The sequence below is a fragment of the Nocardia sp. NPDC051990 genome (assembly GCF_040680755.1).
Taxonomy (GTDB): domain Bacteria; phylum Actinomycetota; class Actinomycetes; order Mycobacteriales; family Mycobacteriaceae; genus Nocardia.
On sequence record NZ_JBFAXH010000032.1, the window covers coordinates 1 to 44,052 of the forward strand.

Consider the following 44,052-nt stretch of genomic DNA (forward strand, 5'->3'; position numbering starts at 1 on the left):
GTGGGCACTGCTGCGCGACAACCGGCCCTTCGACACCAAGCCCCCGAGCGTCACCGGAGCCCCGGTCGCAGCTTGACATCGTCATTGAGATTCCTCCTCCTTCGGACGCCGGTCAGGGCTGTCCGGCAGCGGCGAGTTCGGTCAGGACGACTTCGATGAGGTTTTGTGCCAGCACCACCTTGTATGCGTTGTCCCGCAACGGTCGCGCAGCGCTGAGTTCCGTCGCCGCGGCAGACCGAAATCGCTCCGGGGTGGCGATGGCGCCACGCAGCAGGTCCTCCGCGACGCCCGCTCGCCAGGGACGAGCCGCAACCCCGCCGAGCGCGATCCGCACGTCGTGGATCTGTCCGGCGCGCATGTCCAGAGCTGCCGCGACGGACACGCTGGCGAACGCGTACGAGGCGCGTTCGCGGACCTTTCGATAACTCGAGCGCAGCGACGTCGCCACCGAGGGAAGTGCGATGCCGGTGATCAACGCGTGTTCGGGCAGCGCGGTCTCTTCGTGTGGGGTGACCCCGACCGGACGGTAGAGGTGTGTGAGCGGCAAATACCCAGAGCCGTCGAGGGTTTCGTACCGCACCTCGGCGTCGAAGGCGGCGAGCGCGACGGCCATGTCGGAAGGGTGGGTCGCCACGCAACTCTCGGACCAGTCCAAGATGGCGTGGTTGTGGTGTGCACCGGCGAGCGCCGGACAACCGCTGCCCGGCGCTCGTTTGTTGCATGGCTCGGTCGGGTCGGCGAAGTACGCGCACCGCGTGCGCTGCAACAAGTTTCCGCCGGCGGTCGCCATATTGCGCAACTGGCCCGATGCGCCCGCGAGGATCGCTTGGGACAGTGCGGGATAGCGACGCCGCACGTTCGGATGTGCGGCGATGTCGCTATTGGTGGTCGTCGCCCCGAGCAGAAGTGCGCCGTGCTCGGTCTCGGAGATCCCGGCGAGGGGCAGGAACCGGATGTCGACCAGTCGCGATGGGGATTCGACGCCGTTCTTCATGAGGTCCACGAGGTTGGTTCCACCGCCGAGAAAGCGAACGTCGTCGCCTTGGGCGGTCAGCTGCAAAGCCTCGGATACCTGGGTGGCGCGATGGTACGCGAATTCTTTCACTGCGGCACCGCATTCCGGGCTGAGGTCTGCAAGACAGCTCGCACGATCGCTGGATAAGCCCCGCAGCGACAGAGGTTTCCGCTCATTCGTTCGCGCACTTCGTCGGCATCCAGGTCCGGTATGGGGAGGTCCGGGGAGATGTTGGCGGTCACGGCGCTGGGCCATCCCCGGGCATGTTCGGACAAGACCGCGACGGCCGAGCAGATCTGCCCCGAGGTACAGAAACCGCACTGATAGCTATCGAGGCGAACGAACGCGCTTTGGATCGGGGCCAGCATGTCTCCGTCGGCGAGACCCTCGATGGTCGTAACATCCGCGCCTTCGGCCGCCACTGCCAACGTCAGACACGACACGACTCGGCGGCGGTCCAACAGCACCGTGCACGCGCCGCACTGGCCGTGGTCGCAACCCTTCTTCGGGCCGGTGAGTCCGAGGTCTCCGCGCACGGCGTCGAGCAGCGTCCGACGGTTGTCCACCTCCAGCGCTTGGATCTTTCCGTTGACGCAAAGCGTTATCTCGCTTCGTATTTCGTCGTTCATATGCACACCCCGATTTCGCGCTCGATGGACGAAGACGCCCGGTCCAATCCATGTAACCATCGGCACGATCGGAAGTGCTCACACAAAAGCCGCGCGGATTTGCACGATCCTGCCGAGCTCATTGACATCCCGAAACGGCCAGGGATGTTTGACGGACACGATTGGCGGTGCGCAGCAAGGAACGGTGTCTGAAAATGGGTCGATACGGTCTGCCGGACTCTGCGAGGAGTGACCGGAATGCCAAGCAACGACGTGCTGTGGCGAGCGCCGAAGGCGATCGGGTCACGACTGTCGAGCTCTTCTTCGACCTTGCCTACGTCTTCGGATTCACGCAGGTCAGCCGACTGATGGCAGACGAGCACTCGCCGATCGCCATAGTCCAGGGTCTCGCGATCCTAGCCCTGCTGTGGTGGTCGTGGACGGCCTACAGTTGGCTGTCGAACCAAGCCCACGCCGACGAGGGCGTCGTACGGTCGGCGATGTTCGTGGGAATGACGGCCGTGTTCGTCGTCGCGCTCGTCATCCCCGAGGCCTATCACGACCGATCCGGCGGATTGTCAGGTCCGCTGGTGTTCGTGGCCGCCTACCTGGTAGCCAGGTTCACCCACCTGGCTGTTTATGTGATGGCGTCCGTCGGCGATACGGCTGCTCGGCGTGAAGGCCGTAAGGACTGCGGCGTCGGCATCGACAATGGCCGATGCACTTGTGAAGACCCTGCTGGAGGAGTCCGACCCCACCCGGATCATTCGGATAGGGACGGCCACGGTCTACCTTGATCGGCTGGCGGACTCCCGAGAACCATCGTGGCGCATGGTCTTTCAGGGGCGGCGCGGCGGGCCGCCACGCCGGCACATCGGTGCCTTGATGCACCTGTGCCTTGACGACTATCTGACCGGGCGGTGGGATGAGGCCGAGTACCTCGCCCGCGAGGGGCAAACGGTGTGTGACAGCGCCGGGTTCCCGTTCTTCGCCTGGTATTTCCGGTACAACCGAGCATTGATCGCCGCAGGCCGCGGCCGTTTCGCCGAGGCGAACAGTCTCGCCGATGAGATCACGCACTGGGCGCTGCCACGTGGGGTGTCGGCAGCTGCCTTGTTCGCCCGGCAACCGTGGGCCCTGGCTGCACAGGGGCAGGGCGACTTCGAGGCGGCGTTCCACCATGCGGCCGCGATGAGCCCACCCGGCACCCTGGCCTCGCACGCCCCGCACTGTACGTGGGCCATGTTCGATCTCGTCGAAGCCGCCATGCGTACCGGTCGTGTCCCTGAAGCTCGAGCGCACGTCGAGGCGATGCGTGCCGCCGACGTGGCCGCCCTCTCACCCCGCATGGCGCTGATCCTCGCCGGAGCCGAAGCACTCGTCAGCGACGAGGACGAGGTTTCGGCCCGCGTGGAGGCAATGCTGGCCGACCCGGAAACCCAGCGGTGGCAGTTCGAGTCTTCCCGGGTCAGGCTCACCTACGGCGAAAAACTGCGCCGGACGGCACCGCCTGTGAGAGCCCGCCCATATCTGATCGCGGCACGTGACGGTTTCGCGGCCATGAACGCCGAGCCCTGGGTTGAACGCGCCCGCAATGAGTTACGGGCGACCGGCTATCGCCAGAGAGATCTGCCCACGACATCGGGGCCCGAGGCATTGACCGCCCAGGAAGCGCAGATCGCGCGCCTGGCGGCGCGTGGGCTGACCAACAAGCAAATCGGTGAGCGCCTGTACCTGTCGCACCGCACCGTCGGCGCGCACCTGTACAGGACCTTCCCGAAGCTGGGAGTGACCTCGCGTGCGGGGCTCACCGCTGCGCTGACGCGACTCCCTGACCCCGGCGAAAGGCCGGCCGATGACGGTCATTCACGCTAGGTCATCGGCCGGTGATCGTGATTCGGAGCGGAGTCGAATGACAGATGTACTCCGAACTGGCAACGCGGACAGTTGATCTCACATCGACCACCGCATTTTTGGGAGTATCCCGATGACCACCGCTTACCGACCCGGCTTCCTGCGCGAATTCCTGCGCGCACCGCTCACCGTTGCCGCGATCGCGCCCAGCAGCGCATCGCTGGCGGCGGCCGTCACCTCACCCATCCCGATGGAGGGTTCGCCGACGGTCCTGGAACTCGGACCCGGCACTGGTTCCTTCACTGTCGCGATCCAGCGTCGTCTCGCAGGCCGCGGCCACCATCTCGCCATCGAGATCAACGAACGATTCGCCGATGCCTTGGCCACGGAATTCCCGCAGGTCACCGTTGCCACCGGTGACGCACGCGAACTCAAGGCGATCATGCGCGCGAACGGGCGACACGAAGCCGACGTAATCATCAGTGGTCTGCCGTGGGCCGCGTTCACACCCGACCGGCAGGACAGCCTGCTCGACGCTGTCGTGGACGGCCTCACCACGAGCGGGGTGTTCACCACCTTCGCCTACACCTCCACGCAGTGGACCCCGCCCGCCCGGCGGCTACGGCAAAGTCTCAGCGACCGCTTCGAAGAGGTCTTACCCTGCCGCACCGTGTGGGCGAACCTGCCTCCCGCGTTCATCTACTTCTGCCGTCGACCGCGCAGTCACCGGCCTGCCCGAAGGGAGCCCGTCACAGCTATCCCAACGCCGGGATTCGACGATCACTACGCCGCTGGAGTATTCCGACGATTCAGAACGGCGTCACGGCTGGGGGCGGTGCCGAACATGCGGCGGTATTCGCGGCTGAATTGCGAGGGGCTGTCGTAGCCGACCCGATGCGCGACCGTGGTGATGTCGTGGGCTTGCGTAGTGAGAAGGAGTCGGGCCTGTTGGAGCCGGATCTGCTTCTGGAACTGGATGGGGCTCTGCGCGGTGACGACCTGAAAGTTCCGGTAGAACGCCGAGGGGCTCAAACCGGACATTCGAGCCAGGTCCGCGACGCGAAAGGGCTCGTCATAGTGGTCGCGGATCCAGCGCACGGCCCGGCCCATATGGTGCAGGCCGCTCTCGGCCATGCCGAGTTGCCGCACGGCGGCCCCCTGCTCGCTGGTGATCAGCCGCCAAAGAATCTCACGTTGGATCAGTGGCGCGAGCGCCACACGATCGCCTGGGTGGTCCAACAGCCGGATCAGGCGTATCGCCGCGTCGAGAAGTTCGGCGGTCAGATCGCCGACCGCAATGGCGGGCACCGGCCCTTGGCGTGGGCGCGGCAAGTCGCCGGGACCAACGTCCAAGAGCAACTCGGCGATCGCTGAGGGTTCCAGAGCCAGCGCGAATCCCAGCGCCGGGTTATCCGGCTGGGCGTTGACGAAATGGCCGGTCACCGGCAAATCGACCGAGGCGACGAGGAATTCGCCCGGCCGGTACTCGTGCACGTGATCACCCACCGCGAGGCGTTTGACTCCCTGCGCCAGAACCGCCAGAACCGTGCCTGACATTTCAATGGTCGGCGGTCCCGACCGCTCCACTTTCGCGATGTACAAGCCTTGGATCGCAGTCGTCTCTCCTGGCCGCGCATGTCTGGCCAACAGCACTCGCAGTTCGTCGAAATCCATGGTCCGAGTGCATCACACTAATCAGCCGATAGTCCTCATTGTTGGAGTATCGGGCAAGTCTTCGAGAGCTTCTTTCTACTATCCATGCACTTCAGGATGGTGAAATTGAGCTATTGGAAAATCCGATCGAATACACACACCGATTCGATCAGGAGAATCACACCCCGTCGAAGGAGAACCGTCATGACTGTCGGCTACGGATTCAATGCCATCTTGACCGCCAATCCCGGCATGGCCGACCAACTGGTCGAACTGCTGCTGACCGGACTGGACGAAGGTAACCCCGGCTCGAGCGAATACTGCCTTGTCTATCTCGTCTGCCGGTCGGCGTCCGATCCGGACGTCGTTCACGTCACCGAGGGGTGGACCAGCGAAGAGGACCACCACCGGATCTTCGCCGGCGAGGCCGCCCAGGCGATCGTGGCCAAGGTTCAAGGTTTCGTCGCCACCGAAGGCCCCTACACCGACTATGTCCCGGTCGGCGGCAAGGCCGAATTCTGACCCGCCCCAACGCTTCTCAACATAAGGAATACTGATGTCGCCGCTCGCCCGTCCTGCCTTCGACCCCGAACTCGGCATGCTCCTCACCGACATGCCGCTCATCCCGCAGATCACCTCGGAGATCCTGACTCAACTGCGGCAAATACCTTCCACGCCGCTGGAGGCCATGCTGGCAGGTCGCAAAGTCGACAGGCGTGAACTCACGATCCCCGCCGCAGACGGCGCGGACATCCCGATGACGGTCCTGATTCCCTCTGATTCAGCTACCGCGGCTCCTTGCGTGTACTGGATGCACGGCGGCGGCATGATCATGGGCGACCGATTCTCGCAGCTGGACATTCCACTGGAATGGCTCGACGCTCTCGGTGCCGTCGTGGTCACTGTCGACTACCGCCTCGCCCCCGAGCACGGCGGCATCACCCCCGTGCAGGACTGCTACCAAGGCCTGCGATGGATCGTCGAGCACGCTGAGGAACTCGGCGTCGATCCCGACCGCATCATCGTCGCGGGCACCAGCGCCGGTGGCGGCCTCGCGGCCGGCGTGACCCTCATGGCCCGCGACCTCGGCGGCCCAGCGATCAGTGCCCAGATCCTGAGCTGCCCGATGCTCGATCACCGCAACGCCACCACCTCCAGCCGCCAGTACTCGGGCGGACCCGCCGTCTGGACCGGTGAGACCAACGCGTTCGCCTGGAACGCCGTCCTGGCCGACCTTCACGACGGCCGGATCCCCGCCTACATCTCACCCAGCCTCGCCGAGGATCTGTCCGGCCTCCCACCCACCTACATCGACGCCGGCTCCGCGGAGGTCTTCCGCGACGAGGACGTCGACTACGCCACCCGCATCTGGGCAGCCGGAGGCCAAGCCGAACTTCACGTCTGGGCAGGCGGATTCCACGGTTTCGATTCGCTCTTCCCGCGCGCGAACCTCTCCGCCGCTGCACGCCGAATGCGGACAGAGTGGCTCACCCGCACCCTCCCGCCCGCCGGACGCGAGAACACTTCCGATCCCCGATCTGACAGTGTGGACGCACCGTGGATAGAAGGCCTCGATCCAGGCCGCGTGATCTGAAAACCCCAGTCCAGTAGAGTGTTTCATCCTACGAACAGCCGTTCTGGGCCGCATTTGACGCAACCCGGTCGTGGTGGAGACTGCTAGCTAGCTGTTGATCACCAGCAGTGTTCGCTGATAGAAGCCGTGGGCGTAGTGGTCGTGTCCTCCTCTCGACACCGTAGAACCTCGATCCCTTTGCACTGCAAAGGGATCGAGGTTCTTCTTTTCAGCAGTCTCCCTTGGCGGAAAGCCTGGGACCTCGCCTTCGCTGGCGTCGGAACGGCGTGTCGGGGTGGTCGGGTCCGGGGTGCGATCATCGAATACCCCTCGGGGCGGGTCCGACCTTCCCGCCCCCTAGCGCCGGGCTCGAACGCGCGATCACCTGGCTGGCGCGCCGCACCGACGGTGACGTGGATGGTGTCCTGATCGCGGCCGAGGGCACCGGTTCCTACCGGGCAATCCTGGCCGATCGTCTCGAACGGATCGGCTACCGGGTCGTCGAGGCGCCGACACCATCGTCGAAGCGGTTGCGCGACAAGGGAAAAACCGATGCGCTCGACGCGTTGACCGCAGCCCGCTCGACGTTGATCACGCAGCTGGGCAAGCTCCGTGATCGCCGCCGCGGCCAGGTCCGGGCCGCGCTCAACGTGCTCAGCGTGGGCGTGAGCAGATGAGCACCGACCGGACCCGCTGCGTCAACTCGCTCACCGCGTTGGTGCGCGCGCATGCTCTGGGTATCGACGCGCGCCACCCGCTCACCGCGGCGCAGATCGCGACCATCGCCAGCTGGCGCAGCCGCAACGAACCACTCGGAATCGCCACTGCGAGAACCGAAGCGATCCGACAGGCCCGCCGCATCGGTGACCTCGACCATCAGCTCAAAGACAATCGTCAACGGCTCGATGCGCTCGTCGGCGAGCACGCACCGGAACTACTCACGCTGCCCGGTGTCGGCGCGGTCGTCGCCGCGGTCATCTTGACGGTCTGGTCGCACCACGGCCGGATCAAGACCGAGGCGCACTGGCCAAAATCGCTGGAACATGCCCGATCCCAGCATCATCGGGCAACACGGTGCGTCACCGGCTCGGTCGTGGCGGCGACCGCCGCCTCAACCGGGCGATCCACACCATCGTGATGACCAGGATGCGCGCAGACGACCCACCCGCGCCGACACCCGGCGACGGCACGCCGAAGGACGCACGACCCGCGAGACCAGACGGTGTCTCCAGCGCTATGTCGCTCGACAGATTTTCCGCACCCTGCACGAACCCGCTCACACCACTTGACAAACATAGAAGCCTCCCGGGTTTGATGCCCATCTTCTTGACAATCCCAAACCGGCGGATCAGCCGTCTTGGACGGGCGTTGACCTCGTCGTAGTAGGGGTTCAGGGTGAACGTCGCGTGACAGGGTCGTGTGGCCGGCCAAGCGGAGCCGTAACGGAAGAAAAGCTGTTCGGTGCGGCGAGATGTGAAGTGGCCCTAAATGGTTTGCGCCGGATCTTGCGCGCGGGGATGCTCGGCCGAACAGTCATAGAGAGGAAAAGCGAAATGGCCGCATCCAGCAAGCGGGCTGAGTCCGAGCCGGAGGTCCGCACGACGGCCGGTGTGCTGCGCGGTGGCCGGGAGGCGGGGTTGGCGGTCTTCCGCGGCATCCCGTTCGCAGAGCCGCCGGTCGGCGACCTGCGTTTCGCCGCGCCGCGGCCGGTGCGCGGCTGGGATGGGGTGCGACCCGCCGTCGCCTACGGCCCGCCGCCTCCGCAGTCCGCCGTGCTCGCGGTGTCTCAGGACACCGCCGGAGGCGACTGGCTGACGGTCAATGTCTGGACGCCAGAACCGGATCCGGCCTCCGAGCTCCCGGTGATGGTGTGGTTTCCCGGCGGTGGTTATGCCATGGGCAACGCCGGCCTGCCGGAATACGACGCCGGGCACTTGGCCGCGATCGGAACCGTGGTCGTGACCCTCAACTACCGTCTCGGCATCGAGGGGTTCGCCCAGATCGAGGGCGCCCCGGCCAACCGTGGACTGCTCGACCAGGTCGCGGCCCTGGAGTGGGTGCGGGACAACATCCGGGTGTTCGGCGGCGACCCTGACCGGGTGACTGTCTTCGGGCAGTCGGCGGGTGCCGGATCGGTCGCCGCGCTGCTCGCGATGCCGCGCGCCGCCGGGCTCCTGCGCCGGGCGATCGCACAGAGTGTGCCGGGGACGTTCTTCTCTCCTGAGCTGGCCGCCGACCTTACCGCGGCCTTCGCCGCCGAGCTCGGGGTGGCGCCCACGGTGTCCGGGCTGTCCGCGGTGGCCCCGGACCTACTACCCGCCGCTGGCGACGCGGTCTTCGCCAAGATGGACCAGTGGCGGGAGCGCTGGGGGCAGATCACCCACCGGCCGATTCCGTATGCGCCGGTTGTCGACGGTGACGTGCTGCCCACGACCCCCTGGCGGGCGCTGGCCGATGGCGCCGCCCGGGACGTCGAGCTTCTCGTCGGGCACACGCGGGACGAGCACCGGTTGTTCAGCCTGATCGACGGTGTGCTCGGCCAGGTCACGCGGGAGCAGACCGAGACCGCGCTGCACGTTCTCGCCGCCGGGCCGGACGGTGCGCGCCGGTATCGGGAGGCGTTCCCGGCCGCTGTCGATGAGGAGCTGTACGAGCTGGTCAACGCCGACTGGTTGTTCCGCATGCCGAGCGTGCGGCTCGCCGACGCGCAGATCGCCGGTGGCGGCCGGGCCCACCTCTACGAGCTGACCTGGACTGCCCCGGGCATGGGCGGCGCTCTCGGCGCCTGCCACGGGCTGGACGTGCCGCTCGTCTTCGGCAACCTGGGCAGTGGGCAGACCGCCATGCTGATCGGCGACCCGCCCCCGCCGGAGGCGGCGGAGCTGTCGGCGCGAATCCGCGGGTCGTGGACGTCATTCGCCGCGCATGGCGACCCGGGCTGGCCCGCGTACGACGCCGATCACCGCCTTGCCCAGATCTTCGACACGGCGTCGACGGTTGCCGCCTACCCGGAGGAGGCCTCGCGGCTGCTGTGGCAAGATTTCACCTTCCCGGCGCTGCCGCTGCTCGCGCGGTGAAAGTAGTCGCACTCGGCCAAGATCGACGTTGGAGTGAAGGTCGCGGCTCCCGCCAGATTGGCTGCTCGAGCTCTGATGGTCGGTCCTGGGCGCTGATGTCGTGTGCACCTCGAGTGCTATCAATTCGCCCGGCAGGCACGTGGAGGGCTCGGCTCCTGGGTGCCTCGATGTGGGTAGCGCCACTCGGAGCCTGGCGGAATCGGAATCTGCCATGCTGCCGTTTACACCACGGGCATCGATCTGCCAGAAGTGTGAGTGCCAGGCCATGGTGCGGCCTCGTTTTTCGGCGTTAACGCCCATCAGGCCACAGGCCCTGGATGCGGACACGTAAGCGCACGAAACGCATCGTGACGCAGCTGTTTTCGGCCGGTAGCCTCGCGCGCGTGTCGATGCACGAGATCGGGGATCTGGTCGAATGGTCGGTGCGGGTGCTGCATACGCGGTATCCGGTACAGGATGGGTACGACTATTCATTGAGGAGAGGTTTCGGCAGTTTCAGAATGCACGGTAATGGCGCCGCATATCGGGTGCACCGAAACTCGGCTGTGCGCTTTCGGATGCCGGGGATTACCACACCCACCGGCCCATCCGGAGAATTCGATACAAACCAGAATGCAAACCGTGGGGTTTCCGTGGGGCTGGGCCAAACAAACAGGTCAGGCCCGGTTAAAAACCGGTCTGAACTGTTGTTTTTGTGGACCTTGTGGGACCTTACTACAACACGAACATGCAGGTAGAAGCGCTGGAGCAGTTGCTGGCGGCGCTGCCCGACCCCGACGGACCAGCCCCCCTGCACCGACCAAGCGGCCTAGTCCAGCCCGGCCCCACCAACTCCAACGACGCCTCACCACCAACCAGAGCGCCGAGATCACTGCCGCATACGATGCCGGAGCCTCCGCCAAACAGCTCGCCCCGTCCACTCGTAGACCGCACCGTTCAGCGTCAAACTCAGCTGAAGATTGTTCGGCACTTTCGACATCCCAAGACGATCATGCCGCGTAGACCAGATACGTGAGCCTGGACCAGATCGCTCGAGTCAGGACAGCACACCTCGAATTGCTTCTTCGGCGACCGATATTCGGCTACGAGCGGATTTCGGCGGACAGCGCTCGCAGGGCACACACGAAGATCGGGACGCAAACTCCGCACGGATCGACGGATCCGGCGGGGCTGCTTGGTCAGGTGTTCGCGCAATGCGGGCTTGTGGGCCTAACGCTTCACAACGCGAACACCCTGATCGCGATCGGGCCACAGATCCACAGATCCGAGTTCGAGCATGTCGTCGTGTAGGCGGACCGCGCGGTGACTCTCGACGCGCAGCGGCCGCACCGCGTCGGGGGCGGTGGGCAGTTCACCGATCCGCGGGTGATGTGCGAGACTCACTGGGCCGCAACAGGTATCGGTTAGAACGCGAGGAGTCAGGTGTCTTTCGAGTAGTGGAGCACACGTTGGGAATCGGTACCGCTGTCCGAGGCAGTAGAGCGCTACGACATAAGTAAAGCCGCCGACAACCGCGCGGAGGACCTGGAAGAACTCTTCGGGGAGGAGCCGGAATGCTTCTTCGTTCACCAGGGTGACCTGACCGTCGACGGGGCGTTGTCGATAGGAAACAATCCCGGTCTGGCGGAGGACACCGTTTACGTCATCGATGGCGACCTGACGGTCAACGGGCCGATGCGCTTCTTGAACGGAGATGTCTACACGCCGCTTTATGTCACCGGCTCGGTCACCGTGCAGCACCTGATGTGCCTCCTGGACAGCAATCTCTTCATCGGCGGCTCGCTCACTGTCGGGGGTCTGCTGATGACGGAACTCTCCGATATGGGAATGCTCGTCGTACACGGTGCCGCTTCAGCGAGCGCGTGGTTCGAAACATGGGACAAGGGCGAGGTCATCTTCGTCGATGATCTGCAGGCCCGTCGGCTGCGGGTGTCCGAGGGTGACTACTTCGAACACTCCGACGCGGATGACGCGGCCGACATCCTGTTGCCCGAGTTCCTGGACGGCGACCTCGAAGACGCCGCGGAAAAGCTCTGGGCCGCCGTAGTTGAAGGACGTCCGCTGCTGCGCCCTTGATTCATCCTGGTTCGATAGGCAGCCGCGGGAAGAGAACCTCATCGAGCTCGCTGCCGACGACACCATCCCACAGCCTGAGATCAGTGCACCCGACCGACGCCACCCCGACGCGGGTCGGCGAGTAGATCTTCCGGAAACGAACAACGCCGCCACTTCACTAGAAGGTAGCGGCGTCAGTGTCCTACTCCACGATTTCGAATCACCGTGTTCTGGTAAGACATCCAAGGTGGAGCTAAGGGGATCTTCCTTTGTGTCCCAACGCTTCCGGTCGAGCACGTTGCGTTGCAGCAGCGCGAACCACGACTCCATGGCCGAGTTGTCCGCGCATGCGGCCACCCGACCCATAGAGCCCTGCAATTGGTTGCGAGACAATAAGGTTACGAACTTTCTGGAACGGCCGGATGACTGTGGGGTGGACGCCTTGCCGAGCCCCGGGCCGGACCGGGCACCGTACTCATCGATGCGAATGCGGCGCGGTGGTGTACACACCTGACCGTGATGTCGAATGCACTTGTGCGAGAGGAACTGTGCAGTGGATGCCGCTACCGAAAAGCTGATCACCGTGGTCGTCGACGCGATTCCGCCCCGTGCTGATCTCACCGCGGACGAAGTGCATCGCATCGTGTGTGCCGAGGTTATCCAGCCGCCATCGCGAGAGCAGGTCGAGCAGGTGCTCGAGGTGCTGCAAACTCTTGGACTTCGGTACATGCCAGGGGATGTCGGCTGGGCCGTGGTCCTGCGGCTGCGCGATCTGGAATACCTGGCCGATCCCGCGCGGGCCAGTCACCCACCGCTGCCCGAGGACAACGGACCTCGATAGATAGCCGCATGAAGGGGCAGCGGCAAGATGCGTTCGGAGGTCAGAATGCCGTGGCTGGGTTCGAATCGGCGCTGGATGAGCGTGAGGGTTGCGGCTGTGATGCGACCGACCGCCGCGTTACCCCGATCTGCCGCAGCTGGCACATACCTGTCACCGGTTGGGAGGCTGTCATTTGCCATCGTTGCGCCACGACGTTGCCAGTTGTGGGACGACCGACAGCAGGTGATCTGCTGGGAGAACATGTTCCAGATCCGCTATGCGGACCGATCATGTCGATGGCGGCCGAACGTCTGGAAATGCCCGGCAAGTGCGGAAGTTCGTTTATGACTCGGTGCATGCTCCCCCGGCACGTGCAGACCGCTTCCGCTGTATTGGACGCTTATGACACAGTTCTCACCGTGCCGTTGAATGGTCTGCCGGACTGGTTGCCGGCCTGGTGTGTGGACCGGTTGGGGGACGAGCCGGTCGGTGTGCTGTTCGAGTTGCGGCGGATGTCGGCGGTGTTCGGGCTGCGGCTGGCCGGTGGGTGCGATGTCGTGGTGAAAGCGCGGGAGGATGGCGGCCGCGTCGCGTCGTGTGTCACCGCGCAGGCCCGGTTGGCGGAGCGGGGGGCGTGCGCCCGACCGCTCACACCTGCGGTCGGCGTTGGTGCTCTGGCCATACAGGGCATTCTGCTGATCGTTCATGATGGTGCTCATGACCGGAGAATCTCTGCGAGTGGACCTCACCCAGCTGCGCAGGTCGTTCGATGTGCTGCTGAGCCACGTGAGGGCTGCGGTGGCGGGCGATACCGTTGCCTTGGACAAGGACTACTTCTGGTCTATCCCATCGGACGAGCTGTACGACCCTTTCAATGCTCCGGCCGACCTGACGATCGGTTCGCTGGCCGATTCCTGGCAGCACCTGAGCGATCTGCTCGCCGATCCCGATCGCGCTGTGGGATATCACCTGGTGTGGCTCGCCGATGTATTGCGGGCCATCGGCCATGACATCTGAAGGGCGTTCGGTGGACGTCGGCAGCCAACGTCCTCAATTGCCGCTGGGCGCGCGGTTGGTGAAGGTCCGCTTCTGCCGAGTTCAGTGCGTTCGTTGGGTGTTCGCCAGGAGGGTCTGGTCGATGAGACCTACGCCGGCGCAGCAGCTCGCCAAGTGGCGTTGTGGAGCCTCGGCGGGAACGTCCGCTAGCCGCTAGCCGCTAGCCGCTAGCCGCTAGCCGCATGCCGCGCTGTCCGGAACGGCCGCCGAGAGTTTCACCCCGAGTTTCGTATGACTCTTCAACGCGCCCAGCAATTTCCAATGGAACCGCGGTCTGCAATCGCGCGTTCTGCCGGGAGACATCTTCTTGATTATCATGCCGTCATGTTGTTGTCATCGAGCGTCTGGACGCGCGTTTTCTCCGGGCTCGGCGCCTGTGTCGCTGCTGTTCTGGTGTTGCTCTACGCGTTCTTATTGCTGCTCGAAGGTATGCCTGACGAGGAGGTCTCGCCAGGCATTCACGCCCTACTCGTCACCAAGCTGATTGTTGCGGGTATGGCGGGTGTGGCGTTGATCGCTGGTGCTGCGAGTAAGTGGAGGTGGGTGATCCTTGGTGGTTGCTCGTTGTTCTTCGCCGATTTCGCACTCTGGCTCGTTTGGTACTCAGGGGTTTTCAGACTTGCGACTTACGAGCATCCCGAGCCTGGCCCGGTCCCGCAACCACCGTTGTTTTGGTTGGTGCTGGTAACCGTCTGGGGCGTGTTTCCCGGTCTGCTCGCAGTGCTCGCGTGTCGACGGCCACCCGAACGTGCGCTCGATCGTCCACAACTTCCGCCGACCGGACCCGCGAGCGTCTAACGCTGGTGATCTACGGGGCCGTCTTAGATGGCGACAGCGAATGCGTCATAAGCGGTGAGGGCGCAATGTTCGAGTGGAGCGATCACTCCTACCGTGATCTGCTCGCGCGACACGCAGAACACTGCCGACGACGCAATATCCGACATAGTCCGGACAACCTGTAATGCCGCTTGGCGCGCGGTCGCCGAACGTCCGCTTCTGCCGAGTTCCGAATAGTTGGCTCAGTCCCGCACTATTCACCGCCGTACGGCGTTAGAAGGCCAATATCAGCGCAGTAATGCGAGATCAGGCCGGATGATCTCGCCGCGATGTCTTGTGCCGGCCTTCGACGTCGGCGCTACCGATCATCTCGACACGGTGGTTGTGGGACGCGGATCAGCAGTGTTCGTATTGACGTACGTAGGGCTGCGACTCCGGTAAGACGTTGTGCCCGGGTGTCTGGCAGCCGCCGACCACGACCTCGAAAAAGGGGCGGCCGTAGGAGTAGCCGCCGGGGCCGTTGGGTGTGTGGATCGTGTAGTCGACCGCCGCGCCGGAGCCTGCCAGGTAGGGAAGATGCAGATCGGCGAGTTGTGTGGTCTGCGCGGCGCTGAATTCCGTACCTACGGGAGGGAATACGGTGACGCCCAGTGTGAGGCCTTCAAAAGGCGGGTCGTAGACCGACACCCGAGCGAAGAACGGGATGGGTTGATCGGTCAGGAACCACTGCCACAGGTCGAGTTCGTCATTGGACGGGAAGCGAGGGGTGGGCTCTTGGTGGGGGGTGACGCGATCATGGGGCCACGGATACGACCCGGGGAACCGTGCCGAGTGATTGGTGAACCCACGCTCCCGCTCATGAACGGTGGATACGATCCACTGGTTGGATGCCAGTTCGGGGAAATCCCGGATGATTCGGCGCATCGCCGCGGTGGCGCGGTGAGGTTCGCTCTCGGAGCCTGCCCGGATGTCGATGGTGTTGGTTATGCGGTTCGCGTCGCCGCCGCTCGAGTCCCAGTGCACTTCGGTACCGGCGGCCCATAGTCGCGCCCAGTTGTTTGCGGCGTTCGCTTCCGTGCTCACGTCACGGCCGAAAAGCCAGTACGCGTAATAGGAGTCCGCCATCCGGTCGATGGTGACCGCTGTCGGGTCGCCTTGGAAACGCCGCGGAAGCGGTTGAGCGCCCATGGCACTCACCACAGACGCGGCCTCGGCCGGTGTGGCGTCGTCGCGGAGCCGCACGTCGAGTATGGCGTTGAAGTTTCTGTTGCCCTTGTAGCGCTCGAACCGGTGTGACGCTTCGGTCACCCCCGGAAGGGCCCGGATGGCAGTCTCGATCTTGCGTGACCAGCTGTCATGCTCGGCCTGGTCGCGTCCATGTCCGAAATAGCCGCATCCGGTCAGCAGAACAGCCGCCATCAGCAACCCGAGGGTGGGCACGGTAGAGCGCATAGCGTTGATCTTGCCAGCAATTGGCGTCACGGCGCTGCCGCCGACGCGCCCCCAGTTCTGTGGCCGGATTGCGAGAGTTTCGACGCAGCTGGGGAATTGCGGTGGCGTAACGGGCGGGGGGTGAGCGACGGAATGGACGGCCCGACCCGACGATCGCCACGCCTCGCCGCCCTCCCGCCCCAGCTATCTGCAGACTGCCATCGCTCGGTCCAATTTCCTTGGGGAGATACTGATTTGAGTGTTCATCCGCCTCTTCGCAGCCGCACTAGGGTTCCTCGTCTTCGCGGGAACGGCTTGGACCTTCCTCCGCGCATCGGGTTCCCTCGTCGATGAGTTCGTCCTGGTGCTGGGTGTCCCGGCTGGTATCTGGCTGTTGGTGCGCTCCGTCGATCAGAAGAAATGATCAAGGCCGACCTGCAGGCGCAGGTCACGGCGTCATCAGATGTCACGAGTTTTGAGACCCTACAGATTTGTAGGTTCTCAAAACTCGTGGCGGAATCTCAGAATGTTTGGCGGTGACGTGGCGGATCCGCCACGGTTCTGAGATTCCGCACGCTTCGCTGGGGCAGATTGGCATGCTCAGCCGGTGCGGTGATCGCAGCAACCCTCCGCCGACTGCCCTAGCCGTTCGTCGGCATTCCTTCTGACGATCGGCTCGAAGCGTGGCGGTCCAACTACCCTGTAATGGCCGATTGCAGGGTGACTGGAGCAGGTCAGGGTGCTCAGCTCGTGAGGCGATCCACCCATGCGTCCTGGCAATCGGCTAACGGTCCGCTGAGCGGCAACGGCTCGAAACCGACGGCCCGTTCACATCTGGGACAAGGCACTTGATTCACGTTGGTTCTGTGACGACGCGGTGATGTTCATACCAAATTCCAGGGACAGTCGATCCGTCCGGCAACCGCTGCGGTCGCCGGTCCTTTTCTGTTGCGCCGATCTTGTCGCAGATGCGCTGCACCGCGAGATTCGACTCGTTCGTGCCGATCTCTACGCTGGTGTATCCGGTGTCGTGGATCGCGTCGACGAGGGCGGCCACCGCTTCGCTCGCATAACCGGCTCGCCGGTGACTGGGGCCAATCCACCAACCGATGGCCGCGAACGACGTCTGGTCGTCGCTGGGGTGCACAGTCGCGCCACCGATCACGGTTGTGTCTGATCGCGACTCGATCACCAGAAGCCCGGGAGTCGGGTGGCCGCGCCCGACCGCCTTGATCAGTGCCCGGCCATTTCGTTCTGTCCAACCGTTGCTGGCGAGCATCGCATCGTCGATCGTGGCCTCGAGCGGGACCGCGTCCTTCTGCGCCGGTCGGCGCAGGGTGAGCCGCGAGGTTTCGATGTCCCGCAGCACGTCATAGCGTGCACTGCTCTCCTTGCTGGCGAGTTCGCTGACGCGCCACACCCAAAGCCAAACCGCGACGAGTACGGTGGCCACCACGAGCAGCAGCCAGACACCAACGATGAGTTCGGTTGCGGCAGAGGGAAATCCGGCCGTAGCCGCGACGCCGATGACTGCTGCGGGAAACCCGAGGAGTGCGATCCATCCCGCCAGCCCAAGGGTGGAACGCCGGGGCCAGTGCTGAAATGACGCTTTGGCAGCAGCGATTCGCCAGGTGGGGAACATACGCGAACAGTATTCGATTCCGTCGTATTCGTCGCGGATCCGTCGCGCGGTGCCTGAGGTGCCCGGGCGGCACCCTCGCCTTTCGTGATCGTTCTCGACGGGGCGATGATCGCTACGATCACGCTCGATCGGCGCGACACAGAGCGTCCGTGTCACGTCCGTCCGGATGCCGGGGATGCCGAGCTCGGCTACATGATCCTGCTGTAGATGCTCAAAACGCCGTGCCGGAATCTCAGAACGTTTGACGGTGACGTGGCGGATCCGCCACCGTTCTGAGATTCCACACTCGAGACCGGATTTCACCATGGCCATCAATAAGATCCAGTTCGACAGACAAGTCCAGTTCCCCCACCCCCGCCACTGGCTCCTCGCCGGCATCCTCCCGATCATGCGACGTGGTCCGAACACCGGAGTGCCGTCTGGCGCGAACCTGCTCGGGTTGCTCAATCACGATGTTTCGTCGAACCTTCGATGTTCCTTGGGGACTACGTCACCGACTGGAAGGCCGCCTTCCGGGTCGCACCAGCCGACACCGTGGCCGACGTCACCGCCCCGCTACGGCGAGGCGGTAGCAGCCGAACACAGTTCTCGACGGGGGTACACCGACTTCGGTGCGCCGCTCCCCTGGCTACAGTCGACCAGGCCCGATTCCAGCGGCCGCTGAGCACTTAACCTCACGATCGAGAAGACGGGCCGACATCCTCCGCGAACTCATCGACGCCGCAACTGGCACTGACGCCAGATATCCACGGGCACAAGATCGCCGCCCGAGTGGACCAGCCCATCCTCGCGTGCTCCCCTTCGGACGGGCGTCATCAGCGGTAGGCGACACCGTCAGGGACCCTCAGTGAAGTGCACGCAGTTGCCGGCAGGGTCGCGTAGGGCAAATTCTCGTCCCCATGGTTCGTCGGAAATCTCGGTCATGGCCGGACCGGAGGTGTCGGAATAATTGGTGGAGACCAGCTGCGACCACTCGGGTGTCTCCTGCCACTGTGCCACGAACCGGAGCAGCAGATCCTCCCTCCCCGAGTCGGCGACGAGCTGGACGCCGACCGGCAACACATCAACCCGGCTTCGCGGTTCTGGGTTTCAGTGCTTCCGCTGCACGAAACCGGGATCGATCAGGGATCCATGTACCTGCTGATTGTGACTGTGGCACAACTGATGTAACGCGAAGGAGGTCTGCATCGCGTTCCAGCGGCCCTGGTTGTCCTGCGCCGCGTTCACCGCCTCCTTGGCAAGCTTCAACGCGAACAGCGGCTTCTGGACGATCCGGAGGGCCAGGCCGAGGGTGAACGATGCGAGCTCGCCGGCCGCCACGACATGATTCACCATTCCGAGGCGGTGGGCATCAGCGGCGGAGACATAGTCTGCGGTGAACAGCATCTCCTTGGCCTTCCGGACACCGAGCTCGAAGGGATGGTTGAACCACTCCGCTCCGCTGACCCCCATCGTCACAGTGTTGTCGAGAAATTGTGCGTCCTCGGAGGCCACGATCAGGTCGCACGGCCATACGAGCATCAGCCCACCGGCAATGACCTTGCCCTGAACCTGAGCGATCGTGGGTTTGGGGAGGTTCCGCCAGCGTTCGCTGAGCCCGAGATACATCTCCTTCTCGACCGCCATGCGTGCCTCGGCACCGGCGCAGCCGAAACCACACCAGGTACCGACGACATCGGACTGCAGGTCGGTGAGCTTCTCCGTGTCACGAAGGTCGTGGCCGGAGGAGAAGTGCGGCCCGGTGGCCGCCAGGATCACCGCGCTGATGCCGTCGTCCTGCGCCGCTCGGTCCAACGCAGCATTCAGCTCGTAGAGCAGACGGAAGCTCTGCGCGTTTCGCGCATCCGGACGGTTCAGCACGATCCGCACGACCTTGTCGGCAGGGTGCTCGACCACGATGGTTTCGAAGTCTGCTGATCGCATCTCAACATTATTGCACAAAGCTGTGCAGAAAGTTGATAGCCTGAGCGCTCCAGTGGCACTAGACAGACTTCTAGCCTTTATCTATTAGGTCTGCGCGTTTGATATATAGCTGTACGAAGTGTTGACAACGGCTAGTCGGTCGATGACAGTTGTCCTTAGCTTGACGTCCATGTGGGGCGGGCCGCAGCGTAGGAAGTGGTGATGGGTATGCCGGAGGTGACAGACGTGCTGAGCACCGAGTCGGCACGAATGTTGAGTGAGTTCATGGCTCTCGACATGGCGGAGCAGGTTGCGGCATGGCGGTCACTGCTGCCGCCGCCCTTCGCCGAGTTGGATGGTGAGTACGAGGTCCAGCGTGGGTACATCGCCGACCCCGTGGCGCGCGCTTTCGCCGAGGAGCATCTGTTCAACGAGAACGGCCCGACCGGGTGCTGGCTCGGCAAGTGCTACCAACCGTTGGGGCAGGCGACCGGCGAGGGATACAACAAGTCCCGGATCGCTGACGGGCGCATCGTGCGCAGAGGCCGATTCGGTACCCATCTGGGCCGGTCGTTTGTCGACGGCCGACCATCGTTGATGATGACCTACTCCTCCTTCCGCACCGGTACCCAAGGTGCTACCGATCTGGTGGACGAGATGCGGAAGCTGACCGACGGGGTGTACGTGGGCATCGGCACGCAGCGAATCAGCCTGGTGCAGGCGCGGATGGTGCGAGAACAGGCCAGCACCCGGCCCGGCCCCCGCACGATCTTGGACGAGATGTGGGAGGACGGCCAGCTTCCCCAGGACCAACCGTGCTGCCAGAACGAGCGCACGGTCGCCACCGGTGTCTTCGTTCTTGCCGGCCCGGTCGAGAAGGCCGTCGGCCCGGACGACCCGGCGGCCGAGGCTTTCACCGCATGAAGGGGCCGCTGCCGACTCGGATCGAGGACCGGCTCGCTATCCAGGAACAGCTCTACCGGTACGCCTACGCATTCGATGACGGCGATATCGAGGGATTCCTGGACGTATTCACCCCTGACGCCGTCTGGGAGGCATATCTGATCGGCCGCGACGAGCCGCTCAGTCGCCTGCAGAGTCCCGACGAGTTCCGGGCATTCGTGAAGAAGCTGGGCGTGCCGATGGCCGGGACGGTCCTGCACCACACGTCCAGTCTTCTGTTCGTCGAGCTGGACGAGGACAGCGCGGTCACACGCTCGATGGTGGTCGCCAGCCATCAGAAGCCGAGCGGCCCGGTGATCGGCACGCACGGCACCTATTACGACCGCTGGCGAAAAACCCCCGACGGCTGGCGGATCGAACACCGCCGCTACACCGCGGCCGGATACGAGTCCGCGGACCGAGACTGAACGCTGGCGCCCGCGATGGTGTGTCGGGGCGCAGGTCGTCTGAACGGAAGGAAAGAAATGGGGAAAGTAGACGGCAAGGTGGCAGTGATCACCGGCGCCGGATCGGGGATCGGCGCGGCGACGGCAACGTTGCTGGCCGCCGAAGGGGCAGCGGTGTGCTGCGCCGACATCAACGAGGAGAACGCGGCACGGACCGCGGCAGCGATCAAGGCGTCGGGCGGCAGTGCGATCTCGATGCGTGTCGATATCGCCGATCCGGAAGCCAATACCCAGATGGCCGAGGCAGCGACCACTACCTTCGGGGCGCTCGATATCGCGCATCTGAATGCGGGAACGGGCAACGGTGCCAACATCCTCGAGATGACGGTCGAGGGTTGGGATCGCACGATGGCAGTGAATCTCCGGGGCACCATGCTCGGGATCCAGGCCTGTGCCCGCAAGATGCTCGAGTCCGGCGGATCCATCGTGCTCACATCGTCGACTGCCGGGCTGGTCGGCGTTCGTGACGTCAGTGACTACTCCACCTCCAAACACGGGGTCATCGGCCTCGGAAAGACAGCTGCGCTCGATCTGGCCTCGCATAACATCCGGGTCAATGTGGTCTGCCCAGGAATTACCGACACCCCGATCTTCGGCCCGATCCATCAGACCGAACAGCTACAGAAGCTCGGGCGGGCGACGGTGCCGCTGGGCCGACCCGGAACCGCGGAGGAGATCGCGCGCCTGGTGCTGTTCCTCGCCAGCGATGACTCCTCCTTCGCGACCGGCGCAGTGTTCACCGCCGACGGCGGCTCCACCGCGGGCGGTGCGGCTACCAGACTCTTCCGGGCCATGGACGAGTCGAGGTAATCATGCGCGATGAGCCGTCGGCCGAGGCCGGGGTGTTACACGGAACCTCGTTCGTGCCGGCGGCCGAACTCGAGCAGCGCGCCGCCCGCGCCGCCAGCGGTTTGGCGCAGGCCGGAATCGCTGCCGGCGAGACCATCGCAATCCTGATGCGAAATGATCAGCCATTCTTCGAAGCGAGTTTTGCCGCGGCGCAATTAGGCGCGGCTCCGGTACCTATCAACTGGCACGGGACCCAGAAGAGGTCGACTGCGTTCTCGCCAACTGCCGGGCGAAGGTGCTCGTGGCCTATGCCGACCTGATCGCACCACTGCGGCCAGTGCTCTCGAACAGGCTGCGAGTCTTCGGGGTCGAGACACCGACCGAAGTTGCGTCCGCATACAAAATCGATCAGGTTGCGTGCCGGGGGGACGAGTTGTTCGTCCCGGATCGAATTGGTCCGCGCGGCCGATCGAGGGCAACTCCTCTAGGCCCGACGCGACCCCGAATTCCGTTGAGACGACGCGGCCGAGGGTATTCCCGCGTTCGCCGAACAAACAGCTTTTTCTGGGCTCGTGATCGGATGGGCGGGTTCCTCAGTGAGCTGCTGCCGATCGCGAGCGCGTCGAACAGTGTGTGCCGGATACCGCGCGGGGTCGGGCGGGCCCGGAACTGCACCCGGCATACCGAGTCCGGTGCGAGTTGGCCGATCTGCGCCGCTGACATCGAAATGGGAATCAGCCACTGACATTCTGGTGGGACTCACAGCGGGCGAAGATCGATCGGCCGAGCCATCCAGCGTTCGGGTGAGCAGGCAGCCGCGGAGTCGGAACCGACGAGCACGGTTATATTGACGGGGTGGTGGGTGAACCTACAGAAGCCGTGACACGGGGACGTTCGCCCGATCGTGTCGATCAGATCGTCGCGGCTGCGCTCGGTCTGTTCAGCCAGCACGGCTACCACGCCGTCAGTATGAACGACATCGGTCGAGCTGTCGGGCTCGACCGATCATCGCTGTACTTCCACTTCCCCAGCAAAGATGCCGTCCTGGCCGAGGTAGGCCGCACACTGCTGAACTCCTACACCGAGCTGCTCGGCGACATCAAGTCCCGGCACAGCACCGGCGAGGCGCGCCTGGTCGCTTTTCTCGAAGAGTCTGTCCGGATGTGCATCCAACAGCGGCACTACCTCATCGCCACGCCAGCGGATCTCGTTCACTATCCACCCGAAGTGGCCCGCGAACTGCGGCACGAGTGGGACGCGACCGGCAAGCTCAACGTCGACGCCCTGATCGAAGCGAATCCGGCCTTGACCGCCGCCGAAGCGCACTTCATGGTCACCGCTGTCGGCGGTATCCCGACGAGCCTGGTGAACCATAGTCCCCGTATGGCGCGGCAACGCCTCATCGACCTCTTGGTAGGTATGAGCAAGGCTGCCCTGTTCCTCGAGCCGGCGCCGAGGAAGGGACAGGTATCGAATGTGCAGCTCGCGCACGCCGACCCGACACGAACACCCGAGTCGAGGAAGTTCTCCCGGTCGCTCTCGTCATCGAGAGAGCGCGTCCTGCGGGCAGCAGCCAGGCTGTTTCGGCGAAACGGATACGAAGGCGTTGGTGTGGAGGCCGTCGCCCAAGCGTGCGGGGTGACCGCCAACGCCCTCTACAGCCACTTCGAGAGCAAGGACGCGTTGCTCTCCGCCATACTGACCCGGGCCAGCGACCTGATCATGATCACGACCGAGAGAGCGTTCGCCGAGGCATCGGATGCCCACGATGCCCTCACCCGGCTCATCGACGGCTACCTGCAGCTGACCGTTCACGACAAAGACATACTCACGGTGTACTGGATGCAGGTCCGGGCCGTCTCGCGCGACAGCCAGCTGTTGATCATGCGCGAACGGCGCGCGTTTGTCCGGGACTGGGAATCGGTCATCTCCGATGTTCGGGGAATCGAGAGCCTGCCCGCCCGCACGATGGCATATGCGGTGCTGGGTTTGCTCAACGCCAACCACAGCTCACGCGAACTCTCTGCCGAGGATCGCAGCGCTATTTTGCGCAGCATGGCCCTCAATTCGATCTTGAACTCGCCGTCCGCCTAGATGCGGAACAACCGGCCGATGATTTCTTTCACAACCTCGGTCGTGCCACCGGAAATCGTGGTGACTCTTACGTCTTGATACAGCCGGGTGATCGGGTCTCGGTCATGTATCCATACCCGACGTGGAGCTGAAGGGACGCGCCCACGACACGACGGAGCAACTCGGTGGTCCACCACATCGCTTCGGCCACTGCCTCTGCGTTGAGTGTGCCCTTGTTGCGGACTTGCAGTTGGTGACCGACAAACGCCCGGGCGATGTCGATCGCGGTGCGCATCTCGACCAGCTCAAACCGATTGTGCTGGAACGATCCGATCGGCTGACCGAATGCCTGGCGTTCTCCGACGTGGTCGAGGCCGAGCTGGAACGCACGTTCAGCTACGGGGATCGCGCCCATCGCAATGGCCAGCCGCGCACGCGGAAGTTCTGTGACGAGCTGAGCGGGCCACTTCCCGCAGATGTCATTCTGGATAGCCATGCCCGCCGCGGTGAACAGTGTCCTTTAGACGATCCCATCTGCTGCCCAGCGTGTGGCGTGTGGAACGACCTCTCGTTCGAGGAACGCCGCGTAGCTGGCCCGGAACAGCCCATGAGGGTCGCCGAGGCCTGGGCGATCGGTAGTAACCGGAGGCGCCATGATCTCTCCCCTACGGATCTCGATTGATTACCAAAACCTGTATCAAATGTTTACAACCTGGGCTCGACCCAACGGTTGAACGCCTCCGATTGACCGAGGTCGTTTGGACTGAAATAGCTGATAACGTTGAAATATGGGCACCCGAAGCGGACCGCGGCCCGCCTGAAAGCGAATTGCCTAACCCAGAAGAAGATGTTGCATACTCCTGTGTATTAAGTTGACTACTGTCATGATCGGCGTCTAGCCTTATGACTCTGATCGGCGTGTCCAACGCCTTCTGAAGCTCCCGACCTCGCTCCACTCCCGTAGATACAGAGGCACTCATGGATCTCGAATCGATTCCGCCCGAGCTGTTGAACGCAGAGCCGTTGCCGATAGTGGCGACCATTCGGCGGCTGGCCGAAAGCGCTCCCGACCACCCCGCGCTGACCTGCGCGGGGCGCACCATGAGCCGCGCGGAGTTGGAGCATCGAGCCAATCGTCTCGCCCGCGCATATCAGGACCGGGGAGTGTCAGAGGGCGACGTGGTGACGATTGCCCTGCCCAACGGAATCGAGCACTTCGCGGCTACTTTGGCGGCCTGGAAGCTCGGTGCGGTTCCCAACCCGATTTCGCCTCGCCTTCCGTTGGCCGAGCGCGCCGCCATCGTGGAACTGGCCGATCCCGAGCTCGTCATCGGGGTGGACGAATCCGACCATCCGGCTCGTCAGTGTCTTCCGGTAGGTTACGAGCCCAGCGTCGAGACCGACTCGTCCGCGCTACCCTCCGAACCGGTCTCGAAATCGATGGCGGCGATGACCTCGGGCGGCAGTACCGGCCGGCCGAAGCTCATCGTCAACGCCTCACCGGCATCCGTTCATCCACTTCTGCCGCGCACCATGGGAATGCAGGAAGCCGGCGTCGTTCTGGCGCCGAGTCCGCACTATCACACGGCGGGATTCCAGTTCCCGTGGTGGGCGCTGCTGCTCGGATCTCATGTCATCGTGCTGCCCGCGTTCGATGCGGTCGAGGTGTTGGAATCCATCCCGAGATATCAGGTGGACTGGGTCAACCTGGTCCCGACGATGATGGCGCGCATGCTGCGGGCGATCGAGGCATCGCCCGGCCGGTTCGACTTATCGTCGCTCTCCATGGTCGTGCACGGTGCCGCCCCGTGTCCCCCGCAGCTGAAGGAACGGTGGATCGAACTTGTCGGCCCGGATCATCTCACCGAGGTATACGCGGCCACCGAAGGCTGGTTCGGAACGATGATCACCGGCGGTGAGTGGCTGGAGCATCGTGGATCGGTCGGCAAACCGATGAATGACATCAAGATCCTGGGGCCGGACGGCACGGAATTGGCGAACGGCGAGGTCGGCGAGATCTGTGCGGCTTTGCCACCAGGCATGGTGACCTCCAGGTACGTCGGAGCCGAAGCGCGCACGTTCGGTGATCGGCTATCGGTGGGCGATCTCGGCTGGCTCGACGACGACAACTACCTCTACATCAGCGACCGCCGAGTCGACATGATCATCTCTGGGGGCGCGAACGTCTTCCCTGCGGAGGTCGAGGCTGCCATCCTCGAACACCCGCAGGTACTGAGCGCAATCGTGGTCGGCCTGCCGGATGAGGACCTGGGCCAGCAGGTGCACGCCGTCGTGGAGGCGGAAGGGGACTTGCAGGGCGAGGAGTTGCTGGACTTCCTGTCGAGTCGGCTGGTGCGCTATAAGGTTCCCCGGTCGGTGCGTTTCGTGGACGGACCGCTGCGTGACGATGCCGGCAAGGCTCGGCGCTCGGCAATCCGCGATCGGGAGATCGAGTTGCTAATGCCCAGCAGTCGCGCGGACGACTGAGCTCAGGGACACCGCGCCGTGCGTGGGATCGTGTCTTGCTCGGCCTGTCTGCCACATGCGCGGAACGATCTCATACCGCAAACACAGCATCAGCGCTTATCTCGGCCGCATCTACACCACAACGAATTGTTCCTCTCGACCGGAACCGGTTCGTGCGGCCGCTCGGGGACAGCTCTCCTATAAGCCCTGACGACCTCGAATTCCGTCAAGACGTAGTCAACAACGCCGCACACCGTGCGGAATACCTTCCCAGAGGGAGCCGAAGTGAATGCCCAAGACGTGACCACGGCGCGGATATCGCCGGCGGCCCAGCGAAATCCGAAGCGCTGGCTGATCCTCGTCGTACTCTGCCTGGCCACGCTCGTGCTCGTGATCGACAATATGGTCCTGACCGTCGCGCTGCCGCAGATTGCCATCGACCTCGACGCCGGGCCGCAGGCGCTGCAGTGGGTGATCGACTGCTACATCCTGGTTTTCGCGGGCCTGCTGCTCACCACCGGCAGCCTCTCCGACCGCTTCGGCCGCCGGCTGGTAATGGTACTCGGGCTGGCGCTCTTCGGCGCGGCCTCACTGATCGCCGCCTACGCCACCAGCACGGGCATGCTGATCTCCGGCCGCGTGATCATGGGCATCGGCGGCGCGCTCGTCATGCCCAGCACGCTGTCCATCCTGATCACGGTGTTCGACGAGGCCGAACGGCCCAAGGCGATCGGCGCGTGGACCGGTGTGTCCGTGCTCGGCATGGTCGGCGGACCGGTGCTGGGCGGCGTGCTGCTCGACCACTTCTGGTGGGGCTCGGTGTTCCTGGTGAACGTGCCGATCGCGGCGTTGGCCATCGTGGCGGCATTCGCCTTGATGCCGGAATCCAAGGGCCCGGCCCGGCCGGCCGATCTGCCGGGTATGGCATTGTCCATCGTGGGCACGGTCGCACTGGTGTGGACCATTATCGAATTCCCGATCAAGGGCATTGCGGGCACCTGGGTTTCGATCGTCATCGCCGTCGCATTTTTGCTGGCTTTCGTGATTCGTGAGCTGAAGGCCGAGTATCCGATGGTTCCACTGGAACTGTTCCGTAACCGCGTCTTCACCGGATCCAGCTTCTCGCTGGTATTGGTCACCTTCGCCAATGCGGGTCTGAACCTACTGCTCACCCAGTACCTGCAGTTCGTCCTCGGATATTCGCCGATCAAGACTGCGCTGGCCTTCACCCCGCTGGCCGTGGCGGGCCTGCTGTTCAACGGTCTGGGCGCCTGGCTGGTACCGAAGCTGGGGGTACGTCCTCTGACACTGATCGGCATGGTGATACTGGCCGCAGGTTCCGCCTCGCTGGCGGCACTGACCGCCGACTCCGGCTTCTGGGCCGCGGCCCTGGCCATGGCACTGCTCGGTTCGGGTGCAGGTCTGGCGATGCCCGCCACAATCGGCGCTCTCATGGGTGCCATCCCGCCGGAACAGGCCGGTGTCGGCTCCGCGCTGAACGACACCATTCAGCAGACCGGCGGTGCACTGGGTGTAGCGGTTCTGGGCGCAGTCCTGGCCGGAACCTACACCGAGACAATGCCTTCCGATGCACCCGCGGCGGCTCGCGACAGCATCGCCAGCGCTATCGCCACCGGCGACGGCGCCCTGGTGGCAGTAGCCCGCGAGGCCTTCTCGCACGCCATGTCGACTACGTTCATCGCGAGTGGGGTGGCCGTCCTGGTCGCTACGGTGATGGCCTTCTTCCTCATGAAGGGCGCGAAGACGGCCGCGCCGGAAGGCGTTTCGGAATCGGCCGCCGACCGCGGGCTGGTCGACACCCGGTAACCGACGACAGATACGAATCCGCCCCGGCATCACTGTCGGAGCGGATTTCTTTCCCGTCACACCCCCCAAGGGCGGGAGTCCTTTTCGATCGCCGACGCAAGCCCTTCCGAATCGCTGACGCCGGCGTGATCCACACCGAAGACAGTGCGACGAGTGAGCTCTGCGCGGGTGTCGCAGGTTCGAATCCTGCCGAGGGCACCAACCTTTGACTGCATTTACGCAGTTCAGGGTGGTTTTTGGCGTCGCAGGTTCGATTCCTCAGGGGCACCATCCACCGTTCGTCAGCGATTTCGCCCACCGAAACGCGCAGGTCAAACGACCGTCCCTGGTACGACCTCTTGAAACACAAGACCCGGGAAACCGGGTCGGCAGTGCGCTGGATTCAGCACCGGTCGATGTCGATATCGCGGCTGTACCTTTGCCATCTCAATAGTGCGGCAAGAGCCGTCGCCTGCGTGGCAGCGATGCGCTCTCCTTCCGCACCATCGATGTAACGAACCTCGAAAGACGCCGTCAGCCCGTCACACACCACGTCTATGCCACGTCGGACAGGTGTGCCGACCTGACCACAGTCCTATCCGCATGTTGCTGGTCCCCACCTCTGCCTCGGTCGCCCATCGAGCCCCAGCCACCGGCACGTCCGACTCGAGCACCACCCAGCCGACAGGATCGACATCGCGGCTCGCAGCCACTCGAGAGATTCTCGATTGAGAGGGCGCGCCCACAATCGACTGGCCACCCCCACGCAACGCCCCGTGCTGGTGCGGCTCAGGTCGGAAATATAAGAAGTGCTGCGGGACAGCACGTTAGACCACGCCGCCCAGCCGAACGAACGAAGCGCGGTCGAGACCTGCCCGCCGGGTATCGAGATCGGCGGTCTCCAGCGATCGGCGGCCTGGCCTGCCGCCTCCTGACCGGCGCCGAACTGCAGCTGTTCGGCGGTCTGATACACCGCGACGAGGCAGGCGCCGGACACCATCGAGGTAGATGCCTGGATGGTGTCCGGCCGCGACCTCGTCGTCGGCGGCCAGATCACCGTCCAGTTCGACAGCGACGTCGGCAACCGATCGGTCGTCCAAAGGAGCCAACAGCATCTCGACCTCCGAGCAAAACCGTTGCAGCGACAGGTGATCGGGCACCGTGCCACGCTACCGAGCCGACATGGATAGAGTGACTTCTCGCATCACCTATCGCACATCCGCACGGCATCCCGACGCGCTCAGGGCGCGGCATTCGAGCAGCACAGCCGCCCTGGCTTGTCGGCGCGAATCGCCACCGCCGCAGGCAGGCATCGCACCTCGATACGCTGACGGAATGAACGATGACAACCTGCACAGGGGACAGCAGTATCTGCGCTCGGTACCGCCGTCGCGGCGGCACCGGCGTGACGCTGCTGTCACCTACCGGGTTCACATCGACCTCGCCGACACGCGACCGCCACTGTGGCGCCGGTTGGACCTGTCCTCGGATCTGTTTCTCGACGAGTTGCACGAGGTAATCCAGACCGCGTTCGGCTGGACGGATAGTCATCTGCATCAATTCGGTAGCGGACCGAGTTATTACGACCCATGCACCGAGTACTTCCTGTGCCCGTACATGGCCGAAGACGGTGAACAGCCCGGCGTGCCCGAGGAGCAGGTCCGGCTCGACGAGGTGCTCCAAGAGCCGGACGACGTTCTGTTCTACTGTTACGACTTCGGCGACGACTGGCAACACACGCTCACCCTTGAAGCAGTACTGCCGCGTCCACCGAAGGCACCCTTGGCGATCTGTCTCGACGGGCAGCGCCCTGGACCGCCGGAGGACTGCGGCGGCATCGAAGGCTACGAATTATTCGTCGCCGCCACTGATCCCAGCGATCCGCGGCATGCCACCGCCCTTGCCGAATTCCACGACATTTTCGGCGACGAGTCCGCCCTATCGACGCACCCGCCGATCCCGTTCGACATCGACCGGATCAACCGCCCACTCGCCGGCTTCGTGCGCCGCACCACCACCGACGAAATCGCCGCAACCCTGCCTCCCACGCTGGCGATGCTGGCGGATGCCGCGCACGGGATGCTGCGCCGCGAGTTGCTGATCCTGATCTACCGTGCCCGTCTGGACACGCCCGTGCCGGTGGACGCCTCCGTCGCGGAACGCGCCCTACGCCGCTACCGGCATCTGCTCGACCATGTCGGCGACGGTGTCACACTCACCGCCGCAGGGTACCTTCCACCCAAGATGGTCCAGGTGCTGTACAACGAGCTGAACATGCACAGCGAATGGATCGGCAAGGGCAACCGCGAGGACCAAACCTATCCCGTCCTGTCGCTGCGAGAATCCGCCCAGGCGCTCGGCCTGCTGCGCAAGCACCGTGGCCAACTGCTTCCCACCACCAAAGCCCGTGCGCTGCACAACGATCCGGTCGACCTCTGGCACTATCTCGCCAGCCGCGCCCCCAGCGTGTCCAAGGCGCTCTACCAGCAACACGGCATCCTGCTGTACCTGCTCGCACTCACCGGCGACATCGACGACCCGCAGCACTTCGTCCGACGCTCGCTGCCCGCGCTCGGCTGGATGATCGATGAACGCCACTTCGACGCCGCCGTATACGACGCGACCCGGCCGGTCCGTGACCTCCTCGAACACCTGAGCCTGCTGACCTGGCAACGCGGTGTTTATCCGAGCGAGCAGATCCCCAGCAAGGACGCTACAAGCTTCGCGCGCACCGTACTCAGCGGATTATCGAAACAGTCAGCTATAGATCGTCGGGTAACAGGCGGAACGCGGCATGACCAGTGAGCGGGGTAACTGCGCGGAAATCACGTCGGTCGAGTGTCAACACCTCCACAGTTTCGTATCGCTCGGCTAATGAAACATTGGTGGCGTCGGTGAGATCCAGGCGCATGGCCATGTATCTGTTCTGCACCTTGCGCGCGACCCGCAACAGGTCCGCCGAGATCGTGGGCACTTCGATGCGTCCGGTGTGCTCTTGTGCCAACAACCAATCATTAACCGCATAAGCGGCTTGACGATTGAGATTTCGGGTGGTGATGTGTTCGACTTCGAGCAAGACGAGTGGAGAAACGATGGTAAGCGCCGCCTGCTGGAGCGCTGCGCGCGCGTCGACGTGCTCGGGATCTGCGGAGTTGAAAGCGGCGACCAGACCTGAGGTGTCGCCGATCACGATCATCCAGCATCGGCCTCGGTGTTGGTGATCGCTTCTCGCACAGCGCTATCGATCTCATCCGCCGTCACCGCATGCCCGTAGTCGAGAACGGGGATATCCCATGCCTCATCCCATCGGCGAGTGCGTATCGCGGCCAGATGAAAAGCTTCACGAAAATACTCGGACTCCGGCCGCCCTTCGCGCGCCGCGGCCATCTTCACCAACTCGAGGTCGGCCTCGTCGACCATGACCGTCGTCTTCTTCAAGCCCATAGGGTTATGGTACCCGCACCATAACAATCTGGCCGCCCCACGGTTCCTGCTGTTCGGGGGCTACGCCATGATTCACACGTTCCAGCTGTATGTACTGCAGGACTACATCGGGCTCAGCCGTGACCAGGCCACGAATCTCATCCCCATGATCGCGCTGGTGTGTGCGCCCGGATTCGTGCTGGCCGTCGCGCTCTCGGGAATGGTCTCCGACCGCATCGGCCGCCGAAAGCCCATCGTGCTCGCCGGCGGCCTGGTGGTCGCCGCGGCGGCGCTGATACCCGCCCTCACCGCCACGGTCCCGGGCATCGTGGTCTCGTTCGCCGTACTGTCCATCGGCTTCGGCATCTTCATCTCGGTGGACCAGGCGCTGGCCACGCAGGTCCTACCCGATCAGCGCTCCGGTGCGGCCAAGGATCTGGGCATCCTCAACATCGCTGCCGCTCTGCCCAATGCGATCACCCCCGCGCTCGCTGCAGCCGTCGTGAGCTGCTTCGGCGGCTACGCCGCGCTGTATGTCACCGTCGCGGCGATCGGCGTGCTGAGAGCGTCCTGTTATGCCGGTCAAAGTGCGCTGATGCCCCGGGTGGATCGGTAGCTCCCAGTGGAGACCATGACACAAGTGGAATACCGTCTGATCTCGCTGGTTCACCGCGGAGATAATCTCATTCAGAGTCCGCCCACCCCCTTGGCGAGGGCGAGGGCACCCATCACTGTGAACACCCCGGCGACCACCGTGCGGTTGTTCGCCTGCAGCCAGTTCTTCAGGCGGGCCAGCGGGCCTCCCAGTTGATTCGCCGCGACGGCGTAGCCGCCGACCGGGAGGACTACCGATGCCGCGCTCAGTAGGACGAATGCGATGATTGTCGCCGTATTGCCGCCGGCGGTCAGCCCTGCGGTGCCGATTGCCACTCCCGCTGTGATGAACAGCAGCAGGTTTTTCGGATTCAGCACGGACAGCAGCAGGCCGAGGCCCACTGCCCTGGAGGTTCCGAGTTCATCGATCGCTTTCATCCACCCCGGTACCGAATCGTCGGTGCGGCTGCGCCACTGACGGAAGGCTATGAAGAGCAGCAGCGCGCCCATCACGATCTTGATCCAGGAGACCGCGGCGGAGGGATGGCCCGCCGAGTTCACCAGACCCGATGCGGCCGCGACCGTCACGAGGCCTGTGGCCGTCAGGATCCCCACCACCCATCCGAGCGCGAATCCGGAACTCGCCCGGCCCGCATTGGCGGACAGCAGCATCAGGATTACCGCAACCACCGGAATTGGCGACAGGGCGATGCCGATGGCCGACGGCAGCAGATCTCCGATCACCGGCCGCTCCTTCGCGGCGTCGTGCCGCCGGATACAGCCCCGGTCATTTCATCGCCGCGAGGTTGCGCCAGAAGTTGGCGAGGCTCTTGGTGCCGCCGAACAGGGTGGTGAAGTTGGTGGAGTCGGCCATGACGATATCGCCGGCGCGTTCGTCGTTGGGGGGCAGCCAGAGCAGGGTGTTGAATTCGGTATTGCCCGCTTCGATGAAGGGGTGGGGCCGCGACAGCTCGATGGGCTGGCGGGCGAGCAGGCGCACCGAATCGCCCTCCGGCTCGGTGAGTTCGTAGTGCGGTAGATGGGGGTGGAAATTGAATGTGGTGACGTCGTCGAGCAGGTGCGGGGTGTCGAGATCGCGGAAGGTGGTGAGGGGCGCGATCGCACGGGTCCCGTCGACGACGGCCGGACGCAACCCGTAGATGTTGTGCACCGGCACATTCAAAGCGGTCATCAGCGAGCGGGTGTAGGCGCCGAAACGCTGCTGGCGCGGCACCAGCGGATCGCCGTGGTGCTCGAATTCCATCTGGCGCTGCTTCAGGTCGTCGGTGAAGCCGACATCGTGGTGCGGGGCCAGCAGCAGGCAGGTGCCCTCCCGCTGGAGCCACTGCTGGATGGCGGCGATCTCCTCCGACGCCGCTTCCTCTTGTGCGAGAAGGTGATCGAGACCGAAGACCATGAGGGTGTCGGTGTCGGCCAGGATGCGTTCGTCGATGGGCTGTTTGAAGCCGGCCTGGTCGATGCGCTGGAAGACTGCCACCGGATGCCCGGTCACCTCACCGGCCACACGCTGGAAGTCGAGAGTGGAGCGGTGGAACAGCTCGAGGGTGCCCGCGATGCCCTGCAGGAAGTGCGCGGCGTCGTATTCGGGCTTCTCATAGGCGGGCCAGGTGGCCTGGCGCACCTCGGTCATGGTGGAGAAGCGGTTGTCCAGTTCGGCCGTATCACGCTGGGCCTCCCAGGGATAGCTCCACGACCAGTAGATGCTGATGCGGCGCTTGCCCGGGGTGTAGGGGCGGGCCAGGTGGGCCTGGTTGTAGGTACGTGCCGGGGTGAACGAGCTCATGCTGCTGCATCGCTTTCGGTGAGAGTGGTCAGATAACGCAGGGCGCGCAGCCCTGGCAGGAAGAAGTACGCGCCACCGGTGACGGTGGTGAAGGCCGGAATTCCCTTGATGGTCTGGCGAATCGGGTGCTTCGGAATCTTGTATTCCAACGTGCCGTCCTGATTGCCGATGATCGGATCCCGCTCGTTGCCGAGTTCGTGGAACGACTTGTCGTTGACCCAGACGTTCTGGGCGAACTCGAATTGGCGCACCAGGCTCGCGCAGAGCACGAAAGCCGCGAGGCCACGGTCGGTGCCGTCGTCGGGCGTTCCCTCCGGCAGGTGCGGGCCGTAGGTCGCACCGCGGCGAATCATGCGGTGGCGCTGCATGTTCACACCGGTATCGCGAGGATTCATGCGGCGGATGTGCGCCCCGAGCGGTACCGCGTAGCCGTGCGGATCCATTTGTTTGTAGTTGAAGTCGTTGTTGCGCGACATATCCGCACCCAGTTCCGGATCGTCGGCGTCCGGGGCGAGGACCAGCGGTGCGCCACTGCGCCATCGGCCCATCAGTTTCGCCGCCACCAACTCCTGTTCATCGGCGGTGTCGCCATGCTCGGCCAGGAAGTCACGGAACAGTCCCACGTGTTCACGCAGCCGGCGGTAGGCCATGAACGTGCCGTTGCGGGAAAGCACCTCGGGCTGAGGCAATTCCGTCGGCGGCCCGCTCTCGTCGGCATAGCCCAGGATGAACTCCCCGGCCTTCAGCGGTGCGCCACTGCCAGGCGTGGGCTCCTCCCCCGTGCCCTCGATCACCGGCTGCGACAAGCGATCCCGGTAGCCGAAGTGGTCGTGCGCGTAACCGAACGGCGGTTCGGCCGCCAGGTCCAGCGACGACAGCACCGTGACACCCGGGCAGGTGGCGAGCAGTGCGTTGTGTTCGGCCACCCGGCGGTCGCGTTCGGCGGCGTCACGGGCGAAGAGGATGACGATCGCGTGCAGATCGTCGCCGGCCGTGCCGTCGATCCAACGGTCGGGATGATTGGCGCCGGTATCCCCGAGGACTTCGGCCCGGGCGGCCATGCCCTGGCGGAATTCCTCCGGAAAACTCGCCAGCGCTTGCGCCGGGACGCCCAGGGCGCGCAGCCCGGTCCAGGTGAAGGCCAGTGACACCCACGGCGTTTCGGTGTCCACCGAGTCCCGCAAATCCTCGACCGAGGGCACGCGGTCGGTCATGGCGGTGAGCCAGGCCTGGGCCCCGGCGGCGTCGGCGAAGGACAGGAATTCGTAGCGCCCGGTCAGCGCGGGCACCCGGGTCAGCAGAATGTGCTGGATATCGTCGAATTCGAGCATCTGCACCACCTCTACTGCATTTCGTCGAGCATGTCGGAGAACGCCGCTTTGAGCCGCAGGGCCTTCTTGACCTCGCCGGAGGTCACATACGGGTACTCGCCGTATTCGAGGAAGCTCGGGAACTGGTGCGTGCGAAAGAATTCGACAGCCGCGGCCCGATTGGTGCGCCAATCCTCGGGAAAGCCTTCGAGATTCACGAAGGCGGTGGTGATGCCTGTGGACAGGAACAGATCGAGGGCGTCCTCGAGATATTTGTCGAAGTCGGTGTCGAAGATGCCCTGATACATGAAGGTCGGGCCGTCGCCGACATCGAACACCACCCACCGCAGGTAGTGCAGCCGCAGTGGCGCGAGCACATACGGGTCCTGCTCTACCGCGGCCTGAATGACCTTGCCGTGCTCCCGAATCGCCGCCTCACAGCCGGGTTTGACCTTGGCGACGATAGAAAACCCATAGTTAGCTGGGGTGCGGGGGTAGACCGGCCCGTACCGCCCCTGTTCGTACTCGAAATATCCCTTCTCGGGGATGGCCATCGCTGCTGGCTTGGACCAATCCTCGTTGCTCGTTGCCACGCTGTCGTCCCTTCCTTCGGTCTGGCATCGGTAACTGGAACGAAGCCCACTGTAGGCAGAGCAGGGGCCGATTGCTTATCATTACGGGAAGATAAGTTGTTCATTTCGGGAGATCGGGACGATATTGAAGCCGCTGGCCCGCTATGGTGCTCTGCACGACTATGTGGAACTGTGCCGATCGCTGGGCATCGACCCGGTCGGGCTGCTGCGCGCGTCGGGCCTGGACCCGGCCGGTCTGAGCCTGCAGGACCGCTGGGCGCCCGCCGCCGCGATCTCCGAACTGCTCGAGCGTTCGGCCACCGCGGCCGGCCGCGCCGATTTCGGGCTGCGCCTGGCCGAGCACCGCCGCTTCGCCAACCTGGGTCCGCTGAGCCTGGTGATCCGCGAGGAACCCGACGTACGCAGCGCACTGACCGTGATGTCGCGGCACGAGGACATGTACAACGAGGCGCTGCATACCCGTCTCATAGAGCAGCACGGCCTCGCTATCATCCGGCTGACCCTCGATATCGGACAGCCCGGCGATACCCGCCAATCCGTCGAACTATCGGTCGGCGTGCTGCACGGCCTGCTCGCCGGTTTCCTCGGGAGCGCGTGGCGGCCGGTGGAAGTCCGCTTCACCCATCCCGCCCCGCCCGACCTGCGCGCCCATCACCGGGTCTTCGGACCGCGAGTGAGCTTCGAGCAGGACTTCAATGGAATACTCACCTACACAAGCGATCTCGACGCGCCCAATGCGATGGCCGACCCGCAGCTACGGGCTTACACCCAGCGGCTGCTGGACCCCGTCCACCCGGTCCGTCCCGCAACCATCACCGACCGGGTCCGCGAGCTCATCGAACTGCTCCTGCCCACCGGCCGCTGTTCGGTGGAGCAGGTGGCCCGCAGCCTGGGCGTCGACCGCCGCACCGTTCACGCCCGCCTCGCCGCCGAAGGCGAGACTTTCAGCTCGCTACTGGATGCGACCCGCGCCGAACTGGCGCGCCACATGGTCGCCAATCCGCGCCGCTCCCTCACCGAGACCGCCCAACTCCTCGGCTTCTCCGCCCAAGGCAACTTCTCCCGGTGGTTCCGCAAACACCACGGCTGCAGCCCCACCCAGTGGCGGCGCACCAGGGCATCGGCCGAGGCACCCGACAACCTGCAGTAGTCACGAACGTCACCTGTTCGCGGCGTAGCCGGCTGGGATTGCCCAAGACTGACGTAGTCGTCGAGTGCCGCATATCGGACCACACAACATCCCGAGTCCCGATATGTTCGGTTGACGGCTACTACACCGAATACCGGGTGTGCGCACGCGCCCGGACGGCGCGGCGGATGCGAGCATTGACTGCCGGGGGCTGAAACGTGCAGGAAACTCAGCGACGGTGCGGGCAGGCCCGAGGGGATGGTCCCGATCCGTGTGAGGTCCAGGTCGAACACGGCGGTGACGATCGTGGCGATGGCGACCGCGACCAGCGCGAACGGCAGTTTCGGCAAGAAGCGTCCACCGACGAGGATGACGACAGCGACGATCAGCGCGGTCACCGGTGTCGCGATAGTCGGTTTGTCGACAAACCGGCGCACGGCATCGGCCGCGGACTGCCACACCTTGTCGCCTTCGGCGTGCGCGATGCTGAGGGCGGCCGGAAACTGTTGCAGCACAGCAACGCGCCGCAGCCGAGCGGCAAGCCTATGAACGCCGCCATGGTCGCGCCTGAACCCAACTGACACCCACCACTTGATACTTGCTAATGTTCGCAAGTCATCAGGGAGGTGAACGGGATGCGGGTGACACCGATCAGCCGACTACGTGGTCGGATCCTGCGCTGCGCGGACTGCGGCCTATTGTGTCGAACCTCCGCGGTCACGACGGCGGATTCCGCGTGCCCGCGCTGCCATGCGCACGCGCTGACCTTCCTCAACACCGGCGAGCCGGTCGGCGCCCACAGTCACTGCTGAACCCACAGCATTGTTCGTCACTCGACGCGCAAGAGACGGAAGAAGGATCATGCCCATCGCCACCCTCAACGGGATCCGGCTCAACTATGACGTCACCGGCACAGGTCCGCTGGTCCTGCTGATCATGGGGACCGGGAGTCCGGGTCGGATCTGGCACACCTATCAGGTACCCGCGCTGGTCAAGGCCGGATTCCGGGTCGCGACCGTGGACAACCGCGGGATCGCGCCCTCGGACGAATGCGCCAGCGGCTTCGGTATCGACGATCTCGTCGCCGACACCGCCGCGCTGATCGAGCACCTTGGCGGCGGCCGGGCCCACGTGGTCGGCCACTCGATGGGCGCACGCGTCGTGCAGGAATTGGCGCTGGCGCGACCCGACCTGGTCGCCAAGGCCGTCATGCTCGGCGCCGCCGGACGACCGCATCCGCTCCCGCGCACCCTCAACCTCGGCGAACAAGCCTTGTACGACAACGACATTCAGGTGCCCGCACCGTACGCTGCTGCCATCAAGGCAATGTTGAATCTGTCGCCGCACACCCTCGAGGATGAAGCCAAGGCCCAGGAATGGCTCGACATCTTCGAATTCACCACGGGCAAAACGCCACCCGGAGTCCGGGCGCAGATCGGTATGGACCGCTCCCGCGACCGCCTGCCCGACTACGCGCGCATCACCGCCCCCAGCTTGGTCGTCGGATTCGCCGACGACCAGATGACGCCCGCCCTCTTCGGCCGGGAGGTGGCCGCCGCCATCCCCGGTGCGTGTTACGTCGAGATCGAGCGCTGCGGACACTTCGGCTACCTGGAACGGCCCGAGGCAGTCAACCGCGTGATCATCGAATTCCTCACCACCGCATAGCAACTCCCGAAAGGACGACTCGGTGACCGAGACCCTACCGCCCTGTCCCGCCTGCTCGAGTCAGTACACCTACGAAATGGGTGCACTGCTGGTCTGCCCCGAATGCGCCCACGAATGGGAAGCCGCAGCCGATAGCGCGGACACTGTCATCACCGACGCCGTCGGCAATGTGCTCGCCGACGGCGACACCGTGACCGTGATCAAGACGCTCAAGGTCAAGGGCAGCCCGACCGGTATCAAGGCGGGCACGAAGGTCCGAAACATCCGCCTCGTCAACGGCGTCGGCGACCACGACATCGACTGCAAAGTCGACGGCATCGGCGCTATGCAACTCAAATCCAGCGTGGTCAAGAAGAGCTGACCGACGACCTCGCGGCAGGACGCGGAGCAATATCACCGACCAGGGCAGACGCCACCAAGGGATCGCGCAGCTCGACCTGGACTTGGGCTCACACGGCGGGGTCGGGGAGGTCACCGAGACGGTCGATGACACGCTCACGCAACAGCAGATACTCATCCCACCGCCGCGGCAGCCGACCCCGCGGACGTTCGACAACCCGGCCACCGGTAACGACCTGCCCCAGACGGAACTGATCACGAGTCAGCTGCGGGCGGCCGAACGGGTTGTTTGCTGGCCGTAAGGGTTTTCTAGTCCCGTGACCGTCGGGGGTTAGCGGCCGTACTGCAGGTAGTGCCGGCCAACCTCGGTGATTTCGGCCCGCCAGATCCCCTTCTTCTTCGACACCACGACCAAGCCACGCCATTCGAGCGCATTCGCCGTCAACTTGTAAGCGCTGCCTGTCATTACGCCATCCGGACACCCAGTGTCCACCCACCGAAGAACTTCCAGTTGATTGCGATTGATCGGATCGGTACGGGTCGCCATGGAGTTACAACCTTCCATGGAGTCAGCCATAAACGGACCGTTTTGACATGGCCTGACGGGACGAGGGATTGCCTCGGTCGACACCCACCTAGCCGGGCGCTCGCACCGGTCGGATCAAACTGATCGGGACTGCCCCCGGTTCGGTTGACTCCTGACCTGTGAGGATCTGATTCTCACGGTGGAAGGATCACCATCATGCCCAAGCCTTATCCCGAGGAGTTCCGCCGCGACGTGGTCGCGGTCGCCCGCAAGGGCGAGATCCCATTGACCCAGATCGCGAAAGACTTCGGGATCTCGCAGAGCTGTGTGAAGAACTGGGTGAAACAAGCCGATATCGAAGACGGACACCGGCCAGGAACCAGCCGCGACGAGTCGGGCGAGTTGCGGGAAGCGCGCAAGCGGATCCGGCAGTTGGAGCAGGAAGCCGAAGTCATGCGCCGCGCGGTCGCCTACTTTTCCCGCGACGTCAACCCAAAATGACCTACCCGCTGGTCCTCGACCTGGCCGCCGACAAGATCCCTGTCGCGGTGACCTGCCGGGTACTCGGTTTCACCACCCAAGCGTTCTACAAGTGGAAGAAAAACCCAGTCTCGCAACGTGATTGGGACGACGCGCATCTGATCAACGCCGCGCTCGACATCCATGCCGAGGACCCCGCGTTCGGGTACCGGTTCATCGCTGACGAACTACCCGCCCGCGGCATCACCGCCGGGGAGAACCGCGTGGCTCGGTTGTGCTCACAGCAGCGGATCTGGAGCGTGTTCGCCAAGAAACGCGGGTTGAACCGCACGCCCGGCCCACCGGTCCACGACGACCTCGCCAAAACCTGATACAGGCGCTGGACTTCGGCTTCGGTGTAGAGTCGGTGACCGGTATTGGTGCGCCCGGCAGGGCGCACCAACCCGATGCGGTCGTAATGATGCAACGTCCGAACCGTCAATCCGGCCTCGGTCGCGAGCTCACCGACCTTCCACACCTGCTCGATTCCCGTCTCGTCCATCCGCTTCCATCTCACTTCCACCGACGCACCTTGCGCTGGTACCGCCGACGTTAGGACCTGACGTTACGTCAGAAGCAAGCCGAAACGTCCTGCTGAATCTCGCGACAACAACGCTGCGAAAACATGCTGCGTTGCCGCATATCGCGCTGTTCGGACCTGGGCTGGCCGAATAGCGTGTGTCGGTGTGCCTGCGCTCAGGCTGCTGCCAGCAACGAGAGGATGCAGACGGGTGCTTGGGAGCATGGGCCCGTTCGACAACGATTGTGCCGCCGATACCCCGGCCTGTGGCGCTGCCGTCGGCTAGTCGTCGGGGGAGGCGCGGCGGTTGCGTTTGGTGACGCCGCGTCGCTTCTTCGCGGAGATGCGACGTTCCTTTGCTCCGCGCGAGGGCTTGGTGGCGCGGCGAACGGGTGGCGGGGCGGCAGCGGCGTCACGCAGTAACGAGGCCAGGCGTTCGCGGGCGGCCGCGCGGTTCTGCAGCTGTGCGCGTTGCTCCGATGCGGCGATCGTGAGAACCCCGTTGACCAGGCGGGTGGCCAGGCGGTCGAGCATCCGGGTGCGCAGCCAATCCGGCACCGAGGGCGAGTTGGCGAGGTCGAACGACAGCTCTACCCGGCTGTCGGTGGTGTTGACGTGCTGCCCTCCCGGACCGGACGACCGTGAGAACCGCTCGCGCAACTCGGACACGGGTATCACCAGCACCCGAGTCACGGTCAGGTCCGCTGCCATGATCCGACGCCGCTCTTCCGATCCGCAAGTTGACTTGGCCACGTCGGCCTAGTTGCGACTGAACGGTGACCTTGTCGTTCACGATAGCGATGACCTTATCGACGTGTAACAAGCAGGCCGTCCGCACATAGCCGATTACCGACTGTTCGGTCCTCGCCGATTCCTGCTGGATACGCTCTCTGCTGTGAGCTGGAATATCGCTGATCGAGTACTTGTTTCGTGGCTCGGCACGCCTGAAACCGATCTCGGGTGGAAGGTGACTGGCCCGACCGAGTTAATCGATCAGCTCCTGGCGGAGCCGGATCTCGAAGCAGTGCGCCTGCCTTGGTGCTGAAACCAGGAGTTACCGGGCGGTGACCTGCTCACTATGACGTACTAGATGATGATTGTGAGCTGTGAAGGGGTTAGAGGTTCTCACCGCTGCGAAGGTTGCCGGTGCGGGCAAGCGCGGTGCGAACCAGGTCGGCTTGATCGCGGTGGGCGACACCGATGGCGATATCGCTGGCCCGCAGAACGCGGCCGTCGCGATGGCGCTCGCAGGTGGCCACCGCGCCGCGGTCGAGTAGGCGGCTGGCCAGGTGGGCGGCGGTCTGGATGGTTTCAGCGTCGGTGCGCGGGACATGGCGACGGGGTAGTTCGTGCAGCGCCCATCCGGTGGTGAAGGCCATCGCCAGGGTCTCGTCCAGATCGGTGTTGCCGAGCCCGGCGGTCTGGAACTCCAGAGAACGGGTGCCCTCCTCGGTGCCGGCGGCGAATTCGGTGAACGGGTAGAACGCCTCAGAGATGATGGGAGCAGCGGTCGTTGGCAGCCGCCACGACACGGGCAGCTGACGGACGGGAACGGTTGGGTTGTGCTCCAGCATCACCGTGACGCCGTTCTGGGTCGGGTCGTGTGACAGCCCGATCCAGCGTTCGGTTCCCACAATGGTGAACGGATCCAATTGGCCTGGATCCCCAACGAACAGGCCACGGTCGAACCGTTCCACGATCTGCAGCAGCATGTCCGATCGCATCTGGTAGGACTCGTCCAGGATGGCCCAGCCGAATTTACAGTCCTGGACGGTTGCCCACTTGGCTGAGGTGCCGACGATGATCTTGCACTCGACGAGATGTCCGGCCGCGCTGACCACGAGGGTGCTCTTGCCTGCCCCAGGTGGGGAATCGACCACGACTGCTTTGTGGTCGGGCTCGGCGAGGTCGGACAAAATCATTGCCGTGGCTGCTGTGGCTGACTCGGTCGCGCTGTTGGCGTCAGTTGTCATCGCCCCACTCCTCTGCGGCAGCGTCATCCGGATACTTGGAGATCGGCGACCGGCGCTTCGGCAGCGGTATGGGTCCACAGAGTCCGGCTGGAGTCCGGGAACACCGGTACGGGTCGCCAGCCGGAGTCGGGCAGGTAGGCAACGATCTGTTCGAGCGTGGGGACGGTTCCCGGCTTGGGGACGAGCGCCTTCCCCATTCCCGCGATGATCTCGATGGTGACCAGACTCGCTTCGCCGTCCAACTCGGTGGAGAGGATTTTTGCTTTATGACCGGAAGGCATCGATGGACTGATCAGTTTGGCGCCTTCGGCCAGCCGGGTTGGGTCCAGGGTGCGGATGGTGACCGTTGGCCGTGACACCCGCCGATTCTTCTCGGACAGGTTCAACGAACTGTTCCGCTGCCATGCTCCGGCGGTGTTCCGGTTGGTGTACAGCGCGTTGAACGGTGACGTCGAGCGCGCCAATGACATCGTGCAGGAAGTGTTCCTGGCCGTATAGGAGCAGTACGAGCGCGACTTCGCCGGCAAACCATCGAGAACGGGCGCAACCGATTACGCCTCAGGTGACCGAGTGGACTCGCCGTCTACCTCGATGGCCGTGTATGCGAGTGTGGTGCCGTCAGCCGCAAGCCTCGTGGATCGACTGCCGACCCCGGATGAGTACATTCGGCTTCGTGCGGCGGTCAGCTGGGTATGTCCGCCGGTAAACAGGTGCGTGCTTGCCCTATCGGCCTCGTTGTTCGGTGTCGTTGCCATCGATCAGGACGGCGCTGCGGTAGGCATGGCCGGGCAATAGGCGATGGCGCACTCTACGGATTGATCGTCGACGTCGTCGTCATGCCGACACACCAGGGCCTCGGGCTCGGGACTCGCATCGTGGATCGGATCATCGATTGGTCTGCACGCCAACAAATCCCTCACGTGGCACTCGCAGCCGATATCGGCGTTGCGAAGTTCTATCAGGACAGGTGGAGCTTCGAGGAGTCGGGGCACTATCTCCGCCTACGGTGATTATCGGTCGATCCCTGCGGATAACGTTGTCCCACTACCGGTTTGCCTATCGAGTCACGGCCGCTGGTTGTTCAGGTTGCGCAGGCGGATTCGGGTCTGTTCCCACGTCACCGCAACCCGCGCCAACCAGGCTCGCCGGATCGGGTTCTCGGCAAGTATTCGGCGCTCGCAGATGCGAATGCGAAATGCCCTGTGGCTCATTCTTATCCGTGTCGTCGACTCTTTGGGCATGCTGAGTGTTGGGGGCGCGTGGAGGAGGCGGGGCACGATGCGGGTCAAGGTTCTGTCGGATCACGGAGGTGAGCAGCTTCACCTGTCCGAGCAGCGGTTACAGGGTGCCGCAGCGGATCATGAGGCGTGGCAAGGCTATTACGCTCAGGCGTACGGCGAGTTGGAGACTACTCGTCGGACGAAGCCGCTGTGGAAGCGTTTGCTGTCTGTGCCTACCGCCGACGAACATGCTGCGCAAGCACGGGTTGGTGACGCTTCTCGACAGGTGGAATCGGCCGAGTACGAGGTGCATCGGGCATATCACCGGGTCCAGCAGCAAGGCGCCGGGGTATACGGCGAGGATTTGCTCACCTGGAGCCTTGCTGGCCTGCTACCGGACGAGTGGGTCATGCTCCGCGGCTACCGCA

At 64.3% G+C, this 44,052-nt stretch carries 46 protein-coding genes and 5 pseudogenes; 30 read left to right on the plus strand and 21 right to left on the minus strand.

The window, feature by feature from the left end:
• Positions 1-112: 112 nt before the first annotated feature.
• Positions 113-1,105: a xanthine dehydrogenase family protein subunit M gene (locus AB0L63_RS32010; RefSeq protein ID WP_364508678.1), complete on the minus strand. Its 993-nt coding sequence runs from the start codon at positions 1,103-1,105 to the stop codon at positions 113-115.
• Positions 1,102-1,644 carry a 2Fe-2S iron-sulfur cluster-binding protein gene (locus AB0L63_RS32015; RefSeq protein ID WP_364508681.1) on the minus strand — a complete coding sequence of 181 codons (543 nt, stop codon included), beginning with the start codon at positions 1,642-1,644 and terminating at the stop codon, positions 1,102-1,104. The genes AB0L63_RS32010 and AB0L63_RS32015 overlap by 4 nt, the downstream gene beginning before the upstream one ends.
• A 257-nt stretch (positions 1,645-1,901) precedes the next feature.
• Between AB0L63_RS32015 and AB0L63_RS32020 the strand changes: the two genes are divergently transcribed.
• The 3 genes from AB0L63_RS32020 to AB0L63_RS32030 all read left to right on the plus strand — a co-directional run bounded on the left by AB0L63_RS32020 (position 1,902) and on the right by AB0L63_RS32030 (position 4,363).
• Entirely contained in the window at positions 1,902-2,420 is a 519-nt protein-coding gene (locus AB0L63_RS32020; RefSeq protein WP_364508684.1) for a low temperature requirement protein A, read from the plus strand.
• The gene (locus AB0L63_RS32025; protein WP_364508688.1) at positions 2,335-3,498 is read left to right on the plus strand and encodes a LuxR C-terminal-related transcriptional regulator; all 1,164 of its coding nucleotides are present in this window, start codon (positions 2,335-2,337) and stop codon (positions 3,496-3,498) included. The genes AB0L63_RS32020 and AB0L63_RS32025 overlap by 86 nt, the downstream gene beginning before the upstream one ends.
• 112 nt (positions 3,499-3,610) lie before the next feature.
• Positions 3,611-4,363, plus strand: a complete 753-nt coding sequence (locus AB0L63_RS32030; RefSeq protein WP_364508691.1) for a methyltransferase domain-containing protein — start codon at positions 3,611-3,613, stop codon at positions 4,361-4,363.
• On the opposite strand, the gene AB0L63_RS32035 is transcribed toward AB0L63_RS32030, so the two are convergent.
• On the minus strand, positions 4,261-5,151 hold the full coding sequence (locus AB0L63_RS32035) for an AraC family transcriptional regulator (RefSeq protein WP_364508694.1): 891 nt from the start codon (positions 5,149-5,151) through the stop codon (positions 4,261-4,263). The two genes, AB0L63_RS32030 and AB0L63_RS32035, sit on opposite strands and share 103 nt — an antisense overlap.
• Before the next feature lie 183 nt (positions 5,152-5,334).
• On the opposite strand from AB0L63_RS32035, the gene AB0L63_RS32040 reads away from it, so the two are divergent.
• The 6 genes from AB0L63_RS32040 (at position 5,335) to AB0L63_RS32065 (ending at position 9,780) form a co-directional block, all read left to right on the plus strand.
• Positions 5,335-5,652: an antibiotic biosynthesis monooxygenase gene (locus tag AB0L63_RS32040; protein ID WP_364508698.1), complete on the plus strand. Its 318-nt coding sequence runs from the start codon at positions 5,335-5,337 to the stop codon at positions 5,650-5,652.
• Positions 5,653-5,686: 34 nt separating this feature from the next.
• On the plus strand, positions 5,687-6,724 hold the full coding sequence (locus tag AB0L63_RS32045) for an alpha/beta hydrolase (protein WP_364508701.1): 1,038 nt from the start codon (positions 5,687-5,689) through the stop codon (positions 6,722-6,724).
• A gap of 266 nt (positions 6,725-6,990) precedes the next feature.
• On the plus strand, positions 6,991-7,380 hold the full coding sequence (locus AB0L63_RS32050; protein WP_364508704.1) for a transposase: 390 nt from the start codon (positions 6,991-6,993) through the stop codon (positions 7,378-7,380).
• Entirely contained in the window at positions 7,377-7,841 is a 465-nt protein-coding gene (locus AB0L63_RS32055) for a hypothetical protein (RefSeq protein ID WP_364508707.1), read from the plus strand. Before AB0L63_RS32050 ends, AB0L63_RS32055 begins: the two co-directional genes overlap by 4 nt.
• The gene (locus AB0L63_RS32060) at positions 7,754-8,086 is read left to right on the plus strand and encodes a transposase (RefSeq protein WP_364508800.1); all 333 of its coding nucleotides are present in this window, start codon (positions 7,754-7,756) and stop codon (positions 8,084-8,086) included. Before AB0L63_RS32055 ends, AB0L63_RS32060 begins: the two co-directional genes overlap by 88 nt.
• Before the next feature lie 170 nt (positions 8,087-8,256).
• On the plus strand, positions 8,257-9,780 hold the full coding sequence (locus AB0L63_RS32065) for a carboxylesterase family protein (RefSeq protein ID WP_364508709.1): 1,524 nt from the start codon (positions 8,257-8,259) through the stop codon (positions 9,778-9,780).
• A gap of 1,209 nt (positions 9,781-10,989) precedes the next feature.
• Here AB0L63_RS32065 and AB0L63_RS32070 read toward each other — a convergent pair.
• Together AB0L63_RS32070 and AB0L63_RS32075 are read right to left on the minus strand one after the other, a co-directional pair.
• Positions 10,990-11,622: a hypothetical protein gene (locus tag AB0L63_RS32070; protein WP_364508711.1), complete on the minus strand. Its 633-nt coding sequence runs from the start codon at positions 11,620-11,622 to the stop codon at positions 10,990-10,992.
• 474 nt (positions 11,623-12,096) lie between these two features.
• Positions 12,097-12,252: pseudogene (locus tag AB0L63_RS32075) on the minus strand (IS3 family transposase); the annotation flags it as partial.
• 136 nt (positions 12,253-12,388) lie between these two features.
• Here AB0L63_RS32075 and AB0L63_RS32080 point away from each other — a divergent pair.
• From AB0L63_RS32080 to AB0L63_RS32090, 3 genes are all read left to right on the plus strand, one after another.
• Positions 12,389-12,676, plus strand: coding sequence for a hypothetical protein (locus AB0L63_RS32080; protein ID WP_364508714.1), 288 nt, complete (start codon positions 12,389-12,391; stop codon positions 12,674-12,676).
• A gap of 696 nt (positions 12,677-13,372) precedes the next feature.
• Entirely contained in the window at positions 13,373-13,672 is a 300-nt protein-coding gene (locus AB0L63_RS32085) for a hypothetical protein (RefSeq protein ID WP_364508716.1), read from the plus strand.
• Positions 13,673-13,942: 270 nt separating this feature from the next.
• Entirely contained in the window at positions 13,943-14,509 is a 567-nt protein-coding gene (locus tag AB0L63_RS32090) for a hypothetical protein (protein ID WP_364508719.1), read from the plus strand.
• Between the two features lie 375 nt (positions 14,510-14,884).
• Here AB0L63_RS32090 and AB0L63_RS32095 read toward each other — a convergent pair whose 3' ends face one another.
• The gene (locus tag AB0L63_RS32095; protein ID WP_364508721.1) at positions 14,885-15,940 is read right to left on the minus strand and encodes a hypothetical protein; all 1,056 of its coding nucleotides are present in this window, start codon (positions 15,938-15,940) and stop codon (positions 14,885-14,887) included.
• A gap of 238 nt (positions 15,941-16,178) precedes the next feature.
• Between AB0L63_RS32095 and AB0L63_RS32100 the strand changes: the two genes are divergently transcribed.
• The gene (locus AB0L63_RS32100) at positions 16,179-16,343 is read left to right on the plus strand and encodes a hypothetical protein (protein WP_364508724.1); all 165 of its coding nucleotides are present in this window, start codon (positions 16,179-16,181) and stop codon (positions 16,341-16,343) included.
• Positions 16,344-16,772: 429 nt separating this feature from the next.
• Here the strand turns inward: AB0L63_RS32100 and AB0L63_RS32105 are convergent, their stop codons facing one another.
• Positions 16,773-18,008 (minus strand): GNAT family N-acetyltransferase, encoded by a 1,236-nt coding sequence (locus tag AB0L63_RS32105; RefSeq protein WP_364508726.1) that lies wholly within the window; start codon positions 18,006-18,008, stop codon positions 16,773-16,775.
• Between the two features lie 642 nt (positions 18,009-18,650).
• On the minus strand, positions 18,651-19,484 hold the full coding sequence (locus AB0L63_RS32110; protein WP_364508729.1) for an enoyl-CoA hydratase: 834 nt from the start codon (positions 19,482-19,484) through the stop codon (positions 18,651-18,653).
• 201 nt (positions 19,485-19,685) lie between these two features.
• Here AB0L63_RS32110 and AB0L63_RS32115 point away from each other — a divergent pair, with 201 nt between their 5' ends.
• From AB0L63_RS32115 to AB0L63_RS32135, 5 genes are all read left to right on the plus strand, one after another.
• Positions 19,686-20,387 carry a hypothetical protein gene (locus tag AB0L63_RS32115; protein WP_364508732.1) on the plus strand — a complete coding sequence of 234 codons (702 nt, stop codon included), beginning with the start codon at positions 19,686-19,688 and terminating at the stop codon, positions 20,385-20,387.
• Positions 20,384-20,833 carry a nuclear transport factor 2 family protein gene (locus AB0L63_RS32120; protein ID WP_364508735.1) on the plus strand — a complete coding sequence of 150 codons (450 nt, stop codon included), beginning with the start codon at positions 20,384-20,386 and terminating at the stop codon, positions 20,831-20,833. The genes AB0L63_RS32115 and AB0L63_RS32120 overlap by 4 nt, the downstream gene beginning before the upstream one ends.
• A 57-nt stretch (positions 20,834-20,890) precedes the next feature.
• Positions 20,891-21,682, plus strand: coding sequence for an SDR family oxidoreductase (locus tag AB0L63_RS32125; protein WP_364508738.1), 792 nt, complete (start codon positions 20,891-20,893; stop codon positions 21,680-21,682).
• A gap of 2 nt (positions 21,683-21,684) precedes the next feature.
• Positions 21,685-21,981 carry an AMP-binding protein gene (locus AB0L63_RS32130; protein ID WP_364508742.1) on the plus strand — a complete coding sequence of 99 codons (297 nt, stop codon included), beginning with the start codon at positions 21,685-21,687 and terminating at the stop codon, positions 21,979-21,981.
• Positions 21,982-22,540: 559 nt separating this feature from the next.
• Positions 22,541-23,755 (plus strand): TetR/AcrR family transcriptional regulator, encoded by a 1,215-nt coding sequence (locus AB0L63_RS32135; protein WP_364508745.1) that lies wholly within the window; start codon positions 22,541-22,543, stop codon positions 23,753-23,755.
• Here AB0L63_RS32135 and AB0L63_RS32140 read toward each other — a convergent pair.
• Positions 23,752-24,230 (minus strand): annotated as a pseudogene (locus tag AB0L63_RS32140) (acyl-CoA dehydrogenase family protein). The gene AB0L63_RS32135 and the pseudogene AB0L63_RS32140 sit on opposite strands and share 4 nt — an antisense overlap.
• A 482-nt stretch (positions 24,231-24,712) precedes the next feature.
• On the opposite strand from AB0L63_RS32140, the gene AB0L63_RS32145 reads away from it, so the two are divergent.
• The 4 genes from AB0L63_RS32145 to AB0L63_RS32160 all read left to right on the plus strand — a co-directional run bounded on the left by AB0L63_RS32145 (position 24,713) and on the right by AB0L63_RS32160 (position 30,811).
• Positions 24,713-26,221, plus strand: coding sequence for an AMP-binding protein (locus AB0L63_RS32145; protein ID WP_364508748.1), 1,509 nt, complete (start codon positions 24,713-24,715; stop codon positions 26,219-26,221).
• A 264-nt stretch (positions 26,222-26,485) separates the two neighbouring features.
• A complete protein-coding gene (locus tag AB0L63_RS32150; protein ID WP_364508751.1) occupies positions 26,486-28,027 on the plus strand; it encodes an MFS transporter in 1,542 nt (513 codons plus the stop codon).
• A 726-nt stretch (positions 28,028-28,753) separates the two neighbouring features.
• Entirely contained in the window at positions 28,754-28,837 is an 84-nt protein-coding gene (locus AB0L63_RS32155; RefSeq protein ID WP_364508803.1) for an SEC-C metal-binding domain-containing protein, read from the plus strand.
• Positions 28,838-29,341: 504 nt separating this feature from the next.
• On the plus strand, positions 29,342-30,811 hold the full coding sequence (locus AB0L63_RS32160) for a plasmid pRiA4b ORF-3 family protein (RefSeq protein WP_364508754.1): 1,470 nt from the start codon (positions 29,342-29,344) through the stop codon (positions 30,809-30,811).
• Here AB0L63_RS32160 and AB0L63_RS32165 read toward each other — a convergent pair.
• Both AB0L63_RS32165 and AB0L63_RS32170 read right to left on the minus strand, forming a co-directional pair.
• Positions 30,768-31,202 carry a PIN domain-containing protein gene (locus tag AB0L63_RS32165; protein WP_062993892.1) on the minus strand — a complete coding sequence of 145 codons (435 nt, stop codon included), beginning with the start codon at positions 31,200-31,202 and terminating at the stop codon, positions 30,768-30,770. The two genes, AB0L63_RS32160 and AB0L63_RS32165, sit on opposite strands and share 44 nt — an antisense overlap.
• Complete coding sequence (locus AB0L63_RS32170; RefSeq protein ID WP_327110119.1) at positions 31,199-31,450, minus strand: CopG family transcriptional regulator; 252 nt, start codon at positions 31,448-31,450, stop codon at positions 31,199-31,201. Before AB0L63_RS32170 ends, AB0L63_RS32165 begins: the two co-directional genes overlap by 4 nt.
• On the opposite strand from AB0L63_RS32170, the gene AB0L63_RS32175 reads away from it, so the two are divergent.
• Complete coding sequence (locus tag AB0L63_RS32175; RefSeq protein WP_364508758.1) at positions 31,425-32,045, plus strand: MFS transporter; 621 nt, start codon at positions 31,425-31,427, stop codon at positions 32,043-32,045. The genes AB0L63_RS32170 and AB0L63_RS32175 overlap by 26 nt on opposite strands.
• 71 nt (positions 32,046-32,116) lie before the next feature.
• Here the strand turns inward: AB0L63_RS32175 and AB0L63_RS32180 are convergent, their stop codons facing one another.
• Genes AB0L63_RS32180 through AB0L63_RS32195 form a run of 4 tightly spaced genes read right to left on the minus strand, consistent with a single transcriptional unit; the run spans position 32,117 to position 35,691 of the window.
• Positions 32,117-32,767, minus strand: a complete 651-nt coding sequence (locus AB0L63_RS32180) for a GAP family protein (RefSeq protein WP_364508761.1) — start codon at positions 32,765-32,767, stop codon at positions 32,117-32,119.
• A 43-nt stretch (positions 32,768-32,810) separates the two neighbouring features.
• Entirely contained in the window at positions 32,811-33,827 is a 1,017-nt protein-coding gene (locus AB0L63_RS32185; protein ID WP_364508764.1) for a hypothetical protein, read from the minus strand.
• Positions 33,824-35,158: a peroxidase gene (locus AB0L63_RS32190; protein ID WP_364508767.1), complete on the minus strand. Its 1,335-nt coding sequence runs from the start codon at positions 35,156-35,158 to the stop codon at positions 33,824-33,826. Before AB0L63_RS32190 ends, AB0L63_RS32185 begins: the two co-directional genes overlap by 4 nt.
• A gap of 11 nt (positions 35,159-35,169) precedes the next feature.
• Entirely contained in the window at positions 35,170-35,691 is a 522-nt protein-coding gene (locus tag AB0L63_RS32195) for a hypothetical protein (RefSeq protein ID WP_364508806.1), read from the minus strand.
• Between the two features lie 163 nt (positions 35,692-35,854).
• Between AB0L63_RS32195 and AB0L63_RS32200 the strand changes: the two genes are divergently transcribed.
• Complete coding sequence (locus AB0L63_RS32200; protein WP_364508770.1) at positions 35,855-36,880, plus strand: AraC family transcriptional regulator; 1,026 nt, start codon at positions 35,855-35,857, stop codon at positions 36,878-36,880.
• 194 nt (positions 36,881-37,074) lie between these two features.
• Here AB0L63_RS32200 and AB0L63_RS32205 read toward each other — a convergent pair.
• Positions 37,075-37,371 (minus strand): annotated as a pseudogene (locus AB0L63_RS32205) (SulP family inorganic anion transporter); the annotation flags it as partial.
• A 349-nt stretch (positions 37,372-37,720) separates the two neighbouring features.
• Here AB0L63_RS32205 and AB0L63_RS32210 point away from each other — a divergent pair.
• Both AB0L63_RS32210 and AB0L63_RS32215 read left to right on the plus strand, forming a co-directional pair.
• Positions 37,721-38,527, plus strand: a complete 807-nt coding sequence (locus AB0L63_RS32210; protein WP_364508773.1) for an alpha/beta hydrolase — start codon at positions 37,721-37,723, stop codon at positions 38,525-38,527.
• A 22-nt stretch (positions 38,528-38,549) separates the two neighbouring features.
• Positions 38,550-38,888 carry a zinc ribbon domain-containing protein YjdM gene (locus tag AB0L63_RS32215; protein ID WP_364508776.1) on the plus strand — a complete coding sequence of 113 codons (339 nt, stop codon included), beginning with the start codon at positions 38,550-38,552 and terminating at the stop codon, positions 38,886-38,888.
• 309 nt (positions 38,889-39,197) lie between these two features.
• Here AB0L63_RS32215 and AB0L63_RS32220 read toward each other — a convergent pair whose 3' ends face one another.
• Complete coding sequence (locus AB0L63_RS32220) at positions 39,198-39,332, minus strand: hypothetical protein (RefSeq protein WP_364508780.1); 135 nt, start codon at positions 39,330-39,332, stop codon at positions 39,198-39,200.
• Between the two features lie 276 nt (positions 39,333-39,608).
• Here AB0L63_RS32220 and AB0L63_RS32225 point away from each other — a divergent pair.
• Positions 39,609-40,231 (plus strand): annotated as a pseudogene (locus AB0L63_RS32225) (IS3 family transposase); the annotation flags it as partial.
• Here AB0L63_RS32225 and AB0L63_RS32230 read toward each other — a convergent pair.
• The 4 genes and pseudogenes from AB0L63_RS32230 to AB0L63_RS32245 all read right to left on the minus strand — a co-directional run.
• Positions 40,231-40,413 (minus strand): annotated as a pseudogene (locus AB0L63_RS32230) (MerR family DNA-binding transcriptional regulator); the annotation flags it as partial. The pseudogenes AB0L63_RS32225 and AB0L63_RS32230 overlap by 1 nt on opposite strands.
• A gap of 300 nt (positions 40,414-40,713) precedes the next feature.
• Positions 40,714-41,184 carry an alternative ribosome rescue aminoacyl-tRNA hydrolase ArfB gene (arfB, locus tag AB0L63_RS32235; RefSeq protein WP_364508783.1) on the minus strand — a complete coding sequence of 157 codons (471 nt, stop codon included), beginning with the start codon at positions 41,182-41,184 and terminating at the stop codon, positions 40,714-40,716.
• Between the two features lie 362 nt (positions 41,185-41,546).
• The gene (locus AB0L63_RS32240) at positions 41,547-42,404 is read right to left on the minus strand and encodes a hypothetical protein (RefSeq protein WP_364508786.1); all 858 of its coding nucleotides are present in this window, start codon (positions 42,402-42,404) and stop codon (positions 41,547-41,549) included.
• Between the two features lie 23 nt (positions 42,405-42,427).
• On the minus strand, positions 42,428-42,763 hold the full coding sequence (locus tag AB0L63_RS32245) for a hypothetical protein (protein ID WP_364508789.1): 336 nt from the start codon (positions 42,761-42,763) through the stop codon (positions 42,428-42,430).
• Here AB0L63_RS32245 and AB0L63_RS32250 point away from each other — a divergent pair.
• The 3 genes from AB0L63_RS32250 to AB0L63_RS32260 form a co-directional block, all read left to right on the plus strand.
• Positions 42,744-42,902 carry a hypothetical protein gene (locus AB0L63_RS32250; RefSeq protein WP_364508791.1) on the plus strand — a complete coding sequence of 53 codons (159 nt, stop codon included), beginning with the start codon at positions 42,744-42,746 and terminating at the stop codon, positions 42,900-42,902. The genes AB0L63_RS32245 and AB0L63_RS32250 overlap by 20 nt on opposite strands.
• A gap of 194 nt (positions 42,903-43,096) precedes the next feature.
• A complete protein-coding gene (locus tag AB0L63_RS32255) occupies positions 43,097-43,414 on the plus strand; it encodes a GNAT family N-acetyltransferase (RefSeq protein WP_364508794.1) in 318 nt (105 codons plus the stop codon).
• A gap of 268 nt (positions 43,415-43,682) precedes the next feature.
• Positions 43,683-44,052: hypothetical protein (locus tag AB0L63_RS32260; RefSeq protein WP_364508797.1), on the plus strand; the 370-nt coding region annotated here is incomplete at its 3' end.

What these genes read in the sequence shown, in the direction of transcription:
- AB0L63_RS32015 (WP_364508681.1), bottom strand. Translation starts at nt 1,644, where the DNA reads ATGAACGACGAAATACGAAGCGAGATAACGCTTTGCGTCAACGGAAAG.
- AB0L63_RS32025 (WP_364508688.1), top strand. Translation starts at nt 2,335, where the DNA reads ATGGCCGATGCACTTGTGAAGACCCTGCTGGAGGAGTCCGACCCCACC.
- AB0L63_RS32030 (WP_364508691.1), top strand. Translation starts at nt 3,611, where the DNA reads ATGACCACCGCTTACCGACCCGGCTTCCTGCGCGAATTCCTGCGCGCA.
- AB0L63_RS32035 (WP_364508694.1), bottom strand. Translation starts at nt 5,151, where the DNA reads ATGGATTTCGACGAACTGCGAGTGCTGTTGGCCAGACATGCGCGGCCA.
- AB0L63_RS32040 (WP_364508698.1), top strand. Translation starts at nt 5,335, where the DNA reads ATGACTGTCGGCTACGGATTCAATGCCATCTTGACCGCCAATCCCGGC.
- AB0L63_RS32045 (WP_364508701.1), top strand. Translation starts at nt 5,687, where the DNA reads ATGTCGCCGCTCGCCCGTCCTGCCTTCGACCCCGAACTCGGCATGCTC.
- AB0L63_RS32055 (WP_364508707.1), top strand. Translation starts at nt 7,377, where the DNA reads ATGAGCACCGACCGGACCCGCTGCGTCAACTCGCTCACCGCGTTGGTG.
- AB0L63_RS32065 (WP_364508709.1), top strand. Translation starts at nt 8,257, where the DNA reads ATGGCCGCATCCAGCAAGCGGGCTGAGTCCGAGCCGGAGGTCCGCACG.
- AB0L63_RS32085 (WP_364508716.1), top strand. Translation starts at nt 13,373, where the DNA reads ATGACCGGAGAATCTCTGCGAGTGGACCTCACCCAGCTGCGCAGGTCG.
- AB0L63_RS32090 (WP_364508719.1), top strand. Translation starts at nt 13,943, where the DNA reads ATGACTCTTCAACGCGCCCAGCAATTTCCAATGGAACCGCGGTCTGCA.
- AB0L63_RS32095 (WP_364508721.1), bottom strand. Translation starts at nt 15,940, where the DNA reads ATGCGCTCTACCGTGCCCACCCTCGGGTTGCTGATGGCGGCTGTTCTG.
- AB0L63_RS32110 (WP_364508729.1), bottom strand. Translation starts at nt 19,484, where the DNA reads ATGCGATCAGCAGACTTCGAAACCATCGTGGTCGAGCACCCTGCCGAC.
- AB0L63_RS32115 (WP_364508732.1), top strand. Translation starts at nt 19,686, where the DNA reads ATGGGTATGCCGGAGGTGACAGACGTGCTGAGCACCGAGTCGGCACGA.
- AB0L63_RS32120 (WP_364508735.1), top strand. Translation starts at nt 20,384, where the DNA reads ATGAAGGGGCCGCTGCCGACTCGGATCGAGGACCGGCTCGCTATCCAG.
- AB0L63_RS32125 (WP_364508738.1), top strand. Translation starts at nt 20,891, where the DNA reads ATGGGGAAAGTAGACGGCAAGGTGGCAGTGATCACCGGCGCCGGATCG.
- AB0L63_RS32130 (WP_364508742.1), top strand. Translation starts at nt 21,685, where the DNA reads ATGCGCGATGAGCCGTCGGCCGAGGCCGGGGTGTTACACGGAACCTCG.
- AB0L63_RS32145 (WP_364508748.1), top strand. Translation starts at nt 24,713, where the DNA reads ATGGATCTCGAATCGATTCCGCCCGAGCTGTTGAACGCAGAGCCGTTG.
- AB0L63_RS32160 (WP_364508754.1), top strand. Translation starts at nt 29,342, where the DNA reads ATGAACGATGACAACCTGCACAGGGGACAGCAGTATCTGCGCTCGGTA.
- AB0L63_RS32165 (WP_062993892.1), bottom strand. Translation starts at nt 31,202, where the DNA reads ATGATCGTGATCGGCGACACCTCAGGTCTGGTCGCCGCTTTCAACTCC.
- AB0L63_RS32175 (WP_364508758.1), top strand. Translation starts at nt 31,425, where the DNA reads ATGACCGTCGTCTTCTTCAAGCCCATAGGGTTATGGTACCCGCACCAT.
- AB0L63_RS32170 (WP_327110119.1), bottom strand. Translation starts at nt 31,450, where the DNA reads ATGGGCTTGAAGAAGACGACGGTCATGGTCGACGAGGCCGACCTCGAG.
- AB0L63_RS32185 (WP_364508764.1), bottom strand. Translation starts at nt 33,827, where the DNA reads ATGAGCTCGTTCACCCCGGCACGTACCTACAACCAGGCCCACCTGGCC.
- AB0L63_RS32190 (WP_364508767.1), bottom strand. Translation starts at nt 35,158, where the DNA reads ATGCTCGAATTCGACGATATCCAGCACATTCTGCTGACCCGGGTGCCC.
- AB0L63_RS32195 (WP_364508806.1), bottom strand. Translation starts at nt 35,691, where the DNA reads ATGGCCATCCCCGAGAAGGGATATTTCGAGTACGAACAGGGGCGGTAC.
- AB0L63_RS32210 (WP_364508773.1), top strand. Translation starts at nt 37,721, where the DNA reads ATGCCCATCGCCACCCTCAACGGGATCCGGCTCAACTATGACGTCACC.
- AB0L63_RS32220 (WP_364508780.1), bottom strand. Translation starts at nt 39,332, where the DNA reads ATGACAGGCAGCGCTTACAAGTTGACGGCGAATGCGCTCGAATGGCGT.
- AB0L63_RS32240 (WP_364508786.1), bottom strand. Translation starts at nt 42,404, where the DNA reads ATGACAACTGACGCCAACAGCGCGACCGAGTCAGCCACAGCAGCCACG.
- AB0L63_RS32255 (WP_364508794.1), top strand. Translation starts at nt 43,097, where the DNA reads ATGTCCGCCGGTAAACAGGTGCGTGCTTGCCCTATCGGCCTCGTTGTT.